This is a genomic window from Helicobacter pylori NQ4053, from assembly GCF_000274605.1.
GTDB lineage: Bacteria > Campylobacterota > Campylobacteria > Campylobacterales > Helicobacteraceae > Helicobacter > Helicobacter pylori_CV.
Map to the genome: position 1 here is coordinate 57,672 of NZ_AKNV01000005.1, position 52,967 is coordinate 110,638.

General features: G+C 38.8%; 47 protein-coding genes, 1 tRNA gene and 4 pseudogenes (1 of these 52 only partly in view). 21 read left to right on the forward strand and 31 right to left on the reverse strand.

From position 1 onward, the window contains the following. The 3 genes from AYS37_RS04875 to pyrB all read right to left on the reverse strand — a co-directional run. On the reverse strand, positions 1-492 hold the start of the coding sequence (locus AYS37_RS04875) for an ABC transporter ATP-binding protein (protein ID WP_000764956.1). Its footprint begins 1,164 nt before the window's first position; only the first 492 of its 1,656 coding nucleotides appear in the window; the start codon lies at positions 490-492; the stop codon falls past the left edge of the window. A 90-nt stretch (positions 493-582) separates the two neighbouring features. Further along, a complete protein-coding gene (gene hofB, locus AYS37_RS04880; RefSeq protein ID WP_000797803.1) occupies positions 583-2,022 on the reverse strand; it encodes an outer membrane beta-barrel protein HofB in 1,440 nt (479 codons plus the stop codon). Positions 2,023-2,301: 279 nt separating this feature from the next. Next, positions 2,302-3,225 carry an aspartate carbamoyltransferase gene (pyrB, locus tag AYS37_RS04885; RefSeq protein WP_001124615.1) on the reverse strand — a complete coding sequence of 308 codons (924 nt, stop codon included), beginning with the start codon at positions 3,223-3,225 and terminating at the stop codon, positions 2,302-2,304. A gap of 66 nt (positions 3,226-3,291) precedes the next feature. On the opposite strand from pyrB, the gene AYS37_RS04890 reads away from it, so the two are divergent. From AYS37_RS04890 to AYS37_RS04925, 8 genes are all read left to right on the forward strand, one after another. Further along, positions 3,292-3,807, forward strand: coding sequence for a hypothetical protein (locus AYS37_RS04890; protein WP_000053890.1), 516 nt, complete (start codon positions 3,292-3,294; stop codon positions 3,805-3,807). Further along, positions 3,807-4,514, forward strand: coding sequence for a 23S rRNA (cytidine-2'-O)-methyltransferase TlyA (gene tlyA / locus AYS37_RS04895; protein ID WP_001235157.1), 708 nt, complete (start codon positions 3,807-3,809; stop codon positions 4,512-4,514). Before AYS37_RS04890 ends, tlyA begins: the two co-directional genes overlap by 1 nt. After that, positions 4,480-5,322, forward strand: a complete 843-nt coding sequence (locus tag AYS37_RS04900) for a bifunctional riboflavin kinase/FAD synthetase (RefSeq protein ID WP_000931654.1) — start codon at positions 4,480-4,482, stop codon at positions 5,320-5,322. The genes tlyA and AYS37_RS04900 overlap by 35 nt, the downstream gene beginning before the upstream one ends. A gap of 46 nt (positions 5,323-5,368) precedes the next feature. Then, a complete protein-coding gene (tkt, locus tag AYS37_RS04905; protein WP_001239879.1) occupies positions 5,369-7,294 on the forward strand; it encodes a transketolase in 1,926 nt (641 codons plus the stop codon). Next, positions 7,291-9,621, forward strand: a complete 2,331-nt coding sequence (gene addB / locus AYS37_RS04910) for an ATP-dependent deoxyribonuclease AddB (RefSeq protein WP_001047476.1) — start codon at positions 7,291-7,293, stop codon at positions 9,619-9,621. The genes tkt and addB overlap by 4 nt, the downstream gene beginning before the upstream one ends. Next, positions 9,618-12,167 carry a DNA translocase FtsK gene (locus tag AYS37_RS04915; RefSeq protein WP_000837231.1) on the forward strand — a complete coding sequence of 850 codons (2,550 nt, stop codon included), beginning with the start codon at positions 9,618-9,620 and terminating at the stop codon, positions 12,165-12,167. The genes addB and AYS37_RS04915 overlap by 4 nt, the downstream gene beginning before the upstream one ends. A gap of 184 nt (positions 12,168-12,351) precedes the next feature. Further along, positions 12,352-13,638 carry an MFS transporter gene (locus tag AYS37_RS04920; RefSeq protein WP_001069402.1) on the forward strand — a complete coding sequence of 429 codons (1,287 nt, stop codon included), beginning with the start codon at positions 12,352-12,354 and terminating at the stop codon, positions 13,636-13,638. Positions 13,639-13,692: 54 nt separating this feature from the next. Further along, positions 13,693-14,502 (forward strand): flagellar hook-basal body protein, encoded by an 810-nt coding sequence (locus AYS37_RS04925; protein ID WP_001179176.1) that lies wholly within the window; start codon positions 13,693-13,695, stop codon positions 14,500-14,502. Between the two features lie 467 nt (positions 14,503-14,969). On the opposite strand, the gene AYS37_RS08230 is transcribed toward AYS37_RS04925, so the two are convergent. From AYS37_RS08230 to AYS37_RS04965, 8 genes are all read right to left on the reverse strand, one after another. Next, positions 14,970-17,105 (reverse strand): P-loop NTPase family protein, encoded by a 2,136-nt coding sequence (locus tag AYS37_RS08230; RefSeq protein WP_001874668.1) that lies wholly within the window; start codon positions 17,103-17,105, stop codon positions 14,970-14,972. Between the two features lie 352 nt (positions 17,106-17,457). After that, positions 17,458-18,216 (reverse strand): protein NO VEIN domain-containing protein, encoded by a 759-nt coding sequence (locus AYS37_RS04935; protein ID WP_000160630.1) that lies wholly within the window; start codon positions 18,214-18,216, stop codon positions 17,458-17,460. Between the two features lie 14 nt (positions 18,217-18,230). After that, complete coding sequence (lepA, locus tag AYS37_RS04940) at positions 18,231-20,021, reverse strand: translation elongation factor 4 (protein WP_001874669.1); 1,791 nt, start codon at positions 20,019-20,021, stop codon at positions 18,231-18,233. Between the two features lie 20 nt (positions 20,022-20,041). Next, on the reverse strand, positions 20,042-21,892 hold the full coding sequence (gene dxs, locus AYS37_RS04945; RefSeq protein ID WP_001874670.1) for a 1-deoxy-D-xylulose-5-phosphate synthase: 1,851 nt from the start codon (positions 21,890-21,892) through the stop codon (positions 20,042-20,044). Between the two features lie 2 nt (positions 21,893-21,894). Continuing rightward, the gene (gene fliH / locus AYS37_RS04950; protein WP_000056274.1) at positions 21,895-22,671 is read right to left on the reverse strand and encodes a flagellar assembly protein FliH; all 777 of its coding nucleotides are present in this window, start codon (positions 22,669-22,671) and stop codon (positions 21,895-21,897) included. Further along, the gene (gene fliG, locus AYS37_RS04955) at positions 22,658-23,689 is read right to left on the reverse strand and encodes a flagellar motor switch protein FliG (RefSeq protein WP_000201863.1); all 1,032 of its coding nucleotides are present in this window, start codon (positions 23,687-23,689) and stop codon (positions 22,658-22,660) included. Before fliG ends, fliH begins: the two co-directional genes overlap by 14 nt. Positions 23,690-23,706: 17 nt before the next feature. After that, positions 23,707-25,410, reverse strand: a complete 1,704-nt coding sequence (gene fliF / locus AYS37_RS04960) for a flagellar basal-body MS-ring/collar protein FliF (RefSeq protein ID WP_000364687.1) — start codon at positions 25,408-25,410, stop codon at positions 23,707-23,709. 43 nt (positions 25,411-25,453) lie between these two features. Further along, positions 25,454-26,116, reverse strand: a complete 663-nt coding sequence (locus AYS37_RS04965; RefSeq protein WP_000829928.1) for a phosphatase PAP2 family protein — start codon at positions 26,114-26,116, stop codon at positions 25,454-25,456. A 255-nt stretch (positions 26,117-26,371) separates the two neighbouring features. Between AYS37_RS04965 and pyrG the strand changes: the two genes are divergently transcribed. From pyrG to AYS37_RS04980, 3 genes are read left to right on the forward strand one after another with little or no spacing between them, the layout of a single operon-like run. Then, complete coding sequence (gene pyrG / locus AYS37_RS04970) at positions 26,372-27,988, forward strand: glutamine hydrolyzing CTP synthase (protein WP_000373194.1); 1,617 nt, start codon at positions 26,372-26,374, stop codon at positions 27,986-27,988. A gap of 8 nt (positions 27,989-27,996) precedes the next feature. Further along, positions 27,997-29,547, forward strand: coding sequence for a single-stranded-DNA-specific exonuclease RecJ (gene recJ / locus AYS37_RS04975; RefSeq protein WP_000810748.1), 1,551 nt, complete (start codon positions 27,997-27,999; stop codon positions 29,545-29,547). Beyond that, complete coding sequence (locus AYS37_RS04980) at positions 29,547-30,443, forward strand: RluA family pseudouridine synthase (RefSeq protein WP_001117196.1); 897 nt, start codon at positions 29,547-29,549, stop codon at positions 30,441-30,443. Before recJ ends, AYS37_RS04980 begins: the two co-directional genes overlap by 1 nt. On the opposite strand, the gene AYS37_RS04985 is transcribed toward AYS37_RS04980, so the two are convergent. The 15 genes and pseudogenes from AYS37_RS04985 to AYS37_RS05060 form a co-directional block, all read right to left on the reverse strand. Further along, a complete protein-coding gene (locus AYS37_RS04985) occupies positions 30,437-31,639 on the reverse strand; it encodes a hypothetical protein (protein WP_000426622.1) in 1,203 nt (400 codons plus the stop codon). The genes AYS37_RS04980 and AYS37_RS04985 overlap by 7 nt on opposite strands. Then, positions 31,629-32,415 (reverse strand): annotated as a pseudogene (locus tag AYS37_RS08515) (hypothetical protein). Before AYS37_RS08515 ends, AYS37_RS04985 begins: the two are co-directional and overlap by 11 nt. Next, a pseudogene (locus AYS37_RS08240) lies at positions 32,415-32,796 on the reverse strand (DUF1294 domain-containing protein). The pseudogenes AYS37_RS08515 and AYS37_RS08240 overlap by 1 nt, the downstream one beginning before the upstream one ends. 309 nt (positions 32,797-33,105) lie before the next feature. Next, on the reverse strand, positions 33,106-33,357 hold the full coding sequence (locus AYS37_RS05005; protein ID WP_001874674.1) for a hypothetical protein: 252 nt from the start codon (positions 33,355-33,357) through the stop codon (positions 33,106-33,108). Between the two features lie 2 nt (positions 33,358-33,359). Further along, complete coding sequence (locus tag AYS37_RS05010) at positions 33,360-33,626, reverse strand: lysozyme family protein (protein WP_001874675.1); 267 nt, start codon at positions 33,624-33,626, stop codon at positions 33,360-33,362. Beyond that, on the reverse strand, positions 33,623-34,183 hold the full coding sequence (locus tag AYS37_RS05015) for a hypothetical protein (protein ID WP_001035876.1): 561 nt from the start codon (positions 34,181-34,183) through the stop codon (positions 33,623-33,625). Before AYS37_RS05015 ends, AYS37_RS05010 begins: the two co-directional genes overlap by 4 nt. Then, entirely contained in the window at positions 34,167-34,505 is a 339-nt protein-coding gene (locus AYS37_RS05020; protein WP_000699903.1) for a hypothetical protein, read from the reverse strand. The genes AYS37_RS05015 and AYS37_RS05020 overlap by 17 nt, the downstream gene beginning before the upstream one ends. Positions 34,506-34,689: 184 nt before the next feature. Further along, positions 34,690-34,902, reverse strand: a complete 213-nt coding sequence (locus AYS37_RS09055) for an SEL1-like repeat protein (protein WP_029699483.1) — start codon at positions 34,900-34,902, stop codon at positions 34,690-34,692. A 5-nt stretch (positions 34,903-34,907) separates the two neighbouring features. Beyond that, positions 34,908-35,039 carry a tetratricopeptide repeat protein gene (locus tag AYS37_RS09060; protein WP_001874679.1) on the reverse strand — a complete coding sequence of 44 codons (132 nt, stop codon included), beginning with the start codon at positions 35,037-35,039 and terminating at the stop codon, positions 34,908-34,910. A 120-nt stretch (positions 35,040-35,159) separates the two neighbouring features. Further along, positions 35,160-35,564, reverse strand: a complete 405-nt coding sequence (ruvX, locus tag AYS37_RS05035; protein WP_000599256.1) for a Holliday junction resolvase RuvX — start codon at positions 35,562-35,564, stop codon at positions 35,160-35,162. Continuing rightward, the gene (dprA, locus tag AYS37_RS05040) at positions 35,561-36,361 is read right to left on the reverse strand and encodes a DNA-processing protein DprA (protein WP_000835207.1); all 801 of its coding nucleotides are present in this window, start codon (positions 36,359-36,361) and stop codon (positions 35,561-35,563) included. Before dprA ends, ruvX begins: the two co-directional genes overlap by 4 nt. A 14-nt stretch (positions 36,362-36,375) precedes the next feature. Beyond that, positions 36,376-36,609 (reverse strand): cell division topological specificity factor MinE, encoded by a 234-nt coding sequence (minE, locus tag AYS37_RS05045; protein WP_000051407.1) that lies wholly within the window; start codon positions 36,607-36,609, stop codon positions 36,376-36,378. After that, positions 36,606-37,412 carry a septum site-determining protein MinD gene (gene minD, locus AYS37_RS05050; protein ID WP_001019104.1) on the reverse strand — a complete coding sequence of 269 codons (807 nt, stop codon included), beginning with the start codon at positions 37,410-37,412 and terminating at the stop codon, positions 36,606-36,608. Before minD ends, minE begins: the two co-directional genes overlap by 4 nt. Positions 37,413-37,435: 23 nt before the next feature. After that, a complete protein-coding gene (ilvC, locus tag AYS37_RS05055) occupies positions 37,436-38,428 on the reverse strand; it encodes a ketol-acid reductoisomerase (RefSeq protein WP_001207555.1) in 993 nt (330 codons plus the stop codon). An 87-nt stretch (positions 38,429-38,515) separates the two neighbouring features. Next, positions 38,516-38,592 (reverse strand) — tRNA-Arg (locus tag AYS37_RS05060). Positions 38,593-38,676: 84 nt separating this feature from the next. Between AYS37_RS05060 and AYS37_RS05065 the strand changes: the two genes are divergently transcribed. Then, complete coding sequence (locus AYS37_RS05065; RefSeq protein ID WP_001168288.1) at positions 38,677-39,459, forward strand: NAD+ synthase; 783 nt, start codon at positions 38,677-38,679, stop codon at positions 39,457-39,459. Next, on the forward strand, positions 39,456-40,394 hold the full coding sequence (locus tag AYS37_RS05070) for a tetraacyldisaccharide 4'-kinase (protein WP_000833944.1): 939 nt from the start codon (positions 39,456-39,458) through the stop codon (positions 40,392-40,394). Before AYS37_RS05065 ends, AYS37_RS05070 begins: the two co-directional genes overlap by 4 nt. Here AYS37_RS05070 and pseH read toward each other — a convergent pair. From pseH to flgH, 4 genes are read right to left on the reverse strand one after another with little or no spacing between them, the layout of a single operon-like run. Continuing rightward, positions 40,327-40,869 (reverse strand): UDP-4-amino-4,6-dideoxy-N-acetyl-beta-L-altrosamine N-acetyltransferase, encoded by a 543-nt coding sequence (pseH, locus tag AYS37_RS05075; protein WP_000742749.1) that lies wholly within the window; start codon positions 40,867-40,869, stop codon positions 40,327-40,329. The two genes, AYS37_RS05070 and pseH, sit on opposite strands and share 68 nt — an antisense overlap. Then, on the reverse strand, positions 40,866-41,732 hold the full coding sequence (locus AYS37_RS08520; RefSeq protein WP_001144455.1) for a hypothetical protein: 867 nt from the start codon (positions 41,730-41,732) through the stop codon (positions 40,866-40,868). The genes pseH and AYS37_RS08520 overlap by 4 nt, the downstream gene beginning before the upstream one ends. Beyond that, complete coding sequence (pseF, locus tag AYS37_RS08525) at positions 41,723-42,406, reverse strand: pseudaminic acid cytidylyltransferase (RefSeq protein WP_001201374.1); 684 nt, start codon at positions 42,404-42,406, stop codon at positions 41,723-41,725. Before pseF ends, AYS37_RS08520 begins: the two co-directional genes overlap by 10 nt. A gap of 17 nt (positions 42,407-42,423) precedes the next feature. Continuing rightward, positions 42,424-43,137 carry a flagellar basal body L-ring protein FlgH gene (flgH, locus tag AYS37_RS05090; RefSeq protein WP_000709972.1) on the reverse strand — a complete coding sequence of 238 codons (714 nt, stop codon included), beginning with the start codon at positions 43,135-43,137 and terminating at the stop codon, positions 42,424-42,426. Positions 43,138-43,268: 131 nt separating this feature from the next. On the opposite strand from flgH, the gene AYS37_RS05095 reads away from it, so the two are divergent. Further along, a complete protein-coding gene (locus AYS37_RS05095; RefSeq protein ID WP_001874681.1) occupies positions 43,269-44,006 on the forward strand; it encodes an outer membrane protein in 738 nt (245 codons plus the stop codon). Between the two features lie 7 nt (positions 44,007-44,013). Here the strand turns inward: AYS37_RS05095 and AYS37_RS05100 are convergent, their stop codons facing one another. Then, complete coding sequence (locus AYS37_RS05100) at positions 44,014-44,556, reverse strand: phospholipase D-like domain-containing protein (protein WP_000932491.1); 543 nt, start codon at positions 44,554-44,556, stop codon at positions 44,014-44,016. A gap of 144 nt (positions 44,557-44,700) precedes the next feature. On the opposite strand from AYS37_RS05100, the gene AYS37_RS05105 reads away from it, so the two are divergent. The 7 genes and pseudogenes from AYS37_RS05105 to AYS37_RS05135 form a co-directional block, all read left to right on the forward strand. Next, on the forward strand, positions 44,701-46,176 hold the full coding sequence (locus tag AYS37_RS05105; RefSeq protein WP_000782046.1) for a hypothetical protein: 1,476 nt from the start codon (positions 44,701-44,703) through the stop codon (positions 46,174-46,176). Further along, a complete protein-coding gene (gene gmk, locus AYS37_RS05110; protein WP_000551233.1) occupies positions 46,169-46,789 on the forward strand; it encodes a guanylate kinase in 621 nt (206 codons plus the stop codon). The genes AYS37_RS05105 and gmk overlap by 8 nt, the downstream gene beginning before the upstream one ends. A 70-nt stretch (positions 46,790-46,859) precedes the next feature. Beyond that, positions 46,860-47,099 (forward strand): twin-arginine translocase TatA/TatE family subunit, encoded by a 240-nt coding sequence (gene tatA / locus AYS37_RS05115; RefSeq protein ID WP_000508588.1) that lies wholly within the window; start codon positions 46,860-46,862, stop codon positions 47,097-47,099. A 2-nt stretch (positions 47,100-47,101) separates the two neighbouring features. Further along, the gene (gene argS / locus AYS37_RS05120) at positions 47,102-48,727 is read left to right on the forward strand and encodes an arginine--tRNA ligase (protein ID WP_000557176.1); all 1,626 of its coding nucleotides are present in this window, start codon (positions 47,102-47,104) and stop codon (positions 48,725-48,727) included. Between the two features lie 60 nt (positions 48,728-48,787). After that, the gene (locus tag AYS37_RS05125) at positions 48,788-49,543 is read left to right on the forward strand and encodes a HugZ family heme oxygenase (protein ID WP_000934550.1); all 756 of its coding nucleotides are present in this window, start codon (positions 48,788-48,790) and stop codon (positions 49,541-49,543) included. A gap of 337 nt (positions 49,544-49,880) precedes the next feature. Beyond that, positions 49,881-52,066, forward strand: a pseudogene (babA, locus tag AYS37_RS05130) (Hop family adhesin BabA). A 683-nt stretch (positions 52,067-52,749) separates the two neighbouring features. Beyond that, a pseudogene (locus tag AYS37_RS05135) lies at positions 52,750-52,967 on the forward strand (type II toxin-antitoxin system HP0895 family antitoxin); the annotation flags it as partial.

Genomic DNA, 52,967 nt, shown 5'->3' on the forward strand with positions numbered 1-52,967 from the left:
TAGCCCCACTAACGCTAATTTAGGGCTTTGATAGATCACCACCCCCACTAACCCAACAATCGTTAATCCTTCTCTTAGGCTCTCTGAAAGGTAATTGGACAAACTCGCTCTAATCAAACCTATATCATTGGTGATCCTTGCGATCAATTCGCCCTTTTTCGTTCTGTTAAAAAAATCCATTTCCATTTTGAGAAGGCTTTCTAGCATGGTGTTGCGTATTTTTTTGACAATATCAAGCCCGATAAAGTTAGTGAAATAAGTGCCTAAATACATGCCCCCACTCTTGCCCAAATACGCCAAAATCACTAAAAAAGGCAGGATTTTGAGCATGTGAGTGTCTTTATTGATAAAAATTTCATCTAAAGTGGGCTTGACTAAATAAGTCCCCCAAGCCGTGCTTAAAGCCACCACTAAAGAAGAAAATAAAACCACTATAAAACTTTTATAATGCTCTTTAAGGTATTTAGAATAACGCTTGAAAAAGAGTTTCAAATGCTTAACCTTTAGATTTGATTGAACTCTTATTATAGTGTTTTTATTAAGGGATTTTTAACGCTTTAATAAACAGCTTAAAGCGATTGGTTAGAATTTAGCGCTAAGGGTTGTCATCAAATGGCTTCTGTCTGAATAAAGTGCTTTAGAGCCGGGCGTGGGCCTGTAACTCCCCACCGTAAAGCCTGAATGCGTCATCACGCCAAAGTATTCTAATTTCACGCTCGCTGTCAAACTCTTACTGATTTTATAGCCCACATTAACAGCCGCGCTCGCTTCATTGGCTAAAGCGCCGCTAGTCCAACGCCATAAAGTCCCCCACAGCCATTTTTTATGCACGCCCCCACCAAAAACCCAACCAGAGACGGCATCAGCGGTTACCACATGGCTTAAGGCTTGCCCTATATCATAAACGCTATTAGTCCAAAAATCAATGCCTAAAGGGTTTCCTGTCGTGCCTATGTAAGCGTTTGCGTTTTTCCACACTTTATAAAACGCTCCCCCGAAATTAAATTCATTGTAATCAAATCGTTGCCTAATGAGCAAGCTTTGCCCGGCAGTGCCAGCCTTTATAGCGTAACGATAAGTATCCCTTCTTAAGGGGGCATGGACAGGGAGCAAAATATAAGCTTTTGTTTCGGATCTAAATCCCACGCCATCAAAATTAGGGTTACTATCATAGCCTACAACCACCCCAGGGCTGTAATAAGTCCCGGGCGAAAATTGGAAAAAAGGGCTGACGCTAACCCCTTTCCTTTCATAAGTGTAATCCACTAAATGGATACCATAATTTAGAGTGCGCCCGTTTTTAATCACGGTTCTTGGAGAATAAAAATCATAAATCCACTCCCCATAAGCGAACGCCCTACCCCATGAGCTAAACCACCATAATTTATGGCTCCCCTCATTTTTATCCTTGATTTTAGCGCTGATTTCAAAGCCTTGCGTGTAAGAGCTCATATAAGGAGCACTGGATTGATAACGCCCCCCTTTAGCCGCAAATATATCCTTATAGCGGTATTCTAAAAAAGCGTTATTCATCAAGTAATTACGGCGGATTTTATTAGCCCTAGCGTTCCCACATGCTATAGAATCAATCACCTTGCCATCAGAGCCAAGCGCGCACTCATGGATACTCGTGCCATCAAGCAAGGCCCTTTTACCCCCTAAATAGCCATCCCAATAACCGATGTAATTATAAATAACCGATCCGCCCTGATTGAATTTCGTGCTGTCATAAGCGATCCCACCGATTGTGCCGCCGAATTTTCCCTCTAAAACATGCCCTTGATCTTTAAGGCTTTTGGATAAAAAATCCGCATAAATATTGCCCTGACCCACAGCGGTTACAAAAGTCTCTGTAGGATAAATCCCCCTAGCTATGTCAATCTTTTTCTTATTAAAGCCAACTTTAGAAAAGGACTCCGCTAAAACTTCAATTTTATAATCAAACGCTTGCAAAGAAGCGCTCAAACTTAAAACATATAACCCACAAAAAACTTGATTCTTTAAAGGTGCACTATTTTTCATTTTTTCCCTTTTAATAGCCAATACATCTTAAAGACTATACAATTCTTAACTGATCTAAAAAACAAAAAAGCATAATCAAGCTATTTATTTACTTTTAATTAACTCAACTATTTTAAATTATAACGAAATTTTTTTAGTTTCATACTAAAATGAGATGAAGTAAATCAAAATCTAATTAAAGTGGGATTTTTGCACCGTTTTATAACCAAACCCATTTTTAATACAAAAGTTCTCATATTGATTGTAAAAAATGCCAAAAAGCATTTTTAAGTTTGACAATCAATCTAATAGCAAAAACTCCAACACTGCCATGCGCATTGCCACGCCATTTTTGACTTGCTCTAAGACTTTAGATCGCTTGTCTTCTAACACCGCGCTTTCTATATCAATATCCCTATGCACCGGGCCTGGGTGTAAAATAATCACCTCTTTATTTTTAGCATGAGCTTCTAGGCGTTGTTGGGTGATGCAATAAGCGTTGCCATAATCTTTCAAGCTCGCAAAAATGGGCGCATTGTGCCGTTCGGTTTGGGTTCTCAAACTCATTAAGATGTCAGCAAATGCTATCGCTTCTTCAATGTTGTGCGTCGTTCTTAAAGGAGTGCTAGGGAGCATGGAGCTTGGAGCGCACAGCATGATCTCAAGCCCTAGCCTTTGGAGCAATTTAATGTTACTATTAGCCACTCTGGAATTTTTCACATCGCCTATGAAAGCGATTTTCTTCCCTTTTAAATTTTCTAAACCGCCAAAATGCTGATAAAGGGTGAGCAAGTCTAATAACGCTTGGGTAGGATGAGCACTTGTGCCGCTCCCGGCATTAATCAAGGGGCATTGTGAAAATTCAGCTAATTTAAAAGGCGCGCTTGAAAAAGCATGCCGTGTGATGATAGCGTCAGGCTGCATGGCATGGATATTTTTGAAAGTGTCTATCAAAGTTTCACCCTTTGAAGTGGAGCTTGTTTGCATGTTTAATTTCACTATTTTTGCCCCCAACCTTAGGCTTGCGATTTCAAAACTAGACACCGTTCTGGTGGAATTTTCAAAAAATAACGCCACGATGATTTTATTGTGCATTTTTTCTTTTGTCTCTAAAGATACAGCGTTAAAATCGTTCGCATAAACGCTCGCTTTGTTCAATAAAAGCTTGATTTCATCTAGGCTTAAATCGCTGGTTTGGAGCAAGTGTCGGCATTTTTTTGGCATAAAACCCCCTTTTAGTTATAATATAGGTTTTATTTTAGCTAAAAATGGCATGGGTTTTAGCAAGGAATGAGCTTGAAAAATCTCTCAACACTTCTGGTGTTTTTATTCTTTTGTTTGGGGTGTGTGAGCAATTTCAATGAAGACACCTACACGCTAGACTTAGTTTTAGAAAAAAAGATCCAAGCCAGCAGGAAAGGCGAAATCACCAAAGATAATGTGCCTATCATCACGGCTATCGCTACGCATTTAAACGATGTGGATAGCGGCACTTACTATGATCATGAGTATTTTTTAGTGGAGATTTTCACGCAAAATAACGATTGGATAGATGATGGCTATATTTCTTATGAACTTTTTGGCACAAAACCTATAGGCTCAGAGCCTTTATGGGTGCGAGAAATCACAAAAGATGAATTTGATGGCATTTTAGAAACCACGAATCGGTGGAGTCGAGCTTTTTTACTCGCTTTTGACAAATTGGATTATTTAGCGGTGCAAGAAGCCAAACTAGAGCTTGATGCCTATAGTTTAGGCAAGATTGTTTTTAATTTCGCTTATCAAGTCCCCCTACCTCAATTTTAATGCGCCTAGATTACGCCTTATTCAACCAGCATTTAGCAAATAGCAGAGAAAAAGCTAAAGCGTTGGTTTTAAAAAATCAGGTTTTAGTCAATAAAATGGTGGTTTCTAAACCCTCTTTTATCGTTAAAGAGGGTGATCAAATTGAATTAGTCGCTACCAATCTATTCGTTAGCAGGGCTGGGGAAAAATTAGGGGCTTTTTTAGAAACCCATTTCGTGGATTTTAAGGGAAAGGTGGTTTTAGATGTGGGAGCGAGCAAGGGGGGCTTTAGTCAAGTGGCTCTTTTAAAAGGGGCTAAAAAGGTGCTTTGCGTGGATGTGGGGAAAATGCAATTAGATGAAAGTTTGAAAAACGACCAGCGCATAGAATGTTATGAAGAATGCGATATTAGAGGGTTTAAAACGCCAGAAACAATTGATTTAGTGCTTTGTGATGTGAGTTTTATTTCTTTATATTGTATTTTAGAAGCGATTTTGCCTTTAAGCGATGAATTTTTGGCGCTTTTCAAACCGCAATTTGAAGTGGGCAGGGCCGCAAAACGCAATAAAAAGGGGGTGGTGATGAATAAAGAAGCCATTTTGAACGCTTTAGAAAACTTTAAAAACCATTTAAAAACAAAGAATTTTCAAATCTTAAAGATCCAAGAAAGCTTAGTGAAAGGGAAAAACGGGAATGTTGAATTTTTTATCCATTTCAAGCGAGCCTAAAATTAAAAGCCTAGCTATCGGTAAATTTGACGGCTTGCATTTAGGGCATCAAGCCCTTTTTAAGGAATTAAAAGATCCTAAAGCCCTTTTAATCATAGAAAAAAAACATTACACTAAAGGCTATTTAACCCCCTTAAAATACCGCGCCAAACTCGTTAAGATGCCTTTATTTTTTGTGTATTTAGAAGAGATTTCACAATTAAATGCTTTAGAATTTTTAGAGCTTTTAAAAAAGAAATTCCCTAACTTAGAACGCCTGGTGGTGGGCTATGATTTCAGGTTTGGGCATGAGAGGCAAAATGACGCTTTATTTTTAAAAGAGCGTTTTGAAAAAACCATTATTGTGCCTGAAGTGAAAGTCCAAAATATTAGCGTGCATTCTAAGATGATCAAACTAGCCCTAAGTCATGGCGACTTATCTTTGGCTAACAAGCTCTTAGGCCGATATTATGAAGTGTGCGGGGAAGTCATTAGCGATCAAGGATTAGGGCATAAAGAATTAGTGCCTACTTTAAATATCAAAACTAAAGATTTTATCCTCCCTAGCTTTGGGGTGTATGCGAGTTTAGTGGAAATAAAAGATCCAATTTATCAAAAAAGCGTGAGTTTTATAGGCAATCGCTTAAGCACGGATCAACATTTCGCCATAGAATGCCATGTTCTTGATACTATCATAGAAAACCCGCCCAAAGAAATCGCTTTGCGTTGGGTTCAAAAAATACGAGACAACATGCGTTTTTCTTCGTTAAAAGAGCTTAAAAATCAGATCCAACAAGACATCTTAATGGCCAAAGAGATTTTGAGATAATTTGTGTTAAAATGGCTTTTAAAAACCTTAAAAATGGAAAAATTTGATGCGATTGAGTAACGCTGACTTAGAACGATTAAAAAGCATGGCGAACACGCTTCGCTTTTTGTGTGCGGATATGATAGATAAGGCTAATAGCGGGCATCCGGGCGTGTGCTTGGGGCTAGCCGATGTGATGGTGGTTTTAAGCTTGCACCTAAACCTAAACCCTACTAACCCTAAATGGCTCAATAGGGACAGGCTGGTTTTTAGCGGAGGGCATGCGAGCGCGTTAGCGTATAGTTTGTTGCATTTGTGGGGCTTTGATTTGAGCTTAGAAGATTTAAAGCGTTTCAGGCAATTACACTCTAAAACCCCAGGACACCCCGAATTGCACCACACCGAAGGCATTGAGATCACGACAGGCCCTTTGGGGCAAGGTTTTGCTAACGCTGTGGGTTTTAGCATGGCGAGTCAATACGCTCAAACCCTTTTGGATAAAGAAGTGATTACTCATAAAGTCTATTGCTTGTGTGGGGATGGGGATTTGCAAGAAGGCATTAGTTATGAGAGTGCTTCTTTAGCCGGACACCTTCGCCTTGATAATCTCATTGTGATTTATGACAGCAACCAAATCAGCATTGAAGGCGCTATTAATATTAGTTTTAGCGAACAGGTTAAAGCACGTTTTTTAGCGCAAAATTGGGAAGTGCTAGAATGCGATGGGCATGACTATCAAGCAATTCACAATGCTTTAGAAGAAGCCAAAAAATCCACCAAACCCACGCTTTTAATCGCTCATACGATTATTGGTAAGGGGGCTATTGGTTTAGAGGGGAGTGAAAAAACGCATGGCTCGCCTTTAAATAAAGAAGTGTTAAAACAATCCAAAGAAAACGCTCAAATCAACCCTGATGAAAGCTTTATCATTGGCCCAAAAAACAAAATGCATTTTGAAGAAGTGAAAGTTAGGGGCGTTAGCTTAGAAGCCTTATGGGAAAAGTCCTTAAGCCCTAAAACAAAAGAAAAGATCCATGCGTTAAAGAATTTTGATTTTAACGCCATCCATTACCCCACCTTTAAAAAAGGCGAATCTCTAGCCACGAGAGTGAGTAACGGCATGATTTTAAACGCTATCGCCAAAGAATGCGAAGGCTTTTTGGGGGGAAGTGCGGATTTAGCCCCCTCTAATAACACGCAGTTAAAACACTCTGGCGATTTCCCTTTAGGGCAAAACTTGCATTTTGGAATCAGAGAGCATGCCATGGGGGCTATCACTAACGCTTTAGCGGCGTATGGCTTGTTTTTGCCTTTTTGTGCGACCTTTTTTGTGTTTAGCGATTATTTAATGCCCAGCATGCGTTTGAGCGCTTTAATGAAACTGAAAGCCCTTTTTATCTTCACGCATGACAGCATTGGCGTGGGCGAAGACGGGGCGACGCACCAACCCATAGAGCAATTGAGCCATTTACGTGCTTTGCCCAATTTCTATGCTTTCAGACCCAGCGATGCTTTTGAAAATAAGGCTTGCATGCAAGTAGCGTTAAGTTTGAACGCTCCTAGTGCTCTTATTTTATCGCGCCAGAATTTACCCGTGCTTGATGAGGTCTCTAAAGAGCAGGTTTTAAAAGGGGCGTATGTTAAATATGATGCTAAAGATCCCATTATCACGCTCGTTGCAAGCGGGAGCGAAGTGTCTTTAGCTTTAGAGAGCGCTAAAATTTTAGAGCGAGAAAATATCCCCACTCAAGTGGTGAGTGCGCCTTGCTTTGATTTATTAATAGAGCAAGATGAAAACTATCTTAAAGAACTCTTTAAGGGTAAGGTTTTAGTGATTGAAGCGAGCCGTGCGATAGAGTGGTATCGTTTTGCGGATAAAATCATTGGCATGGATTCTTTTGGGAGCTCAGCAAAGGGCGATAAACTCTTTGAAAAATTTGGCTTTAGCGTTGAAAACATTACCGCTCAAGCGAAAAGATTACTCAACGCATGAACTTAGAAAAACTTTTTTTAGAAAAAACCCCCTTGTTTGTTTTTAGCTCCACCAGGCGTTTAAAACATTTCTATTTAGAGCAAGGCGAAGGGTTTTTGCCTAGCGCGATGAGCATGGGGAGTTTTTTTGAACAGGCTTTTTACATCCCTAATCAAAAGAAAATCCCTAACAGCGCGCGCCAAATTTTAATGATAGACACCATTAAAGCCATCGCTAAAGAAAAAAAATCCGCACTTGAAGGGCTTTTGCTTTTTGAAAACAGCTTTTTAGGGTATTTGGAAAGCACTTCTTTTTTATTTGATTTGTTTGATGAGTTAAGTTCTGCTTGCATCAAACTCAATGAACTTTCTTTTAAAGACATTTATTTGGATTATGAAAAGCATTTAGAAGTCTTAGAAATGATTTATGATCGTTACATTAAAAAGCTAGAAGGATTAGGCTTTTACAACAAAATCATGCAAAAAAAACCCACGATTTTAAAAGAATTTTTTGAGCATTTTTCCTCCATTGAATGGCATTTAGACGGCTTTATGAGCGTTTTTGAAAGGCAATGCTTATTAGAAGTGGCCGAGTTAGTGCCTATCACTTTACACTTATCTTGCGACAAATACAACCAAAAATTCTTGGAATTTCTCAATCTCAAATTAGAGACAGATTGCGATTATTCCATTGATTTTAAAACCCAAAAGATCCTTTCTCAAACTTTTAATGATCAAAAAATTGAGCCAAAGCTTTATGCTAACTCCAGTTATTTAAAACAAGGCGCTTTAGTTTTACAAACCATAGAAGAGTATTTGCAAAAAGATAACGATCCTAATAAAATGGCGATCATCACGCCCAATGCGGATTTTTTGCCTTTTTTAAAACTTTTAGACAAAAACAACAATTTGAATTTTGCGATGGGCTTAGGGGCTAAAAACAGCCCTTATTATACAGAGCTTGTCAAAATCTTAGAAAATTTAGAAACAAGCGATCTTGATTTAAGCGGATCTGCTCTATTAGATTTAGAAAATATTACCCTTGCGCTTTTAGAACAACAAAGCTCTAAAGAAAAAGCACCCTTAAAAGAAGTGCATTCTCAAATCATGCACCAGTATCATCTTTTAAAAGACACGCTTAAAAACTACAGCCTTAAAGATTTATTGCATTTGTATTTGCAAGAATTTGAAGCCAACTTCCGCTTAGACGATTCTAGTGGGGGCAAAATACGAGTCATGGACACTTTAGAGACAAGGGGCATGCAATTTGATAAAATCGTTATTGTAGATTTTAATGAAACTTGTGTGCCAAGTCTTAAAGATTGCGATTTATTTTTGAACTCTGCTTTAAGAAAATCGCTCAACCTCCCCACTTTATTAGATAAGAAAAATTTGCAAAAACACTATTACTACCAGCTCTTTAAAAACTCTAAAGAAATAACACTTTCTTATATAGAGAGTGAAACTTCAAAAGCCTCTAACATGCTTTTAGAATTAAATTTGCATATAGAGCCTATCAAAGACGCTTACACGCTTTTTGCACCAAGTCCTTTAAAAGACTACCAAGAAGAAGAAATCAAAGCCGCTATCCCTAAAGATTTTAACTTTAGCGCTAGCTCATTGAACGCTTTTTTAACTTGCAAGCGCCGTTTTTATTACCACTACATGAAGCGATTCAAAGAAAGCCCTAAAGATGAAAATAATAGCGCTGTGGGCAGTTTGCTCCATGAACTTTTAAAAGAAGCTTATGAAAAATATAAAACCCCCCATTTATTAGAAGAAAGGCTCATTTGGCTGTTAGAAACAAGAGAAAATATTACCCCTAAAGAGCGTTTAGACACTCTTGTAGCGCTCAAAAAAATCCAGGCTTTTTATAAAAAAGAGCGAGAACGCTTTAATGCAGAAATCACCATTCTTGATCTTGAAAAAAGCTTTGAAACGATTATTCAAGGCGTTATTTTTAAAGGGCGTATAGACAGGATTGACAAAACGGCTGACAATGAGATTATTTTATTGGATTACAAATTCAAAAGCGATTTGAAATTAGACAACATGAGCGAAAAACAAAGAAAAAGCTTAAGCCCCATAGAAATCGCTCAAATCAGCACCGATTATCAAATGGCCATCTATGCGTTTGCCCTTAAAAATCTGGGTTACAAAGAGCCTATAAAAGCCTTTTTTTATGATTTGAGAAAGGGCGAGTTACTAGAAGAAGACGAGCTACAGGCTAAAATGGATCATTTGGAATTTTCTCTTATCCCCAAACTCAAACAAGAAATTGATTTTGAAAAAACTTTAGAGGTTAAAGATTGTGAGTATTGCTCTTTTAAAGACATGTGCAACCGATGAAATCTAAAAAACTTTATTTGGCTTTAATCATAGGGGTTTTATTAGCGTTTTTAACCCTATCTTCATGGCTGGGTAACAGCGGTTTAGTGGGGCGTTTTGGGGTGTGGTTTGCCGCAATCAATAAAAAATATTTTGGGTATCTTTCATTGATTAATTTACCCTATTTAGCGTGGGTTTTATTCCTTTTATACAAGACTAAAAACCCTTTTACAGAAATCGTTTTAGAAAAAACCTTAGGGCATCTATTAGGCATTTTATCTTTACTCTTTTTACAATCTAGCCTGTTGAATCAAGGGGAAATCGGCAACAGCGTGCGTTTGTTTTTACGCCCTTTTATAGGGGATTTTGGGCTTTATGCACTGATAATGCTTATGGTAGTTATTTCTTATTTGATTTTATTCAAACTGCCCCCTAAAAGCGTTTTTTATCCTTATATAAACAAAACACAAAACCTTTTAAAAGAGATTTACAAACAATGCTTACAAGCCTTTAGCCCTAATTTTAGCCTGAAAAAAGAGGGTTTTGAAAACACCCCATCAGACGCTCAAAAAAAAGAAACCAACAACGACAAAGAAAAAGAAAACCTTAAAGAAAACCTTATTGATGAAAACCACAACACCCCTAACGAAGAATCGTTTTTAGCGATCCCTACCCCCTATAACACGACTTTAAATGATTCAGAGCCGCAAGAAGGCTTGGTTCAAATTTCCCCTCACCCCCCTACCCATTACACCATTTACCCTAAAAGAAACCGATTTGATGATTTGGCTAACCCCACTAACCCCCCTTTAAAAGAACCTAAGCAAGAAACTAAAGAAAGAGAACCCACGCTAAAAAAAGAAACACCCATCACGCCCAAACCTATCATGCCCATATCCGCACCCAACACAGAAAATGACAACAAAACAGAAAATGACAAAACCCCCAACCACCCCATAAAAGAAGATGATTTACAAGAAAGTCTACAAGAAAACCCACAAAAAGAAAATCTAAAAGAAAATCTAAAAGAAGAAAAAAGAGAAACAGAGAACGCTCCAGGCTTTAGCCCACTAATCCCCACCAGCGCTAAAAAACCCGTTATGGTTAAAGAATTGAGCGAAAATAAAGAAATATTAGACGGATTGGATTATGGCGAAGTGCAAAAACCCAAAGATTATGAGCTTCCCACCACGCAATTATTGAATGCGGTTTGTTTGAAAGAAACTTCTTTAGACGAAAACGAGATTGACCAAAAAATCCAGGATTTATTGAGCAAGCTGCGCACCTTTAAAATTGATGGCGATATTATCCGCACTTATTCAGGCCCTATTGTAACCACCTTTGAATTCCGCCCAGCCCCTAATGTTAAGGTGAGCCGTATTTTAGGCTTGAGCGATGATTTAGCGATGACTTTATGCGCTGAATCCATCCGCATTCAAGCCCCTATTAAAGGTAAAGATGTCGTTGGCATTGAAATCCCTAACAGCCAAAGCCAAATTATTTATTTAAGAGAAATTTTAGAAAGCGAATTGTTTCAAAAATCCAGCTCGCCCTTAACCCTAGCTTTAGGCAAAGACATTGTGGGTAACCCTTTCATCACGGATTTAAAAAAGCTCCCCCACTTGCTCATCGCCGGCACGACAGGAAGCGGTAAGAGCGTGGGCGTGAATGCGATGATTTTATCCTTACTTTATAAAAACCCCCCCGATCAACTCAAATTAGTGATGATCGATCCCAAAATGGTAGAATTTAGCATTTATGCGGACATCCCCCACTTACTCACACCCATTATCACCGATCCTAAAAAAGCTATTGGGGCTTTGCAAAGCGTGGCTAAAGAAATGGAACGCCGATACTCTTTAATGAGCGAATACAAGGTTAAAACCATTGATTCTTATAATGAGCAGGCGGAAAATAACGGCGTTGAAACGTTCCCCTATTTGATTGTGGTGATTGATGAATTAGCGGATTTAATGATGACAGGGGGAAAAGAAGCGGAGTTTCCTATCGCTAGAATCGCTCAAATGGGGCGCGCGAGCGGCTTGCATCTCATTGTAGCGACCCAACGCCCAAGCGTGGATGTCGTAACCGGCTTGATTAAAACCAATTTGCCTTCAAGGGTGAGTTTTAGGGTAGGCACTAAGATTGATTCTAAAGTGATTTTAGACACCGATGGGGCGCAAAGCTTGTTAGGAAGGGGCGATATGCTCTTTACCCCCCCAGGAACAAACGGGTTAGTACGCTTGCATGCCCCTTTTGCCACTGAAGATGAAATCAAAAAAATCGTGGATTTTATTAAAGCCCAAAAAGAAGTGGAATATGATAAAGATTTCTTGCTAGAAGAATCGCACATGCCTTTAGACACCCCTAACTATCAAGGCGATGACATTCTAGAAAGGGCTAAAGCGGTGATTTTAGAAAAAAAGATCACTTCTACGAGTTTTTTACAACGGCAATTAAAAATCGGCTACAACCAAGCCGCCACCATTACTGACGAATTAGAAGCTCAAGGCTTTCTATCCCCAAGAAACGCCAAAGGCAACAGAGAGATTTTGCAAAATTTTTAGGACTTGTTTTCAATGAATATTGGCAATAAAAACATTATTTTTAATTTTTAAAATTCATTTTCTTTAAAAAAACTTTTCCCAATAACACAAATGAAACCAACCTTTAGCCTATTAATCAAATATTATCTGTGGTTTCCCTAACTCCTAGTAAAATTACCTAAAAATTTCATATTCAAGGATAGCCATGAACCCCCAGATCCAACCCGCCACTAAAAAACCCTTAAAATCCCTTTTAGCCGCTAGTTCAGGTAATTTAGTGGAATGGTATGATTTTTACGCTTATGCGTTCCTTGCCCCTTATTTCGCTAAGGAATTTACCCACACTAACGACCCCACTTTAGCGCTCATCTCAGCTTTTTTAGTTTTCATGCTAGGGTTTTTCATGCGCCCTTTGGGGAGTTTGTTTTTTGGTAAATTAGGGGATAAAAAGGGGCGTAAAACTTCTATGGTGTATTCCATTATCCTTATGGCGTTAGGCTCTTTCATGCTCGCATTGCTCCCCACTAAAGAAATCGTAGGGGAATGGGCGTTCTTGTTTTTATTATTAGCCAGGCTTTTACAGGGCTTTAGCGTGGGAGGCGAATATGGCGTGGTCGCTACTTACCTCTCTGAATTAGGCAAGAATGGCAAAAAAGGTTTTTATGGCTCTTTTCAATATGTAACTTTAGTTGGAGGGCAACTCTTAGCTATTTTTTCGCTCTTTATCGTTGAAAACATTTACACGCATGAGCAAATTAGCGCGTTCGCTTGGCGTTATTTATTCGCTTTAGGGGGTATATTAGCCCTGCTCTCGCTCTTTTTAAGAAATATCATGGAAGAAACCATGGATAGCAAAACAACTTCCAAAAACACTATTAAAGAAGAAACCCAAAGGGGCAGTTTAAAGGAATTGCTCAACCATAAAAAAGCCTTAATGATAGTCTTTGGGCTAACTATGGGAGGGAGTTTGTGCTTTTACACTTTTACGGTGTATTTAAAAATCTTTTTAACCAACAGCTCATCGTTTAGCCCTAAAGAAAGCAGTTTTATCATGCTTTTAGCGCTCTCTTATTTCATCTTCTTTCAACCCTTATGCGGGATGCTTGCGGATAAAATCAAACGCACCCAAATGCTGATGGTTTTTGCGATCACAGGGCTTATTGTAACGCCTGTTGTCTTTTATGGTATCAAGCATGCCACTAGCGTGTATGAAGCCCTATTTTATGAAATACTCGCATTGAGCGCGATGAGTTTTTACACTTGCATTGCTGGGGTTATTAAGGCGGAATTATTCCCTGAACATGTGCGAGCGCTTGGCGTGGGTTTAGCCTATGCGATTGCCAATGCGCTTTTTGGAGGGAGCGCGAGTTATATAGCGTTAGAGTTCAAACAGCATGGTTTTGAAGCAGGGTTTGTGGGCTATGTCATGTTTAGTATTGTTATCTTTATGGTTATGGTTATCATATTCCCTAAAAAAACCTATTTGGAGTAAATCTTAGTTTTTATTTGATTTTTGCTATAATTTTTCTTTTAAAAGGATTATTGCATGCAAAATGGGTATTATGCGGCCACAGGAGCAATGGCGACACAATTTAACCGCTTGGATTTAACCTCTAACAATTTAGCCAACCTAAACACCAACGGCTTTAAAAGAGACGATGCGATTACAGGCGATTTTTTAAGGCTTTACCAAGAATACCGAGAGCAACTGCCCTTAGAAGATCAAACCAAAGCGAGCGCGAAGTATCTCAACCGCAACCTCAATCGTGTGCCTATCCTATCAGAAATCTATACGGATAGGAGTCTTGGCGCGTTTGAAGGGACGAATAACCCCCTAGATTTTGCCCTAACAAGCCCTAACCTCTATTTTGCGATACAGACTAATGAGGGCGTCGCTTATACCAGAGACGGGCATTTCAGCGTTGATAAAGACGGCTTTTTGGTAACCCTTAATGGTTTTAAGGTGCTTTCACGCTCCGGTTTGAACGAAAAAGGAGGGATCATGCTCATGCCTGACGCTGAAATTGAAGTGGATCAAAATGGCGGAATCACTTTTAGGGATAATGAAGCCCAAATTCAAGCAGGCGCATTAGCTTTAGTGAGTTTTAGCGAACCTAAAAATCTTAAAAAAATAGGGCAAAACCTTTATACCTATCAGGGCGAAGGCGTCCATCAAGTCTCTGATTCTGGTGCGTTAAGGCAATACATGCTAGAAAAAAGCAATGTCAATGCGGTGCGCGAGATGAGCGCTTTGATTGAAATCAACCGCTTTTTGGATATGTATTCTAAAGTGTTAAAAACCCACCAAGACGACATGAACGCTGAAGCGATCAACAAACTCGCTACAAAAGCTTAAACTTTTGGCGATTTTAAAATTCATAGGAGGGTTTTTGCGATACCCTAACTCCCTAATAACGCTTTTTTAAAAGCCTTGTTAATCTTTTTTGTATAGCATTAGTTTTAAAAGAGTTTAAAGAATTAAATGCCTTTTCTTTTGTAATCGCTTGCAAAGTAGACGGTAACGCAAGCTTCTCTTTATAGTTGCTAACTATTCAACAATAATTCAATTTTAATTATTTCGTTTGTTGTTTAAAACGCTCTTTATTGTGGTATTCTGTAAGCAAACGCCCCCATTTTTCTTGTTATGGTTCTTGTGTTTTAAGCTCGTTTGTGATAAGATCTAATCTCATTAAGGTTTGAGACGCTATAGTTGGTGCTGTCTCTGTAATGATTAAAGAGTGTCCCATTGGTTTCTAATTCCCTTAATGTTTTTATCGCCCCAATCAAGCTTTTTGATTACCCACTTGATTATCAGCGTTCATTTTAAGATAGAGCCATTTTAAAAGCTTGTAAAAATTTTCTTTCTGCTTCCACTAAATTAGGGTGTAAGAGCAAGTCATTCTTTAAAGCGTTTGTATAGGCGGTGTGTGAGCGAGAGCTTTTATTTTTTAAGTCCAATTTGATTTTATCTTTTTGGCTGAAACAATCTTCAATATTTTTGAAATTTTTAAAACTATCATCGCAATCATTGAGTTTTAGAATGTTGAGCTTATTCTTTAATTCCTTATTCAACTCTTCGCATGCCTTACCCATTGTATCCCCATCCACTAATAGCGTAGCGTTTGGCTCTTCTTCAGCCAAGGTTTCTAAAATTTGTTTCATTTGTGGCTTTTTTGATTCTTTTAAATCATCATTCCCTAGTCCGTTAACGGGTAAAAACACGATGTTTAAAAACGCCATGTCTAAGGAGGTCTTTTTTTCTTGTTCATAGAGCAATTTAAATGCGCTCAAATAATTGTAATCGCTAATGCCTTCTACAAACAAAAGACGATCGTTTTCATTAAGGATCTTATGGCTCACGCCTAAAGATTTTTTAATGGTTTTCAATGCCCTATTATCGCCCAAATCCACAGATGAAAAATGACGAATGCCAACGCTTTGCAAAGACTCTTCATTATGGCGTAAGACTCTCAATTCATTTAAATGATTCATATCCACTAAAAAGAGATCATGGGTTACCAAAACAAAAGTAACTCCCACTCTTTGCCCAAACTCTTTTAAAAATTTCCTACACTCTTTGCGAGTTGGCACAGAAAGGTTTGAACCCATTTCATCCATCAAAACAATGGCATCTTTTTTTAAGGAATTACCAAATAAAAGGCCAAAAAACAAATTGAAAAACCATTTAAACCCATCGCTTTGATCGTCTAAATGCAACACTTCTTTTTGTTTGTTGGAATCTTTTTTAAAAAGCGATAGAGAAATATTGTGTAAGTCCAATCTAAAATCAAATAAATACGACCATTTTCGGTTTTGATCTTTTTGAAAATAAAGCCTGTTAAATCTATTGGTAATTTTAGAAATAACTTTTTCTTTGATCTCATCTTGCAATTGTGTCAAATAACCAATGTTTCCGCTCGCCTTTGAATAACTTTTCTTAACGCTTGATAAATTCACACCAATAGCTTTAAAAAACGCCCTAAAAAAGACACTTTTTTCCAATTCTTCTGGCTTGACAATCAAATTCTTATGTTTGAAACGCTTTTTGTTATCGTAGTAAATCACTTGAGGGAAGCGAGAGATTTTAGACACATCTATGGGTTCGCTATTCAATAAATCATCTACGCTTGTGTAAATTGCAAGTTGGTTATTAGAAACTTGTTCTAATTCATTGGTGGGTTCATCAGATTCTATTTTGAGAAAATCATCATCGTTGATAAAATGCAAGATAGTGATTTGAGAAAGTTTTAATTCAGACATGTAGTAGTCATTTTTAAGCCACTCTTGAGCGATTGGGAGCAATTTTTCTTTGAAATTTTTAAGGATTTCATTTTTATCTTCTAGGGTTGTCTTTGCAGTTAAATCTTGAATCATTTTTTCTAACCAAGCGCTTCTAAACTTGGTTTTAAGATTATCGCAAAAATCACTCCTAAAATTTTGCACATTTTCTTCCCACAACGCCTCGCATAAATCTCTCATGTTAGAGATGACTTGAGAAGGCAATTCATTTTGAATGTTATTAGGGCAAGAGATGGTTTTATTATACCTATTGTATAGGTCTAACAATATTCTCTCCTTTTCCTTTATGAGATCACCTCGGTGTGGGTATAAACTTCGGCACTCTTCAATAGCCTTTTCATAAGACAACTCGTCTTCTTCGCTTAACAAATCATTGTTAAGGGCTTTATAGCAAACACCTTCAAGCAAATCAACTTTTGCAATACTCTCATCAAAAGTGATTTTTGAAGAACTATCTATGGTTAAAGTCATTTCATTTTGGAGTATTTTATCTTTAAGGGTGCTTAATTTTAAAGAACTTATCGATTCTTCATAGCCCACATAATTAGGGGTGTAGCTTTTCTTAAATTCATTTACATGCTCGCTAAAACACCCTAAAGCTTTCAATAAATTGCTTTTACCGGTATTATTCTCACCTAGAATAGTAACCAAACCGCCCAACTTATCGCCATTAAACGAATTGTTAAAATACAGCCTTTCGTCTTTTTCTTGCTCGTTTTGAACACCAATATTTTTATAATTCTTGACTTCTAAATAGCGTGTGGTTACCTTTAAAGGCTCTGTATCGTTACTATTGTTGGGGGGTAACTTGCACCTTGTTTGTATTCTCTTCTTTTTTGTTGTTATGATGATTGCTCATGTGGATTTTTCCTTTCTTGGCTCGTTTTTAAGATAATTCAAGCGGATTTTTTTCATCCGTCTCTCAAGCTTGGTTAAAGCTCTTCAATATCTAATATCCAAATTTCCAACCACTGCTATTAATTAGATTAAATGAACCCCATCTTTAATATAGTTATTTTATTTGCCCTATTAAGTGGTATTCCAAAATGCTTTTTTGCTTCCTCTCGCATGCCTTAAATTCTAAATGCTTTAAGGGGTTAGCGATAGATAAAAGATAGGGTTTTTCACTCAAATTCAATACCACCACAAGCACATAATCATGGCTATAAGTTTGCGCTTGATCGTATTCTTTTTGGGTCAATCTCAATGCCCCTTGCTTTTCTCTAATCCCCTTAACTTCCACTAAAAACGCTTGCTTGTTGGTTTGAATGTAGAAGTCATACCCATCGCCAAAAAGACGCATGTCTTTTAAATGCCCATGAGAAAATGTTTTGATATTTTTATAGTGGTTTAAAAAATACAATTCGGCTTCTAAACCTGTTTCTTGCATGCTTTTATAGCGGGTTTTAAGGTAAGCGTTAGGGGTAACGCCTAAATCTTTGATTCCGTATTGTTCCTGCAAAAACAATTTCACAATATGGCTAAAACCCTTAACGCTTTCATTTCCAAACAAACTATCAATCCATAATTTTCTATGGATATAGGCATCGCCTTTTTGCCACCAGCCTTTGCGTTTATTAGGAAAAAAATAATCAAATAAATCCATGCGATTTTTGATAACGCCAGTCGTTTCAGCCAAGCCGATTTGGACGCAATATTCAAAAAAAGCATTTTTAGTAGAAAAACCAAATTCTTTAATGAAGTCATTATCAAATTTTGCCAAAGCATAGCCTATGAGATTTAAAATTTCATAGTTCTTGTGTTTTGTCATAGAAGCTAAACGCCCTAATCAATCTTTAATATCGCTAAAAACGCTTCTTGGGGAAGCTCCACCTTGCCGATAGCCTTCATGCGTTTTTTGCCCTCTTTTTGCTTTTCTAAGAGTTTTCTTTTTCGTGTAATATCGCCCCCATAGCACTTAGCCGTTACATTCTTACCGACAGATTTAATCGTCTCCCTAGCGATGATTTTATTCCCCACGCTCGCTTGGATAGCGACTTCAAAAAGCTGTCTTGGGATAAGCTCTTTCATCGTTTCCACTAAAGCGCGCCCCTTTTCATACGCCTTATTCTTATCTATAATGATAGAAAGTGCATCCACCACATCGCCTGCCACCCTCACATCTAGTTTCACCAAATGAGCCTCTCTGTTTTCTATAGGCTCATAATCAAAGCTCGCATACCCTTTCGTGCAAGATTTGAGCTTGTCATAAAAATCCATCACAATTTCATTGCTCGGCAAGGAATAAGTGAGCATGACACGAGACTGATTCAAATATTCCATTTTTTCTTGAATGCCTCTTTTATTGTTCAATAACTGCATTAAATTACCCAAAAATTCGCTCGGCGTGATGATCGTCGCCCTAACAAAAGGCTCTTTGATGCAAGCAATATGATTTTCAGGGGGCAATTCGCTAGGGTTTTGGACGTATTTGATGCTATTATCCGTTAAATGCACTTCATACACCACCGTGGGAGCGGTAGCGATTAAGTTAAGACCAAATTCTCTCTCTAGCCTTTCTCTGATCACTTCCATGTGCAATAACCCTAAAAAGCCCACTCTAAAGCCAAAGCCAAGCGCCACAGAGCTTTCAGGCTCAAAATTTAAAGCGCAATCGTTAAGCTGGAGTTTCAATAGCGCTTCTCTTAAATCTTCAAACCTATCCGTTTCTATAGGGTAAAGCCCCGCAAAAACAAAGGGTTTGGCCGGCATAAAGCCTTCAATGGGTTTAGGGGTAGGGTTTTTAGCGTCTGTGAGCGTATCACCCACCGCAATATCAGTAACGCTTTTTAACCCCAAACTCACAATGCCAATCTCGCCGCATTCTAAACTCTTGGTGGGGATTTTTTTCAAAGGGTTAGGGTAGTATAGCCCTAAAACGCCATGTTTTTTACCCGTCCCCATCACTAAAATTTCTTGCTCGGTGTTGATGCTCCCATCCATGATACGCACCAGCGCTAGCGCCCCTAAATAATTGTCAAACCATGAATCATAAATGAGCGCTTTTAAGGGAGCGTTAGGATCACCGCTAGGGGCAGGAATGGTCGTAATGATTTTTTCTAACAAATCTTTAATGCCTAGCTTAGCTTTAGCGCTCACTTCATTAGCGTTAGAACAATCAATCCCTATCGTGTCTTCTATGTCCTGCTTAACCTCTAAAACATTCGCATTAGGCAAATCAATTTTATTGATCACCGGTAAAATTTCTAAATTGTTATCTAAAGCGATATAAGTGTTTGCAATGGTTTGCGCTTCCACGCCTTGAGTGGCATCCACCACCAATAACGCCCCTTCGCATGAACACAAAGAGCGAGACACTTCATAGCTAAAATCCACATGCCCTGGGGTGTCAATGAGGTTTAAAACATAATCCTCCCCCTTAAAAGTGTAATTCAGGCGCACGCTTTGAGCCTTAATCGTAATGCCCCTTTCTTTTTCAATATCCATAGTGTCCATCACTTGGCTCTTCATTTCTCTGTTACTGATAGCGTTGCATTCAAAAATCAAACAATCCGCTAAAGTGCTTTTACCATGGTCAATGTGAGCGATAATGGAAAAATTGCGGATATTCTTCATTGGCGTAGGCGTCTTTTCTTTCATCTCTCTTGTCCTAAATCTTTTAAAATAGCGTCAGTCAAACTCTCTGTATCTAAACCTAAGGATTTTTCCACTAAAGCGGTGTTCCCATGCATGATAAATTCATCCATGATTTCAAAGCTTTTAACAGGCTTTAAAATATTTTGTTCGCTCAAAAATTCTAAAATCGCGCTAGCCACCCCCCCAAGCTTGTAATTATCGCTAAAAACATAGAGCTTTTGATAAGGGGCAACGATCGCGCTTAAATTTGGATCTAAAGGTTTAAGGAATCTCAAATCCAAAAGCGCGCACTCAATGTTTTTTTCTTTTAAAGCCAGTTGGACCAAATGCGCCCGCCCCACACCATTACCATAGCCTATGAGTAAAATTTCGCCCTCTTTTTTCAACAATTCGCTTTGCCCTAAAACAAAACCGCTAGGCTCAAAAACCCCCTCTTTTAACGCAAACGACCCTCTAGGGTAGCGGAACGCGCAAGGGCTTGAATCGTATTCATTAGCAAAATACACGGCGTTTTTTAAAGTCTCATTGTCTCGTGGGGCAAAAATAACCATGTTAGGGATAGAGCGCAAATACGACACGTCTAAAAGCCCTTGGTGCGTCTCGCCATCTTCGCCCACAATCCCAGCCCTGTCAATGGCCAATTTAATCGGTAGGCTAGAAATGCAAGCGTCATGCACAATGGAATCATAAGCCCTTTGCAAAAAAGTAGAATAGATACTCACAAAAGGTTTAAACCCCTCTTTAGCCATAGCGCTGCTGGAAGTTAAGGCGTGTTGTTCAGCGATAGCGACATCAAAAAAGCGCAAAGGGTAAGCGTCAATGAGTTTGTCTAACCCTGTGCCGCTAGGCATCGCCGCGGTTACGCCTACGATTTTTTCATCTTTTTTGGCTAATTCTAAAAGGGTGTTAGAATACGCTTCAGTGGGCGATAGAATCGCGCTTTTGGATTTTTTAGACAAGCCGGTATCCAAATCAAAAGGCCCCACCCCATGCCATTTTTCATAGCGCCCTTCAGCGATCTTATAGCCTTTACCTTTTAAGGTTTGCGCATGGATTAGCACCGGTTCTTTAAGCTCTTTGGCTAATTTCAAGGTTTCAATAATCGCACCTAAATCATGCCCATTAATAGGCCCTATATAATTAATGCCCAATTCTTCAAAAAACACGCCCGGGGTGATGAGCTTAAAAGATTCTTCAAAACGACTCGCTAAGTAATTCACGCTTTCAGGTAAGGTGCTTAAAATTTTTTTGACTTTAGAGCGGAAAGACTGATAAAACGGGCCTTTCATCAGCTGGCTAAGGGCTTTGGATAAGGCTCCAATAGGCGTGCTGATACTCATTTCATTATCGTTCAAAATCATGATCATGGGGTATTTCCTATCGCCTAGTTCGTTTAAGGCTTCATAAAAAATCCCTGCACTAATACTCCCATCGCCTAATAAAGCTATAGGCATGCCTAGCGCTTGTTTCAAACAAAAAGCTTTAGCCACCCCCACGCCTATAGACACCGAAGTGGAGCTATGCCCGGCGATGAAATAATCGTATGCGCTCTCGCTGGGTTTAGTAAAGCCGCTCAAACCCTTGAATTGCCTTAGAGTGCTAAAGCTTTCAAAACGCCCGGTTAAGAGCTTATGGGCGTAAGCTTGGTGCGAAGTGTCAAAAATAAAAGGGTTTTTCTGGCAATCAAATAAGGCATGCATGCTTACAATCAGCTCCACAGCCCCTAAAGAAGAGCTTAAATGCCCCCCATTAGCGCTCACCACTTCTAAAATACGATTCCTTAGCGTTTGACACACCAACTCCAAGCCTGCAATATCATTAGGGTTTAAATCAAAAGTTTTATTTTGCAAAATCACACCTTAAAATTTTCCAACACGCTTTCTTTGAGCGTTTTAAAGCGCTCCATTAAATTCCCATCAAGGCTCCCGTTAGAGCTAGTGATCATAACGCCTCCTTTAGAAATAGCCTCATTGCTCTCTAATTTGATTTTAGAAGCGTTTTGCAAACGCTCGTTTAAATAAGGGTAATCCAAGGGATTGACTTTTAAATGAATATCCGTTGCGTCTAAAACGTTTTTTAAAAGCTCTTCAGCCAAAGCAAGGGCCACTTTTTGGCTGTTGTCTTCCACTTCTTTAAGGATCACTTCTTTAGCTATATCTATCGCAATCGCGCTCAACTCCTTTTCTAAAGCCGTTAAATGATTTTCTGAGCTTTTCATTTTTTCATCTAAAGCCGTGATTGCATGCAAAAGCTGGTTCTTTTCTTCATTCACGCTGTGGGTGAGCTCGTTACGCATTTTTTCTTCGCCCTCTTTAAAGCCGATTTTATAGCCGTCGTTTTTAGCGTTTTCAATCAAAGCTTTGCTCTCTTCTTGGGCTTTTTCAAATTGCATTTGCAATTTCACCAAATGGCTTGAAAGCTCATCGGTTTTTTTCAATAAACAATCAATCAAATCGTTTTCTATCGCTTTTTTTTCCAAAGGCTCTTCTGGGTTAGGCGTTTCTAAAGACATGCCATTAGGATTAGTTTTAGGGGGTAAATTTGCCATGCTCTTAAATTCGTATTTTTGAATGTCATGCTTATTCAAATGGTCTTTTTGGATCAAGTTTTTGCGGCTATTCAATGACATCTTCCTCTTCACCGGTTTGGATCACGCCTTTTTCTTGCAAGCTCTGCACGATTTCAATGATTTTCCTTTGAGCCACATCCACATCTTTGATTTTGACCGCCCCTAAATATTGCATTTCTTCTACAAACTGCTCTGCAGCCCTACTGCTCATGTTGTTTAAGAATTTATCGGTTAAATCCTTCGTGGAAGTTTTTAAGGCTAAAGACAAGTCTTTTTTATCCGCTACTTTTAAAATCTCTCTGATAGCGAAATTGTCCAATTTCACAATGTCTTCAAAAGTGAACATCATTTCTTTAATCGCGCCGGCGAGCTTGTTATCCACGCTTTCAATGCGAGCGAGCGTGGTTTTAGCGCTCTTTTGGCCTAAGCGGTTAAAGATTTCAGCCACCGCTCTTAAACCACCCACTTCAATTTTATAGCTAGTGAGCGATTCTAGTTTGTTTTCTAACACCGTGGAAACCCTTTTAACCACTTGGGGCGATATTTCGCCTAAATTCGCCATTCTAATAGAAATCTCAGCTTTCATTTCATCAGGGAAATAGCTCAAAGTCTCAGCCGCATTAGGGGCTTCCATGTGGGCTAAAATCAAGGCAATGGTTTGAGGGTGTTCGTTAATGATGAAATCAGCGAGTTGTTGGGGCTTGATTTTGCCTAAATAAGCGAAGTTTTTTTGCGTTTGCAAACTTTTAGTGAGTTTGTCCATCACTTTTCTGGCTTCTTCGCTCCCTAAAGTCCTGGTTAAAAGCTCTCTAGCATATTCTAAACCGCCGGTATTGATGTATTGGTTAGACTGAAAAATCGCAAAAAATTCCTCTAAAACCGCCGCACCGATTTGCTTGTCTGTGCCGTTTAATTGCACGATTTGCTTAGAAATCTCTGTAATAGAGTCAATGTCTAAATGCCTTAAAATCTCGCCTGTGGTGTCTTCGCCCACTTGAATGAGTAAAATAGCGATTTTTTCACTCATGGAAAGTTCGTCTAATTGAGCCTTTTGTTTGGGGGTAAGCTTGGTTGCCATTTTTAACCTTCTATCTTTTAACCTTTCGCGCTGTCTGAAGAGATTTCATCTTTGATTAGGAGTTTAAAGAGCGTGGCGATTTCATCAGGACGCTCTTTAAGGGTCCCTCTAATCTTTTCTAAAATAATTTCGTATCTTACTTCTTCTTCGCTAAAGGTTGCATTAAGCCCTAATTGATCTTCTACTTTTTTCCTCAAATCGCCGAGTTTGTTCAATTCATCTTCTTCTTCATCCATTTCTTCAAACATGGATTTCACTTCCTTATCTTCATCAGGCACCACTTCCAGCATGCGTTCGCTGAAAGGCACAATCACTTTTTTATAGAAAATAAACAGCACTATAAACACCAAAACATACTTGATTAAAGGCGTGAATGAGCCTAAGATTTTTTGAGTTTTGTGCATGATTTTTTCGCTCAAAGTGGCGTTATCAAGCATGGGTGCCATAGGGTTAAACTCAAAATTGCTCACCGCCACATCATCGCCTCTATTTTGGTTATAGCCAATGGCTTGTTTCACTAGAGCGTTGATTTTTTGAAGCGATTCATCGCTCAAAGGCTCGTATTCTAAAGCGTTTGCCCCGTCTTTAAGCGCGATTTTATACCTGCCATCCACCACAACCGCCGCATTCAAACGCACTAAAGTGCCAAACTCGCCCTTAATCTCGCTAATGGTTTTACCCACTTCATAATTGGTCGTGTTTTGAGACTTTTCGTATTTTTCTGGCTCTTTATTGTCTTTCAATCCTTGCACAGGCCCGATATTGCTCACAACCCCCGGCACACCGCCGACTTGTTTTTTAGAAGCGCCTTCTTTTTTTTCTTCTAAATTTTGCTCACTCCTTACGACATTATTTGGGTCAAAAGTCTCTTTGGTGCTTTTCTTTTGGCTGAAATCAAACTCCGCATTAACCCTTGCGACCACCTTGTTTTTACCCCCCACAATAGGGGCTAAGATATTGACGATCTTATTTTCTAAAATGTTTTCAAAATTTTGTTTGTAGTGCAATTGCTCTAGGGCTAATTCTTTGGAGTTTTCTAATATATCGCCTTCGCCTATTGATTCGCCGTTTTCATTCACGATTTTCACATTTTCTATCGTGAGTTTAGGCACAGCTGCAGCGATTAAATTTTTAATCCCTAAAATTTGAGTGGGTGAAAGCTTCATGTCGGGCTTGAGTTTAAGCATCACCGAAGCGCTAGGAGGGACTTCTTTAGCCACGAACACGCTGTCTTTAGGGATTGCAATATGCACATTGGCTTTCAAAATAGGGTTTAAACTTTCAATCGTGCGCGACAATTCCCCCTCAATGGCGCGAATGAGTTTGATATTTTGATCAAAATCAGTCGCCCCAAAGTCTTTAGTGTCAAAGATTTCAAAGCCCACTTTACTCGTTTTAGGGATCCCTTGAGAAGCCAGAGTGATCCTTTCTTCATACACTTTATCTTTAGGGATAAGAATGGTGTCGTCTTTGGAGACTTTATAAGGGATTTGGTTTTGCTGGAGGTGCTGCAAGATTAAAGCGTTATCGCTAGAGTCTAAGCCTTCAAATAAAACCCCATAACCTCCTTGCGCGTAGTCTTTTTCTTTAAAAGGATAGAGCAATAAAAACACAAGCAAGGCGGTGATCAAAACCCCCGCTGCGATCAGGGCGATTTTTTGCTTTTTATTGAGCTTGATGAAAAAATCAACAATCCGTTGCAATAATACCTTTAAATCCAATATTAAAACCTTGATAAAATTTTCATTCTTTTAAGCCGTTCGCTTAGATCTTTTGGAACACGCTCAAATAAATCCCTATGGAAAAACAAGCCCCTAACGCCCCTAAACAAAACCCTCCTAAAACACTGCTAAAAGACACCCCTAAAACAATCAGCGCTAAGCCTATTAAAAAAATCAAACCAAGCAAACTATAAGAAAGAATGTTTTGAAATATTTGATGCGTGATCAAATGGGGTATTAATAAAACAAGCAACCCATAAAAAAGGGCTAAAGAAAGCGCAATAGCGCTAGGGAAATTAGCACTGTGCGAAAGCCATTGAATGGAGTGTGTAAAAAGGTGTTTTAAAGATTCTAAAAGGGCTTCAAATATAACCACGCTTAACACAAACCACACCCCAAGCGCTAAATTTCTGCGATAAAGGCTTAAAAACACCCCCACTAACAAACTCAAAGGCAACACGAATTGAGAAGAGCCTAAAAAAACAATGCGTTGGAGCGTTTGATCTAAAATAGAGTTAGAAGAATTTGAACGCATCAAGCTAAAAATCGCATGGTCCATTGAATTAGTATAATCAAAAAAAACCAAGCCAGCAATAAGGATAAAAAATGCGCTAAAAATACCCCCTAAAAGAAACAGGGTTTTAACTGGTAATAAGAAAAATACTTTGGGTTGTGTGGAAACATTTTTGAAAGAATTTTCAGCCATTATTTAAAACCCTTACTAGTAGTTAATTCAAAACTTATATTATACGCCAACGAACTTTAAAATCGCTCTTAAAAAATTTAAGACAATGAAGTTTAAACACATAAAAGCTTTTTATTTTAATCAAACCTAGTTAATAAGAAACTGAAATTGTTTTTTTTTTTTTGAAATCGCTTTAATTTTTGCCCTTTTTTAAAGCTTTTTAACCCTTTTTAGACTACAATTTAAGAAGCAAAAATTAAAGGAACGCAATAACTTATGGATAGAGCCAAATTTATATTCGTTACAGGGGGCGTGTTAAGCTCTCTAGGGAAAGGGATTTCATCTTCTTCAATCGCTACGCTTTTGCAGCATTGCAATTACCAGGTTTCTATTTTGAAGATTGACCCTTATATCAATATTGATCCAGGCACCATGAGCCCTTTAGAGCATGGGGAAGTGTTTGTAACTAGCGATGGTGCTGAAACGGATTTAGACATCGGGCATTATGAACGCTTTTTGAACAGGAATTTAACAAGGTTGAATAATTTCACTACCGGGCAGATTTTTTCAAGCGTGATAGAAAACGAAAGGAAAGGGGAATATTTAGGCAAAACCATTCAAATCGTCCCCCATGTAACCGATGAAATCAAAAGACGCATTAAAAGCGCGGCTAAGGGGTTGGATTTTTTAATCGTGGAAGTGGGCGGAACCGTGGGCGATATGGAGGGCATGTTTTATTTGGAAGCGATCCGCCAGCTTAAATTGGAATTAGGGAATGAAAAAGTCATCAATGTGCATGTAACCTTGATCCCCTATATCCAAACCACTAACGAATTAAAAACCAAACCCACGCAACACTCCGTCCAAGAATTACGGCGTCTTGGCGTAACCCCTCAAATTATTTTGGCGCGATCGCCTAAGCCTTTGGATAAAGAATTGAAAAAGAAAATCGCTTTGAGTTGCGATGTGGAGCAAGACAGCGTGATTGTAGCCACAGACACTAAAAGCATTTACGCATGCCCTATTCTTTTCTTGCAAGAAGGCATTTTAACCCCCATTGCCAGACGCTTTAATTTGAATAAGTTGCACCCCAAAATGGCGGCTTGGAACACTTTAGTAGAAAAGATTATCGCTCCTAAACACAAAGTCAAAATTGGTTTTGTGGGCAAGTATTTAAGCTTAAAAGAATCTTATAAATCCTTAATTGAAGCCCTAATCCATGCGGGGGCGCATTTGGATACGCAAGTCAATATTGAATGGCTGGATAGCGAGAATTTTAATGAAAAGACGGATTTAGAAGGCGTTGATGCAATTTTAGTGCCTGGGGGCTTTGGAGAAAGGGGGATTGAGGGCAAAATTTGCGCCATTCAAAGGACTAGGTTAGAAAAACTCCCCTTTTTAGGGATTTGTTTGGGCATGCAATTAGCGATCGTGGAGTTTTGCCGCAATGTTTTAGGCTTGAAAGGGGCTAACTCTACGGAGTTTAACCAACGCTGCGAATACCCTGTGGTGTATTTGATTGAAGATTTTATGGATCAAAACCACCAAAAACAGGTGCGCACCTATAATTCGCCATTGGGTGGCACCATGCGATTAGGCGAATACGAATGCGAAATCATGCCCAACAGCTTGCTAGAAAAAGCTTATAAAAAGCCTAGCATTAAAGAAAGGCACCGCCATCGTTATGAAATCAACCCCAAATACCGCCAAGAGTGGGAAAATAAGGGCTTGAAAGTGGTGGGTTTTGGAGCGAATCATTTGATTGAAGCGATTGAGTTAGAAGATCATCCGTTCTTTGTGGGGGTGCAATTCCACCCGGAATTTACCTCTAGGTTGCAAAGCCCTAACCCTATTATTTTGGATTTCATTAAGAGCGCTCTTTCTAAATCCTAATCTAACAAATGAAACAAAAGCTTAAAGCTCAAATCAAAGAGCGAGTGGCTTCTATCGCTTATAATGAAAAAGGGTTTCCTAGCCCCTTTTTATTTAAAGACTTGAAAAAAGCCGCACTCAAAATCATAGAAGCCATGCGCGCAAACACAGAAATTTTAGTGGTGGGCGATTATGACGCTGACGGCGTGATTAGCTCTGCTATCATGGCAAAATTTTTTGAAAGCCTGAACTATAAGCATGTTCGCATTGCAATCCCTAATCGCTTCATGGATGGCTATGGGATTTCTAAAAAATTTTTAGAAAAACACCACGCCCCTTTAATCATCACGGTGGATAACGGGATTAACGCCTTTGAAGCCGCGCGATTTTGCAAAGAAAAAAATTACACCCTTATCATTACGGATCACCATTGCTTAAATAATGATGAAGTCCCAGACGCTTATGCGGTGATCAACCCCAAGCAACCGGATTGTGATTTTATCCAAAAGGAAGTGTGCGGGGCGTTGGTGGCGTTTTATTTGTGCTATGGAATCCACAAGCTTTTAGGAAAAGAAAAAAGCCATTCTAGTGAATTGTTGTGTTTAGCGGGCGTGGCGACTATCGCTGATATGATGCCTTTGACTTTTTTTAACCGCTTTTTAGTTTCTAAAGCCTTGTATTTTTTGCAAAAAGAATCCTTAGGGGCGATGGGGTTTTTACGCCAAAGAGAAGTTTTTAGAAAACGCTCTTTAAAAGCGAGCGATATTTCTTTTAATATCGCCCCCTTAATCAACTCCGCAGGGCGCATGCAAGACGCTAAAATGGCTTTAGATTTTTTAAGCGCGAATAATTTTCAAGATGGCTATTCTTTGTATGAACGCTTGAAAGCATGCAATTTGAAACGTAAAATGATCCAACAGCAGGTTTTTGAAGAAGCCTTTAAGCATGCGATGGTTGGAGAAAAAATCATCATCGCTTTTAAGGATAATTGGCATGAGGGCGTGCTGGGGATTGTGGCTTCAAAATTAGTGGAAGCCACTCAAAAGCCAAGCCTGGTTTTTACCTTTAAAGAAGGGGTGTATAAGGGGAGCGCTCGTAGCTCTCCAAATATTGACTTGATTGACGCTTTGAATGGGGTTTCTTCTTTATTACTCGGCTATGGAGGGCATAGGCAAGCGTGCGGGTTGAGCGTTGGAAAAAACAATATCGTCTCGCTCTTTGAAACTTTAGAAAATTTTGATTTTAAAGTCTTGCCTTTTTGTGAAGAAGAACCCCCTTTAACGCTCAAATTAAAAGACATTGACAGAGAGCTTTTAGAGATTATAGAAGCGGGCGAACCTTATGGGCAAGAAAACCCTGAACCCCTATTCCAAGCAAAAAATTTAGAAGTCATAGAAGAAAAAATCATTAAAGAAAGCCACCAAATTCTGCGTTTTAAGGATAAAGAATGCGTTAAAGAGGCTATTTATTTTAACGCTGATCGGTTTTTGAAAGCGGGCGAAAAGGTGAGCGTGCTTTTTAGCGTGGAATTAGATGAGTGTTCTAATGAGCCTAAAATGTTTGTTAAAAGTTTGTTGTAGTGCCTTTTGTTGAAGAAGAATTTGAAATTTTAAAACCCACCAAAGCCTTGTTTTTGGTGCGCGATGTTTTAAAATGCTCTTTAAAAGAAGCCCAACGGCACCTTGACAAGCAACGCTTAAAACAAAACCAACAAGCCGTGCGTAAATCTCAAATGATTCAAGGGGTCGTTCGCTTGATTTATTTCAAGCCTAATGAAAAACAAGAAAAGCTTGTTTTTGAGACTAAAGATTTTGGCGTGTTTGACAAACCCGCTCAAGTCTATACCCACCCTAAAGGCTATTTTTACCATGAAAGCTTATTAGATTGCATCCAATCGCATTTTAGCAAAAACGCCCACCCAGCCCACAGGCTAGATTATGAAACGAGCGGGTTGGTTTTGGCGGGTAAAACCTTACAAAGCGTTAAGGATTTAAAAGCGCTTTTCATGCAAAAAAAAGTAAAAAAAACTTATTTGGCGCTAGCGCATGGGTTGGTGGATAAAAGTATCATAATAGATAAGCCCATTCTAACGCCAGAAAACATTCAAAAAGACTTGCACATTCGATCTCAAATTTCTCCTTTAGGCAAGCCTTCAATCACGCTTGTTGAGCCTTTAAGTTATAACCCTTTTTTGGATATAAGCTTACTCAAAATCACCCCACTCACCGGGCGCACGCACCAGATCCGCTTGCATTTAAGCAGTATAAATCACAGGATCGTGGGCGAGGGGCTTTATGGGGTGGCTGATGAAGAAGCGAGAGAATACCTTCAATTAAAGCGTGAAAATAACGCCCCAACCCTCATGCTCCATGCCGCTAGTTTAGAATTTGAATTTAAAGGGGCGATCTATAAAATCGCTTCTCCCATGCCCGAACGCTTCATGCCGTTTTTAAAAGATCTATCCTTTTTTTATTGATTGTTCTTTTGGTTGTCCTCTTCTGGGGTTTGTTTGAGGTCGCCTATATGTTCTTTGATGGTTTTTTTCTCCACCACAGGAGCGTTTTTGTAACTCTCTTGAAGTTCTTGGCTGATCTTAATAAAGCTATCGTTAAATTGCTGTTTGTAGCTGTTTTTGAGGTTTTCCTTCACTTCATTGATGTTGTTCAAAATTTCTTTTTTGAATTTGTCTCTGTGGAGCCGTTCATCAATAAAATTGATCGCCGCATCGCTTCCAAACCAAAGTGTAATAGTGCAAGCAGGAGCGAAAGGCCCGCAAGTCCAAGAACCGCTCAAAGTTGTGCCAATCTTTGCGAGGAATTTACCCCCTACTTTCGCCCCGAGTTTAGCGCCAATTTTTGCCACAAGCTTTGGGGTTAACTTTGCCGCAATAGCCAAGCCACTCACGCCAGCCGTTGCCCCTATTGCTCCTGTAAAATTGGCTTTCAATTTCCTTGCCACTCCATCGCCAAGAGTGTCTAAAATTTTTGCGTTTTGAGAAAGATCGGTATCCACTCCTTTTAGAGCGGTCTCACTCACAAATTTTTCGTTTTGGTTTAACAAACTCCCATAAGTTTTAGAAAGCTTCTTGGTTATAGCGTCCAATCTTTGCTTGTAATCTTTCCCTAAAAGTTTTTCCTGCAACACATTAGCCACCGCATCTTCGGCACTCAAGCCGGTCTTTTTAGCTGCAAAAAGGGCAAGCTCGCTATAATCCCCCTTGATAGAATAATGCCAGTCCAAGAACTTATCCACATTGTTTTCTACTTGATCAAAAAACCCATCTATTTGAGTGTTTATCTTGCCATTCATTTCCTCTATGCCACTATTGAGAGCGGCGTTGATCTCTGCTTGATGGCTATCAATATTATCTTTTATAATATCGGTAGGTAAAAATTTTTCAACATACTTAAAGAGTTTTTTTGGTTTGTCTGCTTTTGCCTCCTGACTGGGTTCGCTATACGCAAAGAATTTGACGCTAAAATAGACGACAAATAAAACAATAAGACATCCCCAAAAAATATAGCTATATCTCTTTTGTTTTTTGATTTCTTCTTGTTCCTTGCTATCTGGACATTCTTTTTCTTGTGTTAGCTTTTCTAGCTCTTGCTTTTGCTTTTTTAGTTCTAGCTTTGGTCTTGCTTGCTCTAGATCTTCTTTAACATCATTTTCCACACTCACCCCTAATACATTTTGATAAACAATAAATGATTTGAGCGCTCAGCCTGCTGATGGCTATCCCGCTAAGAGCGTTATAGATGATAAACGCTACCCAGCCCGCAACCATAAATCCCTTATTTATGCCCATGCTCTCCGCTTTGAACATGCCCCACCAAGCAAACCCCTCTAACATCTTTCTAGCCTTCAAAAAATAATCCATGTAGTCGCAGATGGAATAGATGGAATCACTCGCTGCCTTAATAGTGTCTATCAAAGCTGGTTTCAAATAATCGGGCATGTTGCCATGATAGATCACATAGCAACTCAAGCCAATGAAGAAAAGAGCCCCCACAAGAGCGCTCACTTCTCTAGACATCAGCATCAAATAATCTTCTTTGATGATACTCTTGAGCATTTTTTCAAACACGCCAAACACCGCAGCGCAAACAACGATAGTGCAAAAAACAATCCCCCCACATCATCCAATTATAGTCCAGCACGCTATAAGCGATGGATATGGATGTAAAAATTGAAAAAATAAAATAAAAGCAAGACACCATTATTGGGGAGTGTAGCATCTTGGATAAGAAGGATTCGCTATTCACGAAACACTTGGCGAAGCACTTCCTCTGATGCATTTTTAAAGAAATATAGCTGTAAGCGACAATCCCTAGTATCAGCAGCACAAAGACCAACGAGAAACAGGACTTATCGTAAGTCCAACGCCATAAGCCCAACAACACCCTAACGATCACGCTTGTGCCCAGAATGATTTTAAAAAAATAAGACATTATCTTTTATCCCTCTTGTTGTTTTTGAAGCGTTTGTTAGGGTTGTCTTTAAGGAGGAAGATCTTAAGCGCTACCAGTATCAAAGATAGTGAGAATATCGTTAGCGCTACTATCCAAAAAAGATCCTTGCTGACAAAGTAAAGGATCGCGCTCTCTATCAAGCAAATGAGCGAAACGCCGTATTTAAACTTAAGCTTTAAGATCTTATGGCGGGACACAACCATAGCGACCAAAAACCCGACAGACCCGCCAAGGAGCGATAAAACCCACAAAGCTTTTTCAGGAATACGCCACATTTTTTGCTCAATTTTTATCCACCAGCATGAGAATAAAAATCAGAATATTGACTATGAGCAACCAAACGATAGAAACAAATTCCATGCTCACCCTTTCAAGAGCGTTTTAACAACCCAAACGCTACCACTTGGCTTTTTAGAGAGAGAGAGAGAAAAAGAAAGCAAAATTTTAAGATTGTTTCTCAAATCCATTCCTTTACAAAAGTTAAGACTGGGTGTTTTAACATGATTTTTGGCCTACTCGCATCAAGCCCTTACTTTTTAACATTTCCGCTCCCTTGCTTTTTTAAAGCCTCCCTAAATTACTACACCACTCCCCCAATAAACACAACGCACCCAAGCACAAAGCCCTAAAAAAAGGCCTTTTTGAAATTCTTTAGCATGACACCCCTCCTTATTCCCCAAGCAAAATACAGCCCTCGTTCAAATATTCTTTCAAAATCTCTCGCCCCTTAGGGGTTTTCATCAAAATAGATATTATTTGGCTTCTCAACCTCTCAGGCTCTTCTCTGTTGGCGTTTTTGGTCAGATCGTATTCGTTGAAAAAATACGGCATGACTGACTTTGATTTGAGCTCAAGCCCCACCTCTTTGATCACCTTTTCTATCGTGTATTTTTTCTTACAATGTTTTTCGCAACCCCCCAATTTCAAAATCTCATTGCGTCCAAATTTTTATACCACCCATAAGAGAGGAGGGCCTTATGATTCTCTTTTAATATGTCAGTTAAAAGCCCATACGCTTTGGTGATACATTTACCCTCATAAGAATAAACGCTCAAATTATAGCCATAGCCAATCGTGGGATGCTCCGTCTTGTCGGTATAAATAGAAGGCGAAAACCCCTCTAAATCCACTATCAAAAACGACGCCACTAAGATCAATTTGCTAAGACAGAGCGTCCCACACCCTTTCAACTGCCCTTATTATTCTTAGCTTTCAATTCTTCTAGTTTTTTTGAAATGATTTCTTCAGTAACGCTAGAGAGTCTCTCTCCATCATGCTTACCCTCTGGGGTTTCTTTGCTCTGTAATTCTTCTTGTTTTTTTGAAATGATTTCTTCAGCGATATTGGAGAGTTTTTCAAAATTTTTAGTGTCTTTGCGAGTGGAGCGGTTTTTTAAATTCTCTCTGATTTGCCTTTTTCTTTGGATTAACGCAAACATTTTTTGGCTGAATTGGTAGCATTTACGTGCGCTTATAATGATCACGCCCCACTTGATTAGTAAAGCGATTAAAAGCCAAATAAAAGAGCTAGAAGTGTCCAATAAAAACTGGCGCACATCGCTATACACCCAAATATCCACTAAAATAACCAACAGAGTGATCAAAATAGAAAACGCAATGCTTTTAAACCTAAAAAGCCATGCCACGATCACAAACCCTCTCGTGTGCCTGTGGGCTAAGAGCCAGCGCTCATTCTTTTCGCTAAAAAAATTCATTAAACCAGAAATTACGCTATTTTTCTTGTTCATTGTCGCCCTTTCCCCAAACTTCTTTAAAATGCTTGGTGGTTTTTTCTTGTTTTTCTTTCAATTCTTTAGCGTGGATTTGCTCTAACAACCTTTTTTCTTCCGCTTCAAACATGATTTTTAATTCTTCTTCATTAAAATCGCTCAATTGCATGCCCTCTTTTTTCAAGCGTTTTTCCACGATTTTAACCGCTTGCTCCCTAATTTTTTGAGATTTTTCTTTAAAAAGCACTCGCTTGGTTTTTTGAAACGCTTCATTAGAATTTTTGTGGATCGTTTGCTTGCAAAAATCTAAAAAATCCTTGACTTGATGCATAATTTTCATGGTTATCCGTTTTTAAAGAGTTTTTAAGACTAATGACCCCTAAAAGGATACCAAAAAAAGATTAAAACTCTCTAGTAAATGTCTTCTTAAAAGAATAGGTGGCATTTTGGCGATGTTCTAACCCCCAAAAATAGGGCTTTTGTGGGATAGTTTCTAGGTGAGACTATCGCATGCTTTTTGTCCCTTATTTTTCTTTGAGTATCTCGCATGTCTTTTGAAATCCTAATTTGCAGGCTTTAGAGAAATATTGATCGGCTTTTTTTGAGTCCCGTTTCACCCCATCCCCATTATAATATAACCCCCCTAAAGCACCACACCCCATACCTTCTTTTAAATCACACGCTTTAGAGTAAAGTTGAGCGGCTTTTATTAAGTTTTTTTCTACATCATCATACAGATCCCCTAAAGCACCACACCCCCACCATTATTCAAATCGCATGCTTTTTCAAAATATTTTTTAGCTTGAATGTAATCTTTCGCTTCAATACTCTTTACGCCCAAATTAACAAGCTCTTCAGGGTTTGGCTCTGCCATTAACCCCCCCCAATAAACCCAAGCATAAAACCCTAAAAATCGCTTTTTTGAAACTTAGCATGACATTTCTCCCTTTTATTAAAAAATTTAGACTTTATTATAATCAAATTGCAATCAGATCTAATAATTTTTTAAAACCTGCTGGCAATAGCGCTCTAAGATCCTGCAAGCGCTCAAAGAGTCTAGCCGGCCGTCTTTAATAGCGAGCCACTTGTTTTTCCTACCCAAATGCTCTAAATTTTCATAAGCTTCTATGCTAGATCTGTCTTCATTGATAAAAACGATTTCGCCCTTAAAATCTACAAGCTTGATAAAATGCTCAATGCGCGCGTTCGTATCCGCATAGCTTTCATTAGGCTTGCCAACCACCAGCACTTGAATGTCTTTTTTTCTCAATAAATCGCTCAAATCCCTAGAGGCTTGATTCCTGTTGTGGCGTAAAATCGCTTCTAAAGGCAAGATAACGCCGTTTAAAAGCACAGCGATGCCAATGCGTTTTAACCCCACATCGCATGCTAAAATCATGCTAACACCACAATGTGATTGATGCGCCTAATCTTACCCAACAGCTCGTATTCTAAAAGCTTATCCCCAAATTTGAGATACGCTTCTTCATAGCTCGGGTTTTTGGCGCAATATTCTAAAAATTCATCTTTCATTTCAGGCATTTCTTTTAAATGATAATCTTTTAAAAGGGTATTTATAAAATTTTGAATATTAAATATCCCTTGAGCCTGCCCTTTTTCTAAAAGCTCATTAGTGCCATCGCTCTCATTCAGGCGTTGGGGTAAAACAAACAAGGGTTTTTGGTATTTTTGGGCTAATCTCGCGCTGCTCATAGAGCCGCTTTGTAAATCCGCTTGGGGGATAATCACCGCATCGCTTAAAGCGATCACCAGGCGGTTTCTCGCTAAAAAAGAGCCTTTAACGGGCATAAAATCCTTTTCATATTCGCTTAAAATCAAGCCGTTTTGCGCGATTTCTTGGATCACTTTATGGTTATTCGTAGGATAAATCAAATCCAAACTGCAAGGCGAAAGCATGATGGTTTTTGGCAAGGCGTTTTCTTGAGCGATAATATCCACGCCTAACGCTCCCCCGCTCACAATAACCGCGCCATTTTTAGCAAGCTCTCTGGCCAGAGTGATCGTGTGTTGCTTGCTATAAGGGGTGGGTCTTCTTGTGCCTATGATCGCCACTTTTAAAGGCGCGTCCAAAAGCTTTGTATCGCCCACACAATAGAGTTTTTTAGGGGGGTCTTTAAGAATGTCAAAGGCTTTAGGGATATTCTCTAGCGCGCTGTATTGGAAATGGCTTTTCATTTTAAACTATTAAACTATTTAGGCAATATAATTTCCACTTCAATCGTTTCCACGCTCTGGTTGCTGTCAAGGGTTTTGAAATGGATGTCTGAAGATTTAGTGTATTTTTGAATAACAGCAATGATTTCTTTACGCATTTCTTCCATGTAGGGTAAATTTAAGGTGCGCTCTTTGGCTAGAATCAATTTCAATCTATCTGTTGCGGCAGCCGCGCTCCCTTTGTTTTTAAAAAAATCAAACAAACTCATGAAAATATCCCTTTTAACGCGCTAAAAAAGCCTCTTTTAGCCTTAAATTCCACGTATTCCACTTCTTCGCCTAAAATCCTTCTGGTGATGCGCTGGTAAGCCTTCGCGCTCTCGCAGTCCGTGCGAATCACCGGCTCGCCCTTATTGGTCGCTGAAATAATATGGTGATCTTCTGGAATGATCCCAATTAAAGGCAAGCATAAAATTTTAAGCACTTCTTCTATAGGAATCATCTCGCCATTTGCCACTAATTCAGGTTTTAAGCGATTGATTATCAAATGCTTATGCACTTCTTCGCCCCTTTTAGCCCGATTAGACTTTGCGTCAATAATGCCAATCACTCTGTCGCTATCCCTTAAGGAACTCACTTCCGGCGTTACCACCACTAACGCCATGTCCGCATGCAAAATCGCATGCTCAAAGCCGCTTTCAATCCCAGCCGGTGAGTCAATCAAAATATAGTCAAAATCCGCCCTTAAAGCGTTGATTAAAATCGCTACTTTTTCCTTATCTAAAACATTTTTATCCTTGCTTTGTGAGGCCGCTAAAAAAGAAAGGTTTTTCGTCTTTTTATCCGTGATCAAAGCCTGCGAAAGGTTGCAATTTTTTTCCATCACATCCACCACATCATAAACAATGCGATTTTCTAAGCCTAAAATCATGTCCAAGTTCCTAAGGCCTATGTCAAAATCAACCGCTACGACTTTTTTACCGCTCTCAGCCAAGCCGATCGCTAAATTAGCCGTGGTGGTGCTTTTACCCACGCCCCCCTTACCTGAAGTGATAGTAACTACTATTGCCATATAATTCCTTTTATTTTAATGATTTATTTTTTATGATTGAATGGGGTGCGTAAAATTTCCCCAATTTGTTCTATTTTCGTCTCTTTAAGGGCTTTCCTCTCTGTGTTTAACCTAGGGTAATTCAAGCTCTTTTCTAGTAAAAAATCCTTAGCGAATGCGCCGTTTTGAATCTTTTTTAAGATTTTTTGCATGCGTTTTTCTAACAGATTTCCCATAGGCTCTCTAGCTTTAATCGCCCCGAATTCAGCGGTGTTAGAAATGTGCTTTCTTAAACCCTCTACCCCCTTATAATGCAATAAATCCGCGACTAATTTCACTTCATGCACGCATTCAAAATAGGCTAATTCTTCAGGGTATCCTGCCTTAAGTAAAGTTTCAAACCCCATTCTCACAATCGCTTCTAACCCTCCGCACAAAACCGCTTGCTCGCCGAATAAATCGCTCTCGCATTCTTCTTTAAAGCTCGTTTCTAAAACCCCCATTCTCCCCCCACCCATCGCTTTAGCATAACTTAAAGCCACCGCTTTAGCGTTATTTTTTGAGCTTTCTTGCTCTATGGCGATTAAATGGTATAAGCCCCTATTTTTAAGGTATTCTTCTCTTAAAGTGCTCCCGGGCCCTTTTGGCGCGACTAAAATCGCGCCCACGCCTTTTGGAATAATGACTTGATTGAAATGCACGCTAAAACCATGAGCAAAGCCTATAATTTGCCCCTCTTTTAAAAAAGGGATCACTTCTTTTTCTAACACTTCCTTATGCAATTCATCCGGGAGTAGTGCCATGATCACATCAGATTGTTGGACTAATTCCTTGACTTCTAGCACCTCAAAACCCTCTTTTTTTGCTTTTGAAACGCTCAAACTCCCTTGATACAAGCCAATACGCACCTTCACTTTAGAATCCCTCAAATTGAGCGCTTGGGCTTCTCCTTGAGCGCCATAACCAATAATGCCCACTTGTAAGGATTGGATAACGCCTAAATCAATGTCTTTATCATAATAAATGGGTAATGCCAAAATCAAATCTCCTAGCGTGTTTAAGCAAGTATTTATTTTACCATAATGGGAGCGATAATGTTTAAAAACATGCAGAATGTTAAAAAATGGTGTGCTCGGAGGGATTCAAACCCCCGACCTACAGGACCGCAACCTGTTGCTCTATTCAGCTGAGCTACGAGCACTTTTAAAGAAGTGAAACAAAGATTATAGCAAGAAAAGCTAATTTTTCACTTAAACGATGCGTTTTTTCTATTATAATTTAAGGCATGCAAAAAGATTACCAAAAACTCATCGTTTATTTATGCGATTTTTTAGAAAAAGAAGCACAAAAACGTGGCTTTAAAAAAGTCGTTTACGGGCTGAGCGGGGGGCTAGATAGCGCGGTCGTTGGGGTGCTGTGCCAAAAGGTTTTTAAAGAAAACGCCCATGCCCTTTTAATGCCCTCTTCAGTCTCTATGCCAGAAAGTAAAACAGACGCCCTGAATTTGTGCGAAACATTTTCTATCCCTTATACAGAATATTCTATCGCTCCCTATGACGCCATCTTTGACTCTCACTTTAAAGATGCAAGCCTTACTAGAAAGGGGAATTTTTGTGCAAGATTGCGCATGGCTTTTTTATACGATTATTCTTTAAAAAGCGATTCTTTAGTCGTTGGCACGAGCAATAAAAGCGAAAGAATGCTAGGCTATGGCACTTTATTTGGGGATTTGGCGTGTGCGATTAACCCGATTGGGGAATTATTTAAAACCGAAGTTTATGAACTCGCTTGCCATTTAAATATCCCTAAAAAGATTTTAAATAAGCCCCCTAGTGCAGATTTATTTGTAGGGCAAAGCGATGAACAAGATTTAGGCTATCCTTATAGCGTGATTGATCCTTTATTGAAAGATATTGAAGCGTTGTTTCAAACAAAGCCCATCCATTTAGAAACGCTCACTCAATTAGGCTATGATGAAATTTTAGTGAAAAACATCACAAGCCGTATCCAAAAAAACGCTTTTAAATTAGAATTACCCACCATCGCTAAACGATTTAACCCTGAATGAAAAGCGATAAACCCTTTTTAGAACGCTATTTTTATGACCCAACTCTTTTGCAAAAGGGGTTGATTTTCGCACTCTATCCTTTTTCTTTAATCTATCAAGGCATCGCCACCCTTAAACGAAAAACCGCTAAAAAACATGATTTTAAAATCCCCCTTATCAGCATCGGCAATTTGATCGCTGGGGGAAGCGGTAAAACGCCCTTTATTTTAGAGATCGCTCCAAGATACCAAGAAGTGGCTATTGTTTCTAGGGGGTATCAACGGGATTCTAAAGGCTTAGTAGTGGTAAGCGTTAAAGGAAACATTTTAGTTCCTCAACAAACAGCGGGCGATGAAGCTTATCTTTTGGCCTTAAATTTAAAACAAGCGAGCGTGATTGTGAGCGAAAAAAGAGAGTTAGGTGTTTTAAAAGCCCTTGAATTAGGGGCAAAGATCGTGTTTTTAGACGATGGTTTTAGATTTAATTTCAACCAATTCAATTTGCTTTTAAAGCCTAAAGTCCCCCCCTACTACCCCTTTTGTTTGCCTAGCGGATTGTATAGAGAAAATATTAAAAGCTACAAAAAAGCCCATTTAGTCGTTACAGAAGATAAAGATTATAAAAGAATCACCTCTATCACTAACCCCACCAAACGCATGCTTTTAGTAACGGCTATCGCTAATCCTAGCAGGCTTGATATGTTTTTACCCAAAGAAGTGATTAAAAAATTGTATTTTAGAGACCATGCCCCTTTTGATTTGGAGCTTTTAGAAAAAGAGTTTTATCAAAATAACGCCACTTCCTTATTGGTTACTTCAAAAGATCTCGTCAAATTACAAGATTGTAAATTGCCTTTAAGCGTGCTGGATTTAAAACTAGAAATTTGCCCTAAGGTTTTAGAAGAGATTGATCGTTATATCCTTTCTTATCCTTGTAATACAAAAGAATGTCTATAAACTCCTTATCTTTAGAGATAAAGCCTTTCAAACGCCCCTCTAACTCATAATGGTTTTTTTCATAAAAAGCGATCGCTTTAAAATTATTTTCCATCACTTCCAAGTGCAAAGAATGTAATTGAAGCTCTTCAAAAGCGATGCATTCTAAAGCTTTTAAAATCGTTTCTCCCTTATTTTTCAAAAAAGGGTTTTTATAAATCCCCAAATACCCATGCTTATGAAAAAAATTGATTTTAGTGATAGAGCCAACCCCTAAATAAACGCCCTCTTCTTTAAACAAAAAGTAGCGGTGGTTGGGCGAGTTTTTTAAATCTTCTATGAATTGCAAATGCGTTTTTAAAGAAATAAAAGCGCTATACATCCATAAGGCAGTGTTTGGGTGGTTGCGAAATTCTAAAACCAACAATTTTTCTCCATCGTTTAAATTAGTAAAATCAATCGCTTGGGTATTTTTATAAGAATAATTTTTTTTCAAATTTCTAAAAACTCCCTTAATGTGCCCTCTAGCTCACTCCCAAAGGCCAGGTTTTTTGCCCAGGCTTGATTTTTTTGAATTTGTAATTTTTCAAAATCTTTAGCTAAAGTTTTTAAACTCGTTTGTTTGAATATGCCTGAATTTTCAAATTCTTGGCTTTGAATGATTTGATTAGAAGCAATGGGAATGATAAGAGAGGGCGTTTGAGAAAGGGCTAATTCATAGAGGGTTTGGCCTGCAGCGCTAATGGCGCAAGCGCAAGATTTCATCAAAGAACTGAACTCTAAAGGGCTTAAAGGGCTGTAATAATGCGTGTTTTTGGGAGGATTTTTAGGCGTATAAGGTGAAATGATATGCAAATTCACATTCTTATTTTCTAAAATTTTGACTATCTCTTCAAGTATTTTTTGCTCGCTCCCCCCTAGAGTGATCAGCACTTCTTTATTTTCTGTATTGATAGGGCGCTCATAAACAAAACGAGAATCAACAGGGTAAAACCCCACCCCCAAATAATGATCTTTAGACGCATGGTTATAGTGTTTTAAGGCGTTCAGCGTGAAATTTAGGATCTTGGTGTTTTTAGGGTAAAACCCCTTAGCATGCTCTTTATCTTCTATGACCATAAGGCTTTTGGCTTTTTCTTTTAAAAGGTAAAAATCTTTTGAATTTAAACAATAGCTGTCTGCAATCAAAAAATCATTACCGCCAACGCCCTCTAAAAAAGCGTTTATATTATCTTGCTTGTGTAAATAAAGGCTCGCTTCAACCCCTAATTTTTCTATAAAAGAAAGGATTTTTTCACAACGCCTCACATGCCCTAAACCGCTTGTTAAAAACGAATCGCACAAAATTTTTACTGGCATGCGTTTTTTAAACGGCTGTATTTGAGCTTGGCTAATTCTAAATCTTCTAAAGTGTCAATATCTTGAACTTCTAAGGGCGATAATTCTAAAGCGATAGAATTTGGGCTAAAAATAGGCCGCATTTCTTTGAAGGCTTGAGCCTTCCCCATATAAAGCAACCCTGCGTCATGATAGAGCGTTTTTAAATCTTGCGTGCGCGTGTTTGAATGCTCTTTAAACGCCATTTGAACGCCGTTTTCAAGGCTAAAAGAACGATAGGGCGAAGCGCTAAAGGGAGCGCATGTGAAAACATAATCCGTATTTTCTTTTAAAATTTCAAAAGCGTTTTGCAAATGCTTTTCTTGTAAAAATACTGAAACGCCATACAAACAACACGCAATATCTTCATCTTTTAACTCTAATTCTTTCATGTGATAGGCCATCACCTCTAAAGTCGTGGCCCTGTCGTCTGCTAAATTTTTAGGGCGCAAATTCAAAAAACTCGCCCCATAATTTTTAGCTAAATTCACATAATCCATGCTATCGCTAGAGATAAACACCTTTTCAAAGAGCTTGGAATTTAGTGCTGTTTCAATAGGGTAAGCGAGCATGGGTTTATTGAAAAAATCAATAATGTTTTTATTCTTGATCCTTTTACTGGAACTTCTGGCTAAAACAATAGCGATCGCTCTCATGCTAGGCTTTGCTCTTTTTAATAAGGCATTTGGGTTTCCATCGCATCAGCAGCGAATTTCTTTTTATTAGAATCGCTCAAATGCCCTAAATTCGTGTATTCAATCTTAGCGTCGGCTAAAAACTTGGATTGGATAGTGTTATTCCTTTCAATATCATAAGGGCGGATCACCCCGCTCACCTTAAGGATTTGCTTTTCCCCATCCACTAACACTTCCTTATTCCCATAGATGAAATAATTCCCGTTTTCTAGCACCTTAATGATGCGAGCGCTCAACACGATCTCTAAATCCTCGCTCTTTTTTTGCGAGCCACCGCCTTTAAAATTCGTGTTGTTGCTGGATTTGGTGAAATTGTAATTATTCTTATCGTCTAAATACTGCGCTTCTTGTTTCTTTCTTTCATCTAGCCCGTTATAAGTGAGTCTTGGGGGCGTGGAATTACCCCCTGAAGCGCTTTTATAATCTTTAGAGCTGGAATAATTCGTGCTCGCTTTTTCAGAAACAATGATTGTGATCAAATCGTTAGGCTTCATCGCCCTCCTGTCCGCAAATAAGGGACGCTCACCCTGCCCAAACAAACTCCCCAACTTGTTCAATTCAGGGATAAATTCTTTAGAGGGGGTTTCTTCTACATAATTAGGAGGGTTAAAATCAATTTTTGGCTCATTGGCTGATGCCATGCTGAATATAACGCCAAACGCAACAGCCCCTAAATAAAGCGCCTTTTTCATCCACTAGCCTTACTTTTGAGTTATTTTAAGCCCTAAATTATACTCTCTTATAAAGAATAAATGCTTAATTTTGAGCAAGTTGTTGTAAAATTTAGATCTTTATAATGAAACTTAACTTGCAGGAGATGAAATTGAGAACCTTGTTAAAAATGTTAGTTGGCACAAGCTTGCTAACACACGCCTTAGTAGCTAAAGAAGAAAGTGCAGCACCTTCTTGGACAAAAAATTTGTATATGGGAGTCAATTACCAAACAGGTTCTATCAATTTAATGACTAATATCCATGAAGTTAGAGAAGTGACTAACTATCAAACCGGTTACACCAATATCATAACTAGCGTTAATAGCGTTAAAAAGCTCACCAACATGGGATCTAATGGGATTGGCTTAGTCATGGGCTATAACCACTTTTTCCATCCGGATAAAATCTTGGGCTTGCGCTATTTCGCTTTTTTAGATTGGCAAGGCTATGGCATGAGATACCCTAAAGGCTATTATGGCGGCAATAACATGATCACTTATGGCGTGGGCGTGGATGCGGTGTGGAATTTCTTCCAAGGGAGTTTCTATCAAGATGATATTAGCGTGGATATTGGCGTTTTTGGGGGGATTGCGATTGCGGGGAATAGCTGGTATATTGGCAGTAAAGGGCAGGAATTGTTAGGCATCACTAATAGCAGTGCGGTTGATAACACCTCCTTTCAATTCCTCTTTAACTTTGGCCTCAAGGCTTTATTTGTAGATGAACATGAATTTGAAATCGGCTTTAAATTCCCCACCATTAATAACAAATACTACACCACTGACGCGCTCAAGGTTCAAATGCGTAGGGTTTTTGCCTTTTATGTGGGGTATAATTACCACTTCTAAAGGGCTTTTAAAACCCAACGCAACTTTCTAGCATCTTTTGATAATAACTCTTGGCTTTGAGAATCGTCTCTGTATCATCGGTTTTTAGAAGCACTTCATAATTGTTTTCAAAAGCGTTTTTGCTCCAATTCGCTGAGCCTAAAAACACGATTTTATCATCAATGATCGCCACTTTTTGGTGCATGATGCCGTAATAATTCCCGTTTTTAGCCTTAAGCCCCTTTAATAAACACACTTTCGTGTTAGGGTATTTGTCTAAATAACCAATAGTGGATTGCTTGTTATTGTGATTGCTTTCATAATCATAAATGATTTGCACCTTAATCCCCCTACTCGCTACGCTTTTAATGGCTCTTGCAATATCTCTATGCGTGAAACTATAAATAGCGATTTTCACGCTCTCTCTAGCACTGCTAATCCCAGAAATTAAAGAATTGAGAGCGTCTCTTTGCTCATAAGGTAAGACAAATAAGCTGTTTTTAGCTTGCAAAACCCCTAAACAGCCCACTAACACGCCCACGCCAACGATTTTTTTAAACTTGTTTAACATCAAATGATCCTTATCAATAACGCAATAAAAATAACCAACCCAGTGGATTTTTGATTGTATTTTTGATTATAATAAAAAATTTAAAAAAAGCGATGAAAATTGATAGGCTTAAAAAGCGTTTCTTGTAAATAAGGAGTCCCTAAAATGAAAATGATTCTATTCAACCAAAACCCCATGATTGAAAAGCTGCTTGAGAGTGTTTCTAAGAAATTAGAATTATCTATAGAAAATTTTAACCACTATCAAGAGTTATCCGCGCGCCTTAAAGGAGATCCAGAATGGCTTTTGATAGCCGATGATGAATGTTTGGAAAAACTAGATCAAGTGGATTGGCTAGAGTTAAAAGAAACCATCTCTCAAAATAAAAACAGCGTGTGCATGTATAAAAAGGGCAATGAAGCGCAGCCCTTTTTAGAGGGCTTTGAGATGAAAATCAAAAAACCTTTTTTACCCACTGAAATGTTGAAAGTCCTTCAAAAAAAGCTTGGTTCTAACGCAAGCGAGCTAGAGCCTAGCCAGAATTTAGACCCAACTCAAGAAATTTTAGAAACCAATTGGGATGAGTTGGAAAATCTAGGCGATTTAGAACCCCTAGCCAAAGAAGAGTCTAACAACGAAGAGCAATTGCTCCCCACTTTAAACGCCCAAGAAGTAGAAACCCCTAAAGAAGAAGCACAAGAAGAGGTTAAAAAAGAAGAAGTTAAAGAAATGCAAAAAGAAATTAAAGAAAAAGAAAAACAAGAAGTTGCAGAAAACCCCCAAGATGAAGAAAAGCCCAAAGATGATGAAACGCAAGGGAGCGTTGAAACCCCCAAAGATGAAGAAGTTTCTAAAGAATTAGAAACGCAAGAAGAAGTTAAGGAAGAGATCAAAGAAGAAGCGCAAGAAGAAGTTAAAGAAGAAACGCAAGAAATTAAGGAGGAAAAACAAGAAGAAACACAAGATTCCCCAAGCGCACAAGAATTAGAAGCCATGCAAGAATTAGTCAAAGAAATCCAAGAAAACTCTAACGGCCAAGAGGATAAAGAAGAAATGCAAGAAAACGCAGAAATTCCACAAGATAAAGAAATCCAAGAAGTTGTTACCGAAAAAACCCAAGTGCAAGAATTAGAAATCCCCCAATCACAAGAAAAAGAAACACCGCAAGAAGAAAAACAAGAAATCGCAGAAACACCGCAAGAAGAAAAACAAGAAATCGCAGAAACACCACAAGAAAAAGAAACGCCACAAACCCAAGATGAAAAACCCCAAGAAGACCATTACGAAAGCATTGAAGACATTCCTGAGCCGGTGATGGCTAAAGCGATGGGGGAAGAATTGCCCTTTTTGAATGAAGCCGTTGCAAAAACCCCTAATAATGAGAACGACACAGAAACCCCTAAAGAGAGCGTTGCAAAAACCCCTAATAATGAGAACGCCACAGAAATCTCCAAGAATGAGAACGCCACAGAAACCCCGCAAAAAAAAGAAGAAAGCGACAAAACTTCCAGCCCCCTAGAATTGCGCTTAAACTTACAGGATTTATTAAAAAGCCTGAATCAAGAGTCCTTAAAAAGCCTTTTAGAAAACAAAACCTTAAGCATTAAAATCACTTTAGAGGATAAAAAACCTAATGCATAACGATTTTAATTTACTCATCCTTTCAGGCCCTAGCGGAGCGGGTAAAAGCACCCTTACAAAGTATTTGCAAGAAAAAATCCCCAAAACCCATTTTTCCCTTTCTACCACCACGAGAAAACCCAGAGAGGGCGAAGTTGATGGCTTGCATTACAATTTTGTCAGCGAAGAAGAATTCAAGCAAGGCATAGAAAAAGGGCAGTTTTTAGAATGGGCGATCGTGCATAACCACTATTATGGCACTTCTAAAATCCCTGTAGAAAAAGCCTTAAAAGAGGGCAAAATCGTCATTTTTGATATTGATGTGCAAGGGCATGAGATCCTTAAAAAGCATTACCCTAACGCATGTTCAGTGTTTATTAGCACCAAAAACCAAGAGATTTTAAAAGAGCGCTTGCTTTTAAGGGGGACGGATTCTAAAGAGACGATAGAAAAACGCTTGATCAACGCTTATAAAGAAATGCAGTGCTTGGAGAGCTTTGATTACCTCATCATCAATGAAGATTTAGAAAAATCCAAAGAAATCATCTTAAGCATCGCAAAAACTTTAGTCTATCGCTTAAAAGCGTTTAATTTTGAAAAAATATGCAAGGCTTGGAAAAACGAAACCTTATAAAATCTATCAATTATTTTTTAAAAAAGCTATAATTCAAATAAAAACCAACCAATAAATTAAGGAGTAAAATATGGGCGGATTCACAAGCATATGGCATTGGGTCATTGTTTTATTAGTGATTGTGTTGTTGTTTGGGGCTAAAAAGATCCCAGAGTTGGCTAAGGGTTTAGGCAGTGGGATTAAAAATTTCAAAAAAGCCGTGAAAGACGATGAAGAAGAGGCTAAAAACGAGCCAAAAACCCTAGACGCTCAAGCAACGCAAACCAAAGTGCATGAGAGTAGCGAGATTAAAAGCAAACAAGAAAGTTAAACATGCACACTCTCATTAAGGGCGTTTTAGAAGAGATTTTAGAAGAAGAAGTCATTATTGAATACCCTAAAGACAGAGAGCATGGGCATTACGCTACGCCCATTGCTTTCAATCTCGCCAAAGTCTTTAAAAAATCGCCCCTAGTTATCGCTGAAGAGTTAGCCCTTAAAATCAGCACGCACGAAAAAACTCAAGGGCTTTTTGACAGCGTAGTGGCTTGTAAGGGCTATATCAATTTCACGCTTTCTTTAGATTTTTTGGAGTGTTTCACCCAAAAGGCTTTAGAATTAAAAGAACAATTTGGCTCTCAAATTAAAAGCGAGCGTTCTCAAAAAATCTTTTTAGAATTTGTGAGCGCTAACCCCACAGGGCCTTTACACATAGGGCATGCTAGGGGAGCGGTGTTTGGCGATAGTCTGGCTAAAATCGCTCGTTTTTTAGGGCATGAAGTTTTGTGCGAATATTATGTCAATGACATGGGTTCTCAAATCCGCTTGTTAGGGGTTTCGGTATGGCTCGCTTACAGAGAACATGTTTTAAAAGAAAGCGTAACTTATCCGGAAGTTTTTTACAAGGGCGAATACATCATTGAAATTGCTAAAAAGGCGAATAACGATTTAGAACCGAGCCTTTTTAAAGAAAATGAAGAGACTATCATTGGAGTTTTAAGCGGCTACGCTAAAGATTTAATGCTTTTAGAAATTAAGGGTAATTTAGACGCTTTAGGCATTCATTTTGATTCCTATGCGAGCGAAAGAGAAATTTTTAAACAAAAAGATGCGGTGTTTGAGCGATTAGAAAAAGCGAACGCCCTTTATGAAAAGGATTCTAAAATCTGGCTCAAATCTTCCCTATACCAAGATGAAAGCGATCGGGTGCTGATTAAAGAAGATAAGAGCTACACCTATTTAGCCGGCGATATTGTCTATCATGATGAAAAATTCCAACAAAATTACACCAAATACATCAACATTTGGGGAGCAGACCACCACGGCTATATCGCTAGAGTGAAAGCTAGCCTTGAGTTTTTGGGCTATGATTCCAACAAACTTGAAGTCTTACTCGCTCAAATGGTGCGCTTGCTCAAAGATAACGAGCCTTACAAAATGAGTAAAAGAGCGGGTAATTTTATTTTGATTAAAGACGTGATTGATGATGTGGGTAAAGACGCTTTGAGGTTTATTTTTTTGAGCAAACGGCTTGACACCCATTTAGAATTTGATGTCAATACTTTAAAAAAGCAAGACAGCTCAAACCCCATTTACTATATCCATTACGCTAATTCGCGCATCCACACCATGCTAGAAAAATCGCCTTTCTCTAAAGAAGAGATCTTGCAAACCCCTTTAAAAAATTTAAACGCTGAGGAAAAATACCTGCTTTTTAGCGCTTTAAGCTTGCCTAAAGCGGTTGAATCTTCTTTTGAAGAATACGGCTTGCAAAAAATGTGCGAATACGCAAAAACCCTCGCTTCAGAATTCCACCGCTTCTATAACGCTGGCAAAATCTTAGACACCCCTAAAGCTAAGGAGCTTTTAAAAATTTGTTTAATGGTGAGCTTGAGTTTAACTAACGCCTTTAAACTTTTAGGCATAGAAATCAAAACCAAAATTTCCGCTAAGGATTAAGCTAATATTTAATTTTTTGTTATAACATTCCCCTTATTTTTTGAAACTAAGGAGAATATTTTGCTTAATCGTATTATAGAGCACATGAACGCTCACCATGTAGAAGACATGAAAGGTTTATTGAAAAAATTCGGGCAAGTCCATCACGCTGAAAATGTCGCTTTTAAAAGCGTGGATCCTCAAGGCATTGTGATTGGTTATAACCACAATCAAACCTTAAGAATTGAATTTAACCACGAAGTTAAAGACCCCAAAGACTACAAAAATGCGATCATTGAATTGTGCCAAAGCGTGGAAAAAACCCATGATTTAAAAGGCGTGGAAGAAGAGGTTAAGGCTTTTAAAGAAAGCTTTGATTCTGTTTGTTTAGCGACCTTACACCCCAATGGGCATGTAGTATGCTCTTATGCGCCTTTAATGACAGATGGCAAACAATACTACATTTATGTGAGCGAAGTGGCTGAGCATTTTGCAGGCCTTAAAAACAACCCCCACAATGTGGAAGTGATGTTTTTAGAAGATGAGAGCAAGGCTAAATCAGCTATTTTGAGGAAACGCTTGCGTTATAAAACCAACGCAAGATTTATTGAAAGAGGGGCAGAGTTTGACAAAGCGTTTGATTCTTTCATTGAAAAAACCGGCGGTGCTGGGGGCATTAAAACCATTCGTGCCATGCAAGATTTCCATTTAATCGCATTGGATTTCAAAGAAGGGCGTTTTGTGAAAGGCTTTGGTCAAGCTTATGACATTTTAGGCGACAAAATCGCTTATGTTGGGGATAAAGGCAACCCACACAATTTCGCTCACAAGAAATAAACTTCCTCACTCATAAGGGGCAAACGCCCCAAAAGAGTGCTTTTTAAAGAGGTTATGGCAAAATCAAGCTCTTTAGTATTTAATCTTAAAAAAAGCTAAAAGCCTTTTTATGGGCTAACACCACACAAAAAGCATCAAAATCAAAAAAATGACAAAATTTTTAAGAAAATGACAAAAAAAAAAAAACGCTTTATGCTATAATACTCCAAATACATTCCAATGCAAATGCATTCTAATACAAATGCGTTCCAATGTATGAAATCCCTAATACTAATCCAATTTAATCCAAAAAGGAGAAACATGAAAAAAACCCTTTTTCTCTCTCTCTCTCTCGTTTTTGCTCCACGCTGAAGACGACGGCTTTTACATGAGCGCAGGCTATCAAATCGGTGAAGCCGCTCAAATGGTGTCAAACACCAAAGGCATCCAACAGCTTTCAGACAACTATGAAAACTTGAGCAAGCTTTTAACCAGATACAGCAAATTAAACACCTTCATCCAATTGGCCTCTGATCCGAGCGCGATCAATGCGGCGCGTGAAAATCTGGGCGCGAGCGCGAAGAATTTGATCGGCGATAAAACCAACTCCCCGGCGTATCAAGCCGTGCTTTTAGCGATCAATGCGGCGGTAGGGTTTTGGAATGTCTTAGGCTATGTGACGCAATGCGGGGGTAACGCCAATGGTCAAAAAAGCACCTCTTCAACCACCATCTTCAACAACGAGCCAGGGTATCGATCCACTTCCATCACCTGTTCTTTGAACGGGTATACGCCTGGATACTACGGTCCTATGAGCATTGAGAATTTCAAAAAACTTAACGAAGCCTACCAAATCCTCCAAACGGCTTTAAAAAAAGGCTTGCCAGCGCTCAAAGAAAACAACGGAAAGGTTGATGTAACCTATACTTACACATGCTCAGGGGAGGGGAATAACAACTGCAGTCCCGAAGCAACAGGAGCGAACCAACAAAATAACAGAACCGCGACTAAAACCCAAACCATAGACGGCAAAAGCGTAACCACCACGATCAGTTCAAAAGTGGTTGATAGCACAGCGAGTGGTAACACATCACATGTCTCCTACACCGAAATCACTAACAAATTAGAGGGTGTGCCTGATAGCGCTCAAGCGCTCTTAGCGCAAGCGAGCACGCTCATCAACACCATCAACGAAGCATGCCCGTATTTCCATGCTAATAATAGTAATGAGGCTAATGCCCCAAAATTCTCTACTACTACTGGGAAAATATGCGGTGCTTTTTCACAAGAGATCAGCGCGATCCAAAAGATGATCACGGACGCGCAAGAGCTTGTCAATCAAACGAGCGTTATTAACAGCAATGAACAATCCGCTCAAGTGGGTGGTAATAATGGCAAGCCTTTCAACCCTTTCACAGACGCTAGCTTTGCGCAAGGCATGCTCGCTAACGCTAGCGCGCAAGCCAAAATGCTTGATTTATCCCATCAAGTGGGGCAAGCCATTAACCCAGAAAATCTTAGCGGGAATTTTAAAAATTTTGTTACAGGCTTTTTAGCCACATGCAACAACCCCTCAACAGCTGGCACTAGTGGCACACAAGGTTCAGCTCCTGGCACAGTTACCACTCAAACTTTCGCTTCCGGTTGCGCCTATGTGGAACAAACCATAACGAACTTGAACAACAGCATCGCTCATTTTGGCACTCAAGAACAGCAGATACAGCAAGCCGAAAACATCGCTGACACTTTGGTGAATTTCAAATCCAGATACAGCGAATTGGGCAACACCTATAACAGCATCACTACTGCGCTCTCTAGCATCCCTAACGCGCAAAGCTTGCAAAATGCGGTGAGCAAAAGAATAACCCCTATAGCCCGCAAGGCATAGAAACCAACTACTACTTGAATCAAAATTCTTACAACCAAATCCAAACCATCAACCAAGAGTTAGGGCGTAACCCCTTTAGGAAAGTGGGCATCGTCAGCTCTCAAACCAACAACGGCGCGATGAATGGGATCGGTATTCAAGTGGGCTACAAACAATTTTTTGGCCAAAAAAGAAAGTGGGGCGCAAGATACTACGGCTTTTCTGATTACAACCATGCGTTTATTAAATCCAGCTTTTTCAACTCAGCTTCTGATGTGTGGACTTATGGCTTTGGAGCGGACGCCCTCTATAACTTCATCAACGATAAAGCCACCAATTTCTTAGGCAAAAACAACAAGCTTTCTGTGGGGCTTTTTGGAGGCATTGCGTTAGCCGGCACTTCATGGCTTAATTCTGAGTATGTGAATTTAGCCACCGTGAATAATGTCTATAACGCTAAACTGAATGTGGCGAATTTCCAATTCTTATTCAACATGGGAGTGAGGATGAATTTAGCCAGATCTAAGAAAAAAGGCAGCGATCATGTGGCTCAGCATGGGATTGAGTTAGGGCTTAAAATCCCCACCATTAACACGAACTACTATTCCTTCATGGGGGCCGAACTCAAATACCGCAGACTCTATAGCGTGTATTTGAATTACGTGTTCGCTTACTAAAAGCTCGCATTAAACCCCTTTGTGAAACTCCCTTTTTAAGGGGTTTCTTTTTAAACCCTTTGTTTTGGTAGGGGTTTAATTTTTTGTAAGTCCTTTGTTTTGTAATTCTTCTTTTTAATTGGGTTTCTTTTTAAATTCTTCTTTTTAAGGGTATTTCTTTTTTAAACTTTCTTTTTTTTTGGGGGGTTTGATCTTTTTCTTTTTGCTGATCCCCACTGCTTTCGCTTTTTAATCTTTGAGTTTTTTGGGGATTTTGATGAAAAATCCTTTTTAGCGTTTTTAGTGATTATTTAGTAGAAAACTTGACGCTAAGTTAAGGTTTTTAAAAAAGCGTTCTTTAGGGGGATTTAGTAGGGTTAAAAGGGGGAGAATGATTTCAAATGCTTCCTATCTCTTTAATAAAATAAAACTCAATAAAATGAGTTTATTATAAAATCAAATCTAAAACGATTATTTTTCACTCACAGAACTTTTATTCTTTTAAACTTTTTTAAAATTTTTTACTAAAAGATCTTTTAATCTTTTCACTGATTTTTCAATCCGCTTCTTTTTAATCTTTTGATCTTTAATTTTTTCATTAACTTCCCAATCCGCTTTTCAATCTTTAAGTTTTGATTTCTAGTTTATCCCACTCTATCGCTTGTGCTATAATGAACTGATCTTATATTTTAAAAGGAATAAATATGCCAAACACCACCAACAAAGATTACACCCAATACAGCGAAAAACAGCTTTTTAATTTAATCCATCAATTAGAGCAAAAAATCAAAAAGATGCAAAATGATAGAGTTTCTTTTAAAGAAAAAATGGCTAAAGAATTGGAAAAAAGGGATCAAAACTTTAAGGATAAAATAGACGCATTAAATGAACTCTTGCAAAAATCAGCCAAGCTTTTGATGAT

What these genes read in the sequence shown, in the direction of transcription:
- AYS37_RS05100 (WP_000932491.1), bottom strand. Translation starts at nt 44,556, where the DNA reads ATGTTAAACAAGTTTAAAAAAATCGTTGGCGTGGGCGTGTTAGTGGGC.
- dprA (WP_000835207.1), bottom strand. Translation starts at nt 36,361, where the DNA reads ATGAAAAGCCATTTCCAATACAGCGCGCTAGAGAATATCCCTAAAGCC.
- AYS37_RS05065 (WP_001168288.1), top strand. Translation starts at nt 38,677, where the DNA reads ATGCAAAAAGATTACCAAAAACTCATCGTTTATTTATGCGATTTTTTA.
- AYS37_RS04920 (WP_001069402.1), top strand. Translation starts at nt 12,352, where the DNA reads ATGAACCCCCAGATCCAACCCGCCACTAAAAAACCCTTAAAATCCCTT.
- minD (WP_001019104.1), bottom strand. Translation starts at nt 37,412, where the DNA reads ATGGCAATAGTAGTTACTATCACTTCAGGTAAGGGGGGCGTGGGTAAA.
- tatA (WP_000508588.1), top strand. Translation starts at nt 46,860, where the DNA reads ATGGGCGGATTCACAAGCATATGGCATTGGGTCATTGTTTTATTAGTG.
- AYS37_RS05020 (WP_000699903.1), bottom strand. Translation starts at nt 34,505, where the DNA reads ATGAAAATTATGCATCAAGTCAAGGATTTTTTAGATTTTTGCAAGCAA.
- argS (WP_000557176.1), top strand. Translation starts at nt 47,102, where the DNA reads ATGCACACTCTCATTAAGGGCGTTTTAGAAGAGATTTTAGAAGAAGAA.
- fliG (WP_000201863.1), bottom strand. Translation starts at nt 23,689, where the DNA reads ATGGCAACCAAGCTTACCCCCAAACAAAAGGCTCAATTAGACGAACTT.
- AYS37_RS08520 (WP_001144455.1), bottom strand. Translation starts at nt 41,732, where the DNA reads ATGCCAGTAAAAATTTTGTGCGATTCGTTTTTAACAAGCGGTTTAGGG.
- minE (WP_000051407.1), bottom strand. Translation starts at nt 36,609, where the DNA reads ATGAGTTTGTTTGATTTTTTTAAAAACAAAGGGAGCGCGGCTGCCGCA.
- tkt (WP_001239879.1), top strand. Translation starts at nt 5,369, where the DNA reads ATGCGATTGAGTAACGCTGACTTAGAACGATTAAAAAGCATGGCGAAC.
- hofB (WP_000797803.1), bottom strand. Translation starts at nt 2,022, where the DNA reads ATGAAAAATAGTGCACCTTTAAAGAATCAAGTTTTTTGTGGGTTATAT.
- AYS37_RS04965 (WP_000829928.1), bottom strand. Translation starts at nt 26,116, where the DNA reads ATGGCTGAAAATTCTTTCAAAAATGTTTCCACACAACCCAAAGTATTT.
- pyrG (WP_000373194.1), top strand. Translation starts at nt 26,372, where the DNA reads ATGGATAGAGCCAAATTTATATTCGTTACAGGGGGCGTGTTAAGCTCT.
- fliH (WP_000056274.1), bottom strand. Translation starts at nt 22,671, where the DNA reads ATGTCATTGAATAGCCGCAAAAACTTGATCCAAAAAGACCATTTGAAT.
- AYS37_RS04890 (WP_000053890.1), top strand. Translation starts at nt 3,292, where the DNA reads ATGAGCTTGAAAAATCTCTCAACACTTCTGGTGTTTTTATTCTTTTGT.
- pseF (WP_001201374.1), bottom strand. Translation starts at nt 42,406, where the DNA reads ATGAGAGCGATCGCTATTGTTTTAGCCAGAAGTTCCAGTAAAAGGATC.
- AYS37_RS05105 (WP_000782046.1), top strand. Translation starts at nt 44,701, where the DNA reads ATGAAAATGATTCTATTCAACCAAAACCCCATGATTGAAAAGCTGCTT.
- ruvX (WP_000599256.1), bottom strand. Translation starts at nt 35,564, where the DNA reads ATGATTTTAGCATGCGATGTGGGGTTAAAACGCATTGGCATCGCTGTG.
- AYS37_RS04900 (WP_000931654.1), top strand. Translation starts at nt 4,480, where the DNA reads ATGTTGAATTTTTTATCCATTTCAAGCGAGCCTAAAATTAAAAGCCTA.
- AYS37_RS05015 (WP_001035876.1), bottom strand. Translation starts at nt 34,183, where the DNA reads ATGAACAAGAAAAATAGCGTAATTTCTGGTTTAATGAATTTTTTTAGC.
- flgH (WP_000709972.1), bottom strand. Translation starts at nt 43,137, where the DNA reads ATGAAAAAGGCGCTTTATTTAGGGGCTGTTGCGTTTGGCGTTATATTC.
- AYS37_RS05070 (WP_000833944.1), top strand. Translation starts at nt 39,456, where the DNA reads ATGAAAAGCGATAAACCCTTTTTAGAACGCTATTTTTATGACCCAACT.
- recJ (WP_000810748.1), top strand. Translation starts at nt 27,997, where the DNA reads ATGAAACAAAAGCTTAAAGCTCAAATCAAAGAGCGAGTGGCTTCTATC.
- AYS37_RS04925 (WP_001179176.1), top strand. Translation starts at nt 13,693, where the DNA reads ATGCAAAATGGGTATTATGCGGCCACAGGAGCAATGGCGACACAATTT.
- AYS37_RS09060 (WP_001874679.1), bottom strand. Translation starts at nt 35,039, where the DNA reads ATGGCAGAGCCAAACCCTGAAGAGCTTGTTAATTTGGGCGTAAAGAGT.
- AYS37_RS04915 (WP_000837231.1), top strand. Translation starts at nt 9,618, where the DNA reads ATGAAATCTAAAAAACTTTATTTGGCTTTAATCATAGGGGTTTTATTA.
- pyrB (WP_001124615.1), bottom strand. Translation starts at nt 3,225, where the DNA reads ATGCCAAAAAAATGCCGACACTTGCTCCAAACCAGCGATTTAAGCCTA.
- AYS37_RS04935 (WP_000160630.1), bottom strand. Translation starts at nt 18,216, where the DNA reads ATGACAAAACACAAGAACTATGAAATTTTAAATCTCATAGGCTATGCT.
- gmk (WP_000551233.1), top strand. Translation starts at nt 46,169, where the DNA reads ATGCATAACGATTTTAATTTACTCATCCTTTCAGGCCCTAGCGGAGCG.
- lepA (WP_001874669.1), bottom strand. Translation starts at nt 20,021, where the DNA reads ATGAAGAATATCCGCAATTTTTCCATTATCGCTCACATTGACCATGGT.
- addB (WP_001047476.1), top strand. Translation starts at nt 7,291, where the DNA reads ATGAACTTAGAAAAACTTTTTTTAGAAAAAACCCCCTTGTTTGTTTTT.
- tlyA (WP_001235157.1), top strand. Translation starts at nt 3,807, where the DNA reads ATGCGCCTAGATTACGCCTTATTCAACCAGCATTTAGCAAATAGCAGA.